The following is a 51312-nucleotide window of genomic DNA, read 5'->3' on the forward strand; positions in this document are numbered from 1 at the left end:
GCCCTCCGCCCTCTGCCTTCTGCCTTCTGCCCTCTGCCTTCTGCCCTCTGCCTTCTGCCCTCTGCCTTCTGCCCTCTGCCTTCTGCCTTCTGCCTTCTGCCTTCTGCCCTCTGCCTTCTGCCCTCTGCCCTCTGCCCTCTCTCCACTACTGTCCCCCAATAAGCCCGCCGGCCGCCATAATAACACCCTCAACTATTGCCCCGGTTAAAAGCGCCGCTGTAGCCGCCCCACCTCCGTTGTGCCTCGAAGTAAAAAACTGGTTGCCATGGTCGCCATTCTGCATTATGGCCTGAGGGCCGGCCTTGGCATTCATCATACCTGAAACATAGAACCTATGTTCAAAATACCGCGGTTCGCTTTTTAAGGAACCCACCAGGTAAGTAATATCACTCCTGAACCGAAGCGGTGAAGTAGCCTCGGTAAAAATGGCCGTTTTCACCGGATAACTATACCCTGCTGCCGTGTACGTGGTCTTGAGAAGCTGCTCTCGCGGAATGCTGGTTGAATAACGCTGCGAAAGCACCAGGGGCGTTTTGTTTAACGTACCACGCGGTGAAATATAATCAACGGTTGCCGAACCAGAACCATCCACAACATTTCCATGGGGATCTAACTCAATAGCGGCATAGCTGTACGTGTGGCCATTTACAACCAGGGCCGAACCCCGCCAGTCGATATAAACAGGTTCCATCAATTTGTTCTCAATAAATATGGTCGGTCCTAAATCAGGGCCCATGAAGTTATACACCATTACCAGGGTGTCGTTTTCAAAAACGAGTTCGTTTCTGTCGTTCTTCTCCAATTGGGGACTACTGATAGTAGAATACTGATAACGGTTACAGGAAATACAAAACGGTATGAGTAACAGAACAAGGTGTAAAGATTTCTGCATAACGTTCTTTTAATGAATTAAGGAATACTCAATTAGCAATTCTTAATATCTTAAGTTATAATACTGATCGCCGTGGTTGCCGTTGTTTACCGACATTTCTATCGGTCCACTGCCAGTGTTCATTATTTCTGAAACAAAGAAGCTGCTTTCAAAAGCCAATGGTTTGGTTCCGGTTTCGCCTACCATGTAAGTAATATAACTCCTGAACCGGAGCGGCGAGGTCGCTTCTGTAAACGTCGCCTTCTTAGCCTTTACGGTTACCCCTTCTGAAACCGTATATTTTAATTTATGAAACGCAGAATCCGGAATGCGGCCGTAAAATCCAGACAAACGCATCGGATTTTTGTTGATAATAGCCCGGGGCGGAATGAAATCTATAGTCGACGGCAGAACGGCTGTGGCTTGTAGTTGTCCGTTATTTGCCCCATACCTGTAGGAGTTGCCTTCAACGTTGCCTTCTATTTTCATTGCTGCAGACATATAAGGCCTGGGCTTGTCATCAACAATTATGGCCGACCGTTGCCAGTCGACATAAACGGGAACGCCCATCTTGTTTTGAATGGAAACATGGATCGGTCCCTCGTGTCCGGAAAAATTGTATGTCAACTTCAGGCTATCGTTTTCCACCACAAACTCGTGCCGGTCGTTTTTTACCACATCAGGACTGCTAAGGGTGGCATACTGAAAAGTGGTAGTGCAGGAAACGCAAAAAACTAAGGAGATAACGGTAAGGGGTAAAGATTTCGGCATAACTTTCTTTTTATGGAAAGTTAGCCGAAATCAAAAATTGTATCTGTTAAGGAATGCTCAATTAGCAAATTTCTAATGAATGCACTTATCTGCCACCTGGTTCACCATGTGCCTTCAACTCGCCCCGCAATTACTTAACATAGAGCTGATTTTGAATTACCGCATTATTATAACGTTGTATAACAGCTTTACTATACCGCAACAGGCGATCCTGATCCGGGGAACAGGACTTTTGGTTTAGCAGGTTGTTTTTCAGAGCAGTATCCCCTATTTTATACAAGCAAACCGGTTCATCTTTAACAGGATCGAACCTGAACAGGCAGGTACTGTCAATAAGCTGAAGCCCCTGACTTTTACATACTGCATATTGGGGAGCGGTACTATCGTATATGGAATGCCCAAACGACAAAAAAGGTTTTGAATAAGCCAGGCGGTCGAGAATGGTAGGCACAAGATCTATTTGCTGAACCATTCTTGTGATAGTACGATGAACAGGATCGTTGGGGTCGTAAATAAAGATGGGGATCCGTATCCCATCATGCATGACAAATTTTTTACCAACACCAACAAGCGAATGATCGGCACAAAACACAAACACGGTGTTCTTATACCAGGCAGCGCTTTTTATCTGGTCAAAGAATAATCGCAGGCTGTAATCTACGTAAGTAACAGCCTGCTGAGATGGTTTTTGTCCCGGTACATTGGTAATTCTTCCAATATCGGCCGGTACTGTAAAAGGCGGGTGCGAAGAAATGTTATACAGTACAGCCAGGAAAGGGGTATTTACTCTTTGCAAAATATTGCCGGCAAATGGCAAAAACCGGTGATCGAATATTCCCCAGTTCCCATCGTAATAACGCTCATCATTAAAATCATTTCTGGTGTGCTGCTGATCTATCCCCATCATTTTGCAGAACTTGCCAAACCCGAAGTGATCGTTATTGGCCCCATAAAAAAAATGGGTTGAATAGCCCTGCTCTTTCAGTACAGTGCCGATACCCCGGATCCTGTTTCCGTTGTATATTGACTGGTAATAAGGTTCATCTAACAGGGGTGGCATGCTCCCTATCAAACTCACCATGCCCTGGTTTGAGGTAAAGCCATTGGCATACGCATTACTGCACCAGGTACTATGCGCAATTACGGAATCAAGGAATGGCGTTTTTGCCCGGTAAATACTTCCATCGTCAAGGTATTCCCTGCAAAAACTCTCCAGCATTATAATCACCACATTTTTGCGCTGAAATGGTTCAGCATGCGTATACTGCCGCTTTATTGTGAATATGGTATCGATCGTTTGTGCAGGGAAGTAGTTCTTTATTTTAAGCTGCGTTTGCCGCTTAAAGACCGAATATAAAAAAGTAAGGGATGAATTGGAGGCCAGCGGCTGATAACCTGCATCAATATATAATAAGGGCGTTGATGGCATTATGGGCCTTGTTGCTGTCCCCCGTGCGATCAATACAAAAAACAGCAGGGTTACCAACCCGGCTCCATATTGCCTGTACCAGGGCAGGCGTACCGTATTGGATGTACTTTTCAACAACCTCCTTGCGGTGATCGTCAACAGAAATATAGCAATTACAAATAATATAAAAAGATACCAGTAATCTTTAAAAAACGCCCCTGTGGCATGTATGGAATCGGCCATTACAAATACCAGGTCAACTGTACTTCGGTGGTTATTGAAACTATAATAACCGAGGTCAATAAAGTTGATAGCAATAAACGGAATATTCAGCAACAGGAATAATACTAATGCAACCCTTGTTCGTATGGTAACCGGCAGCGTGTTGTGTAGAAAAAAATAGTAGCCGTAAAAAAGAAGATTAATATAGAACAAAGCCGTAAAGTCGAGCCGCATGCCCCAATAAAAGACACGGACTATATCAGCCCCATGCAACTGACCCTGAAAATGAATAAGACAGAAGCCTGTCCGCATAAAGGTATATAATACCAGCAGGCTCACATATAACAGACAGGCTACTCTTATTCTTTGCATCATGATTATAAATATCCCGGCTTTTAGCCGGGATTTTATTTATCTGCCACCTGGTTCACAATGTGCCCGCAGGTAAGTGGTATATAAAGTGCTCAAATGTACGCGGGTGCCGGCACCTTCGGAAATGCTGTGTGTGCGGTTGGGGTAACTCATAAGCTGGAATTGCTTATTGTTCTTCACCAGTTCATTTATCAACAATTCAGCATTTTGATAATGCACGTTGTCATCACCGGTACCATGAATATATAACAGGTTCCCTTTTAAGTTTTTGGCATGGGTTACAGGCGAGCCTTGCACGTAATCCGCAGCGTTTTCCTGTGGTAAACCCATATAACGTTCCTGGTAAATATTATCATAAGTAAAAATGCTGCCCACTGCTGCTATGGAGATACCGGTCTTGTAGATCTCGGGGAACTGGAACATCAGGTTAAGGGTAGCGGAACCACCCCCACTCCATCCCCATACTGCCGTGCGGGAAGTATCGATGAATGGCCATTTGCAAACTTCTTTGGCGGCCATTGCCTGATCGCGGATGTTTATTTTACCAATATTGCGATAGATCACCTTGCGCCAGGTACGGCCTTTGGGAACGGGTGTTCCGCGGTTGTCGATGGAAATGTAAACATATCCGTCAGCCGCCATATCACCGCGGTACAACCAGGCGCTGGCAGCCCCAAACTGGTCTTTTACATTTTGTCCCCAGGGTTCGGTATACACATAAAATACTACCGGGTATTTTTTGTTGGGATCGAAGTTTTTGGGTTTCACCATCCAGCCGTCCATTTCAATGCCTTCTTCTGTTTTTACTTTGAAGAATTCAACGCCGCTGTTTTTGTCGGCCTTGGCAACGGCATCATTCACTTCATGTCCGCCATTTAACCCTTTATGATCGGGCAAACTGATCATCTCGATCGTAAATGGCGTATAGATGTTTGAAAAAATGTGTTGTGCATAGGTAGCTGTGGGCGACAGGTCATACTCATGTGTACCTTCCTGGTTGGCGGGCGACACTCTTTCCGCCGGGCCTTTACCATTCAGCCTGGTACGGTACAGGTATTTCTGGGTAGCATTGGTGGGCGAAGCCAGAAAATATACATACCCGTTCTTTTCATCGATGGCTGAAATATTCATTACATCGTAATCGCCATTGGTGATCTTTACTTCCTTTTTTCCATCGCGGGTAACGCGGTATAAATGGCGCCAGCCGTCTTTTTCAGAAGCCCAGATAAACTCCTTGCCACCGCTGAGCCAGTCCCAGCCGCCGTAACTGTAATCTTCATCCCATAAAGGCTGAATATCGATCCAGGCAGAATCTTTTTCGGTATAAATAACCTGCGAGGCGCCGGTTTGTGTATTACACAGCATCAGATCGCTCTGGTTTTGATAACGGTTCAGATGCTGAATGATCAGTTCATTGTTATTGGCAGCCCATTCCATGCGCGGCACATAGCTTTGCAATACAGGGTCGGTGGGAATATCCATCCATTGTGTTTTGGCGGAAGCAATATCCACTACGCCAATTTTAAAAGGTGAAGGTGGTTCGCCGGCAATGGGGTATTCAACCGGTACGGCAAAGGGATAAATAGAATCGGTATTATCAATCATCAGATAATCCTTTGTTTTGCGCGCATCTATTTGCCAGTAAGCAATGTGTTTGCTGTCTGGGCTCCAGCGAAAACCATCGCGGCAAAAGAACTCTTCTTCATATACCCAGTCGAAGGTGCCGTTTATGAATTTACGGTTACCATCCATCGTTAGCTGCTGTATATTGCCGGAGGCGAGGTCTTCCACATACAGGTTATACTCGCTTACATAGGCCACTTTTGAGCCATCGGGCGAAAACTTGGCAAACATCAGCGAGGAAGCCGGCCGGTTCTTACCCAGCTTTGTCAGGGCGCCGGTATTGGTATCAAATACAAAGTAATCACCGCGGGTCCTTAAGCGCCAAACCTTTTTGGTATTGGCAAACAGCAGCACCTTTTTTTCGTCGGCGGTAAAACTGAAACTCTGAACGCTGAGGGGCGCCGTTTTACCCTCGGGGGTTAACTGCTTTTTTGAAAGGATCACTGTTTTGGTTTGTTTCGGCAGGGTATATAAACCCAGCTCACCTTCTTCAAACTGGTAATAGCCATTACCGGTTTTATTCCATTTAATGCCCTCCTGGGCAAACAGTACAATGGGTACGAAGGCGGTAACTATAAAAAATAAAAAGATCCTGAATGAATTCGAAGGGGTGACTGACATGTTTGATACATTTTGGGGCAGGAAATTAAGACATTGAACGCAAACTATTGTTACCGAAAATAAAAACCCCGCCCAATTTAACGAGCGGGGTTTTGGTTTAAGTACTCCTGATCTGTAGGTATCCTATTTCAACAATTTTAGCGTCCCCAGTGACCTTCAATCCATACATATCCATGACGGCGGGGTGCCCAATAACCGGGTATATAGTGACGGCCACGGCGGGGTGCAGCCCAATAGCCCTGTTGGTATTCGTAGTGGCCACGACGGGGCCGCCAGTCACCATCTACCCAAACGTGGCGGGGTGTAGGGGCTACGGGACGTACTGCCACTGGTGCGCTTAAACGAGCTCTTACTACTACTTGTGCAGAGGAGGCAACAGAAAATCCAACTACCAGTACTGCTGCTAAAATGATGCGGTTAACATATTTTTTCATACAATGAATTTTTAGTTGTTCTACAATGTGTTTTCTGTTTATTTAGAGCCGTACCAGGAAAGTAAGTTTAATGCTCCGCACTTAGTTGTCATTTCATTAACACATATGCCCCAAATGGTTATACGTTTTGTTAAAAGGGGTGGCATACCCGCATAAAAAAGCCCCTCCAGGTTTTACCGGGAAGGGCTTATATTAAGAGATATGAGAACTCAATTACTCACCTACTTTCACCTTGCCTTTTGACTTGGCGATCACTTCTTCAGCGATGTTGGTAGGTGCAGGAGAATAGTGACTGAACTCCATGGTGCTGGTAGCACGGCCAGATGACAAGCTACGTAATTGTGTTACGTAACCGAACATTTCGCTCAATGGAACTTTGGCTTTAATAACCTGCGCATTACCGCGGGTATCCATACCTTCCAGCATACCACGACGACGGTTTAAGTCACCGGTAACATCACCCATGTATTGATCAGGAGTGATTACTTCCACTTTCATGATTGGTTCCAGCAATACAGGTTGTGCTTTACGGCCAGCCTCACGGAAACCGGCTCTTGCACACAACTCGAACGACATACCGTCAGAGTCAACCTGGTGGTAGCTACCGTCGAAGATGCGCACTTTCACATTCTCAACAGGGAAGCTTGCCAGTACCCCATTGCTCATTGCTGATTCAAAACCTTTTTGAATAGGTTGAATGAACTCACGGGGGATAGATCCACCGAAGATATCATTCACGAACTGGAAGCCTTTATCAGGATTTTCTTTCAGCCACTCTTCATCAGCGGGCCCGATCTCAAACACGATGTCGGCGAATTTACCACGACCACCGGTTTGTTTTTTCAGGGTTTCGCGATGCTCAACAGATTTTCTGAAAGCTTCTTTATAAGCAACCTGGGGAGCACCCTGGTTTACTTCTACTTTAAATTCGCGTCTCATACGATCGATGATGATCTCCAGATGCAGCTCACCCATACCACGCAGGATGGTTTGACCGGTATCTTCATCGGTATTTACACGTAATGTAGGATCTTCTTCAACCAGCTTGGCGATAGCCATACCCATTTTATCAACGTCGGCCTGTGTTTTAGGCTCGATGGCGATGGCGATAACCGGCTCTGGAATGAACATGTTCTCCAGAACGATAGGATGGTTCTCATCGCACAGGGTATCACCGGTTTTGATTTCCTTGAAACCAACCGCAGCACCAATGTCACCAGCTTCGATGAAATCGATGGGGTTTTGTTTGTTGGCAAACATCTTCATGATACGGCTGATACGCTCGTTTTTACCACTGCGCATGTTCTTCACATACGAACCGGCATCGAGGTGGCCGCTGTAACAACGGAAGAAGGCCAAACGACCTACGAATGGATCGGTCATGATCTTGAAGGCCAGGGCTGCGAAAGGCGCTTTAGGATCAGCCTTACGAACTTCTGGTTCCAAAGTATCAGGATTAGTACCTACGATATCATCGATATCAGCAGGTGAAGGCAGGTAGCGGCAAACAGCATCCAGGGCAGTTTGTACACCTTTATTTTTGAATGAAGAACCGCACATCATTGGAACGATGCTCAGATCGATCGTTGCTTTGCGGATAGCTTCGTGCACTTCATCTTCAGAGATGGTATTAGGATCTTCGAAGAATTTCTCCATCAGCTTGTCGTCGTATTCGGCAACAGCTTCAATCAGGTTCTGTCTCCACTCATTTGCTTCTTCAACCATATCTTCCGGTACAGGGATCTCGTCGAAGGTCATACCTTCTGTTTCCATGTGCCAGATGATACCTTTCATTTTGATAAGGTCAACCACGCCTTTGAAATCATCTTCAGCACCGATAGGCAACTGCAGGGGAACAGCTTTTGCACCCAGCATTTCTTTTACCTGTTTAACCACCATCAGGAAGTCGGCACCTGAACGGTCCATTTTGTTAACGAAACCGATACGGGGAACCTTGTAACGGTTAGCCTGGCGCCAAACGGTTTCAGACTGAGGCTCAACCCCGTCAACGGCAGAGAACAGGGCGATCAAACCATCCAGTACACGCATGGAACGCTCTACCTCAATGGTAAAGTCAACGTGGCCCGGAGTATCGATGATATTAAAATAATATTTTTTTGTATTGGCGTCAGCCTTACCCTTTACGGTAGGGAAGTTCCACTGGCAGCTAACAGCAGCAGAAGTAATGGTGATACCTCTTTCTTTCTCCTGCTCCATCCAGTCGGTGGTAGCCGCCCCATCATGCACCTCTCCAATTTTATGGATCATACCGGTATAGCGCAAGATACGCTCCGTAGTAGTTGTTTTACCGGCATCGATGTGTGCCGCAATTCCAAAATTTCTTTGTAATCGTAAGTCTGCCATGACTTTGTTAAATTTTCTTTTTAATGTTCCAGGGAAAAATGCCCTGAAAATGAGCGGGCAAAGGTAAGAAAAATAATCTCGAATTTGGCGTGGGAGAGGGTAAAATTATGCGTCCGGCGGGGGCTAAAAAGAAAGTCCCGCCTTGATCGGCAGGGACTTTCCCGGTGCAGTAACCAAACTGGTAATGGTAAATTAATACAGATAGTTCAATGCGGTGATATCGTTTGCATTAAAGGGGCGATTCTGGCCCGAACCAATACAGGACAGCATCCAGCTGTTGGGGTCAGCGGCGGTAGGCGTACCCGGAATATTGATGGCTCCCACCCCTGCAGATCCTTCATTTACAGCAGATCCGCCACAGCTATAGGCTCTGTTAAAGTAATCGGTATGTCTGAAACCAATACAATGGCCTATTTCATGCGCCAGAATGGAAGCCACGGTGTTATTGGGCTGCCCGGCTACCGCACTGGCATTGAGTATCACCCGGTTATACGGGTTACCGCCACTGGGGAAACCAGATGAAGCCAGAAAACTGCCCGTTCCGCTTACGATCTGAATATTGCCACCGGAAGAAACCCGGGTAAAAGTAATCCTGAGCCCCAGCGCATTGTACCGGCTAATACAGGTATTCAGAGCAGTAGACCAGGTGCTTAACGCAGAAGCCAGACTTACCGTAATATTTCTTGGCAAACCGGTCACCAGGTTGGTGGTACGGTATTGCTCTTCCCCGGCTACCCGTAAAAGAGAAACATCTGCTTTTTCATTCAGATCGGTCTGACTGATACGGATATCTCCCTCCACAATGTAATCGCCGCCATCGGCAAATACATCTTTGTTGCTGAAACCCAGGTTGTAAATTTTAGTAAGCACTTCGTCTGAAACGATTGAAGTAGCATCGCTTTTAACATTTTTGCGGCAGGCAAATAACGTGAGCATGCAGGCTGCCACGACTGCAGTTAACGTGAAAATAGTCTTTCTCATGTGTCTGTAGATTTAAATAGTTGGTATTGATCGTTGGTTACCGCACGTGATACCCAATGAATTTACCAAAATTATCCAGTGACACATGTCCGCAAAATGGCAACCGGGTTGCAGAAGCACCACTATAGCACCACCTTTTTACCCAATTACCCGTAAGGGTCTCCGTTATTGTGGAAAAGTTTTTTCAGGGATTACTAAAATACACTATGCAAGAGAGTTAGTATAAACGAATTAGCATACTTAGTTTAATGTTCAAAGTTTAAAGTTTTAAGCGCAGAAGCTTCAGCATAGAAAGGCCCATTACCCATTACCCACTGCCTACTGCCTTTCATCTCTGCCCTCTGCCTTCTGCCCTTAATACAAATAATTCAAAGCCGTTTTATCATTCGCATTGAATGGCCGGTTTTCACCTGAGCCTATGCACGACAACATAAACGAATTGGGATCGGGATTGGGATTGGTGCCCGGAATAAATACAGCCCCGATGGTGGAAGCACCCTCATTCACGGGTTGACCGTTACAGCTATACGACCGGTCCATATAATCGGTATGACGGAATCCTATGCAATGCCCTATCTCATGCGCCAGAATAGTGGCTACCGTTGCCTGTGGCTGACTGCCTATAGCAGTGTTATTCACTTTTACCTGGTTGTAAGGATCACCGGAAGAAGGAAACCCGGAAGAGGCAAGAAAATTTCCACCACTTTTTACAATGGTAATATCAGCCCGGCCACTAACCCGCTTAAAAGTAATGCGAAGCTTTTCGGCATTATAACGGGCAAGGGCCTGATCCAACGCAGCTACATATGAACCGGGGAGTTTATTGGAAATGCTTACTGAAATCGTTCGCGGCAACCCCGTTACCAGGTTATAGGTGCGATACTGCTCGGCAGTGCCCACCCGTAAAAACTGCATATCGGGTACTGCATCCAGATCGGCATCACTTAATACGATATCTCCTTCTACTACATAATTCCCATCTTCATTAATAGTTACATTCTTATTGCTAAATCCAAGCGCATAAATTTTACTAAGGGCATCATCGGAGGGAGTGGCAGCCTGTTCTTCAGAGGCAACATTTTTACGGCAGGCAAATAACATTACAGTACAGGCAGCCATGGCAGCCATGTTACGGATGTTCTTACTCATAAGTGTTTGATTAAAGATTAAATGGAAAAGAAGATCAAAACATTAAATAGTTTCAAATAGAAGCTAATTCAATTTAATAAAATCCGTAACACATTTCATTTTTTATTAAAGCAACAGTGTTGCAGAAGTATTACATTTACTTATAATTTATTGGCATTTAATGTACCCGTATTAAGAAATTGTTTTCAACTTAGTATGCCCGATAGAGTTAGGCTGTCATTTGTCTGATTAAATATTGATCATTGGTGCATCATCATTCTAAATTTTGTAGATTGTATCATGAAACGAACCGGCCTACTGCTGCTTATCCTTTCATTCACCGTACTTATAGTACAGGCGCAACCTGCCGTTATTCCTATTAATCGCAAACTGTCGCCCCTGTTACAAAACAACCGCAAACTGTTTAGCGATAAAAAAGAACAGGTCTTCTGGATTGTTACTTCCAACATCGATTCTGCCAGAAACTACTTTCGAACCAAACAGCTGCAGGTTCGCATTCTTCAGGAACATGCCGGTGGTCTGCTGGTGGTGTCGGCCAGTGGCCCCCTCATCGATTCCGCAGTGCTGAACCAGCCCTTTGTTCGCTTTGTAGATGTACCCCGTATACCACATGAAGAACTGGCCGTTGGAACATTCGACAACAGCCTTAATACTATCAACCTGGTACATAGCCAGTACCCTGCTTTAAACGGGGCTGGCATGGTGGCCTCGGTAAAGGAAAATAAACCCGACACCACCGACATCGATTTCAAAGGCCGGTATATTTCCACCCCGCAAACCTCCAGCCTCATTGCCTCGCATGCAACCTATATGGCCACCATCATTGCAGGCGGAGAAAATTCATTTTATACCGGCAGTGGCGTAGTGCCGGCAGCGTCTATCGTATCCTCCAATTTTGCTACCCTGTTACCTGATGGCGATAATGTATACAGGCAGTATGGGATTACGGTACAGAATCATTCTTATGGAACCGGCATCGAAAATTATTATGGGGCCGATGCGGCCGCTTATGATGCCAGCATCATCAATAATCCCGGGTTGCTGCATGTTTTTTCCTCGGGCAATTCAGGCAACCTGGTCAGCAACGGCCCGTATGCAGGCATCAGCAGCATGGCCAATCTTACCGGTAGTTTCAAAATGGCCAAGAACATTCTCACAGTAGGCGCCACCGATTCATTTGGCAATGTAGCCTTTCTCAGTTCCCGCGGCCCCGCCTATGACGGGCGCATAAAGCCTGAACTCATAGCCTTTGGCGAAGACGGCACCTCCGGTGCAGCCGCCCATACTTCGGGCACCGTGCTTTTGCTGCAGCAGTACTACAAAGAAAAACATGGCGGGCCCCTGCCCCCTGCTTCCCTGATAAAAGCCCTTTTAGTAAACAGTGCCGATGACCGGGGCAATAAAGGGCCCGATTACCAGTCGGGTTACGGCAGCCTGAACGCCTGGAAGGCTATGCAGACACTGGCAAATGAACAATACTCTTCCGGTTCGGCAGCCCAGGGCGGCACGCAAACACTCACCATCAACGTACCCGCCAATACCCGGCAGCTAAAGGTTACCCTTTGCTGGTTAGACCCCGCCGCCGCCGCCAATGCCCCGAAAGCACTAATAAACGACCTGGATCTGGAATTGGTTGATAACAGCGGGCAGGTCTGGCTTCCCTGGGTGCTAAGTCCCGCCCCCATAATTGATTCCCTGTTAAAACCCGCCGTGCGAAAAAAAGACGACCTGAATACCGTTGAACAGGTCACCATCGACAATCCCATTGCAGGCACCTATGCCATCCGTGTCAGGGGGTTTGCAGTGGCCGGCGGTGGAAGTCAGCCGTACGCTATTGCCTGGCAAACCGAAGCGCCTGATCAGTTTCAATGGCAGTTCCCTACCGCGGTTGACTATGCAAAAAGCGGCGAAGACAACCTGTTGCGTTGGTCTTCTACTTTCAATACCAATGCTGGTTCACTAGAGTACAGTCTCGATAAAGGTGCCAGCTGGCAAACCATCGGGAACACCCCTGCCCTGTCGCAGGGATATGCCTACTGGCACGCCCCCGACACCTGCAGTATCGCCCTGTTACGAATGACCATCAACGGACAGGTATTCACATCCGACACCTTCACTATATCCCCGTTATTGGCTGTTCATGTTGGGTTTAATTGCGCCGATTCTGCCATGCTGTTCTGGGACCGCATTCGCGGCATCGATACCTACCGGGTATTTCGTTTGGGCCAAAAATACCTGGAGCCGGTGATCACTACATCCGATACCAGCCTCATCGTTCGGCAGCCAGGTAATTTTTTGTGGTACACCGTAGCGCCTCTGGTCATGCCCAGCCGCCCTGCCCTTAAAGCGTATACCATCAACTACCAAACACAGGGTGTTGATTGTTACCTGAAGAATTTTCTGGTTGACCTGGATAATGGGAATACCGGTTTGCTGATGGCCGAAATTGGCACCACCCTGAATGTGAAAAGCGTAACGTTTGAGAAGCTCACCAGTAGCGGATACGAGCCTTTGCAAACATTTCAACCCATCACTATACTTTATTACGAATGGGCCGACAAAAACCTCAAAGACGGCGTAAATACCTACCGGGTTAAGATCGAACTCAACAATGGAATGATCATTTACAGTAGTCCCCAAAGCATTTATTACTTCCTCACTACCCGGTATCTTATTTTCCCCAATCCGGTAAAAACTACCAGTTATTTATCGGTGCTTGCCAGGGAGGAACCTGAAAACACCTACCTGCTGCTGTACAACACGCTCGGACAACAGGTATTACAATACCGGTTACAACAAACGGTGGAAATGGTGCCCTTGCATGGACTTACAAGCGGTGTTTATTTTGCAATGATCAAAAAGAATGGAAAGAAGGAGTTTACTACCAAAGTGATGGTGCAGTAGTGAGTAGTGAGTGGTGAGTGGGTCCCCGACTGTTCAGAAGTCTAAATAATAGAGAAGTCGCTACACGTTTGAGTTTCTTCGCTTTTGTTCGAAGATCAAAACAATAGCGAGCTAACTCACAACTCACTACTGACTACTCACCGGAGGACAAGCAAAAAAACCCACCAGAAAACTGGTGGGTATATATGGTAAGATATACTATACGTAAGTTATACGCGGAAGTGAGCAAAAGCCTTGTTGGCTTCAGCCATACGGTGGGTATCTTCTTTCTTTTTGAAAGCACCGCCCTCACCTTTGCTGGCAGCAACGATTTCGTTAGCCAGTTTTTCAGCCATGCTACGACCGTTTCTTTCACGGCTATAGCGGATCAGCCATTTCATGCTGAGAGAAATTTTTCTATCAACACGAACTTCTGCCGGGATCTGGAATGTAGCACCACCAATTCTACGGCTGCGTACTTCTACAGCAGGCGTAACGTTGCTCAGTGCTTTTTTCCATACTTCATACCCATTTTCGCCGGTTGTTTTAGCAACGCGATCCAATGCAGTATAGAATATATTGAAAGCTGTATTCTTTTTACCTTCCCACATGAGGTTGTTGATAAAACGAGTTACCATCAAATCATTGTACCTGGCATCAGGTGCTAAGGGAATTTTTTTGACTTTTGTCTTCCTCATTTATAAAAATTTGTAGAACTGTCTAAATTATTTTTTAGCCTTTTCCTTTTTAGTTCCGTATTTAGAACGGCTTTGTTTACGGTCTTTTACACCCGCAGTATCCAAGCTACCGCGAACGATGTGGTAACGTACACCTGGCAAATCCTTCACACGACCACCGCGCACCAGCACGATTGAGTGCTCTTGCAGGTTGTGTCCTTCACCTGGGATATAGGCGATCACTTCCACTTTATTTGTCAAACGTACTTTGGCCACTTTACGTAAAGCTGAGTTAGGCTTCTTAGGAGTGGTTGTATAAACACGGGTGCACACACCACGGCGGAAGGGGCAGGCGTCTAATGCTCTAGACTTGCTCTTAGCCTTAATAATTTCTCTTCCTTTTCTTACCAATTGTTGTATAGTAGGCATTCTGAACCTTTTGATTTTGGGACGGCAAAGGTAAGCGGTTAAAATTTATAACCAAAAAAATAAGCTTCAATTTTTAAGGTATTGTGTATAACCGGTTAATTTCCTGTAAAACAAGGCAAAAAAATCAACTTTACACGTATTTTTCTCCTGTTTTGAATAGAATTATCCCTATTGGTTGTTTTTTTCCAGGTTCTGAGGTGACTAGATTTCTTTAAACTCTGGAACCGGTCTTGGGCGTGTAAAAAACATTATTATTAAAAATATTTTTTATAATTTTAATTAATCGGCGGCTGAGTCGTAAAAAGCTCCCCAACGACGAAAATGTTACAGGTCTCCACGTGAGGCCTGTTTTTATTTAATGAGGTCGAAGATCCGTTTGCTTATAATCTGTGTAACTGCCAGCCTGTAAAAGACCGAATTGTAAAAAAGCAAAATCTCCTTCAGTTCATTATTTCTTTCGCACCCGGTTTTTAACCCCTCTATTAAACGTTTTTGGGAAATGGATGAAGTAATATCCAGCACCACCCTTACCGATTGTTCACTACCCTCTTTTATTCTATTACCAATTGTATCTGGATTAGAAGATGTTATACATTTAAGATCAGATTCAAGGAAGATGTGTCCACGAGACAAGAACACGTTGCTTCTACTTTAGAGGGCTTGTCAGCACCCTTTATGCAATAAATAAGCTCCCTGAACATTTCCAGATTAAAGGAACGTTCAGAGAGCTTATCGGATGAAATATCTAAACAGGCAGGAGGTTTCAACTTTTCACAATTGAATGGTAAGCAGAATAAATTCTACTACGAGCTCCTAACCTGAATCAATAATTTTTGCCCTGCGGGCTGCTCCTATATCTTAAACATCCAACCGTGGTTGTCGGCAACGCGGCCTTCCCGGATGTCATCCAGGCGGCTTTTAATTTCCGGGGTAACCTTCCACTGGGTGGTGTCGAAAGACATGACAAAATCCTTATACCGCAACTCGCGGATCAGCGACACCGTAGCAGCCGTACCGGTGCCAAACACCTCACGCAGCTCACTTGCCTTATACGCCTCCATAAGCATGTCTACAGAAACGGGTTGTTCTTCTACCTGCAGGCCCATTTCTTCCAGAATGGTCATCACACTGTCGCGGGTAACCCCTGCCAGGATGGTACCAGTGCTCAGATCGGGCGTATAAGCCTTATTACCGATCACAAAGAACACATTCATGGTCCCTATTTCCTGTACGTATTTGTGCTCATATACGTCTGTCCATAAAACCTGGTCATAGCCTTTTTTCCTTGCCTGGGCGGTAACATACATAGAAGAACCATAGTTGCCGGCAGCTTTGGCCTGCCCTACCCCACCGGGTGCGGCACGGGTATATTTCTCTTCCACATAAATACGCATGGGCGCGCTGTAATACGGACCTGTAGGCGCCAGAATGATCATGAATTTGTAGCTTTCTGAAGGCCGTACACCAATCATTTCATCTGAGGAGAACATGAATGGACGAATATACAGGGAGTGGTCGTGCAACGCAGGGATCCAGTTTTTATCCAGTTCCACCAGCTTACGCATCCCTTCTATAAATATGTCTTCAGGCACTTCCGGCATTTCCATGCGGGCAGCTGAAAAATTGAACCGCTTATAATTATCGTAAGGTCTGAAAATGTGAGCTTCACCCGCCTCGTTCTTATAGGCTTTAATACCTTCAAATATCGCCTGACCGTAATGAATGGCTGCCAGGGATGGGCTCATCACCAACGGCTGGTAAGGCCTGATCTCCACGTTCTTCCACTCACCATTTACAAAATCTGCTTCCAACATGTGATCGGTAAAGGTTTTGCCAAAAGGAATATTTTCGAGCGTAACACCCGGCAGGCGGCTGCGCTCAATTTTTGTAACCGGGATACTATAAGCTTCTACCATAATCAGTATTTTTGAGCCGCAAATAAACAAATAAAGTTTCGGGCTGTCAAATAAATTACTAACAATCGTTCGTTAAGCCTACTAAACCAATAGACAGCTATATCTTTGATAAAGAACGCTTTTTAAAAAATGAGCTTGACTAATATAAATTTACCGGGTTTTGTTATTGCCGATCTGTATCGTAATTCATTGATGCAGCCGGAGGTTGCCGCCTCTGGCGGTTCGCCAAAGGCGATGCAGGAGGATAGTCCCCTGCCCCAGCAGGAAAAAGCCTATACTCCCCCTCCAATAATGGAGGAGGCAGGGGGACAACCGGTAAAACAGGAAGAGCCTGTTGTATATAAAACCCTGGGTAACAATAAACAGCAGATCAGTGTAGTGGTAAATTGCCCCAACGACGTTTATGTACCGGAAGCCGATCTGCAGTTCCTGACCAAAATGCTGGGCGCCTGTAAGCTGAACATGGCCGATGTAGCCATTGTAAACTATGCCACCGCTCCCATAGCCATCGACAAACTGAAAGCGCAGCTCCAACCTAAATCTTTGTTATTATTTGGGGTAGAACCGGGTGATATTCAATTACCTATTAGTTTTCCACCGTTTAAGGAACAACCATATGCCGGCACCACCTACCTGTTCACGCCCTCATTGGGCCAGCTGAACCAGGAAACGGAGGAGGCAAAATTGCTGAAGAGGAAGTTGTGGGATTGCCTAAAGCGGATGTTTTTATAAGTTCCTGGGTTTAAAGTTCAAATGCAGACCCAGCAAGACTTAATAACTCACTGACTTATTAACTTTAAACTTTCAACTTTAAACTACTTTACTAAACCGATTGCCGACTACGATTAACTATGCAATTAATATTCGCAACTAATAACCAGCATAAAGTAGATGAAATTCAGGCGGCTATTGGCCAGCACCTGGAAGTGATCCCTTTAAAACAGGCTGGCATCGATATCGACATTCCTGAACCGCACGATACGCTGGAAGCCAATGCTTCAGAAAAATCGCGCACCATTCACCAGTTAACAGGTTTGAGCTGTTTCAGTGAAGATACCGGTTTGGAAGTGGAAGCACTTAATGGCGAACCAGGTGTAAAAAGCGCCCGCTATGCCGGGGAAGACAAAGCTTTTGACAAGAATATCGAAAAGCTCTTGACCAAACTGGGCAATTCGGAGAACCGACGCGCACGGTTCCGCACCGTGATCTCCCTGATCTGGGAAGGTAAGGAATGGCTTTTTGAAGGTATTTGTGAAGGTGATATTACCCGGGAGCAATCGGGTGCCGGCGGATTTGGTTACGACCCGGTTTTTAAACCAGCCGGCAGTGACCGCACCTTTGCCGAAATGACCATGGCAGAAAAAAATACAATCAGTCACCGCAAAAAGGCAGCTGACAAACTTGTATTATTTTTGCAAAATCAGGTAATTACAACACGATAGGAGTAATTTTAATACTTAGATAAAGTTTTTTGGAGCCAAAAAGCAACTATACGATATCTGAATCCGACTTAATAAGAGGATGCATTGCAGGAGACCGGCGTATGCAGGAAGAACTGTATCTCCGTTTCTCTCCCAAAATGTATGCGGTTTGCTTGCGATATGCCAGCAATGTCGAAGACGCGCAGGATCTGCTGCAGGAAGGTTTTATAAAGGTTTACAGAAACTTACACCATTTCAGGGCAGAAGGCTCCTTTGAAGGCTGGATCAGAAGGGTATTTGTAAATACGTCTATCGAACACTTTCGTAAAAAATCGACCAAATTGTCGATGGTTACTGAAAAAGAAGAAGGGACTATTGAAAATACCGACATCTCGGCTCTTGAAAACCTGGCAGAAAAAGACATCATAAAAATTGTTCAGGAATTATCTCCCGGCTACAGAGCAGTGTTTAACCTGTATGTAGTGGAGGGATATTCGCACAAAGAGATCGGTGATATGATGGGGATCAGTGAGGGAACCAGCAAATCACAATTGGCGCGGGCCAAATCAGTTTTACAAAAGAAGATAGCACAATATTTAAGCGACACGCAAAAATCCTATACGCGATAACCCGGTAACCATGGCAACGAAGATAAAACACATATTGAATAACCTCGAAGTACAGCCTCCACCGGGCGTATGGCCCGGCATTGCAGCCAGGCTGAATGCTGAATTTGATGCGGAGGACACCCCGGTTGCTCAAAAAATGTTTGATCTGGCCGTTACTCCGCCGGTAGGATTGTGGTCGACTATTGCCGCTGAACTGGGTAGTGATCGCGAAACAGACGAGGTACGGGTTGCCAGCAAATTAAATGACCTTTCCGTAGCGCCACCCGCTTCGGTTTGGAAAAAGATAGCCGCCTATTTATCAGCAGAACAAACTGCTGCCAAAAAAGAAGGCCGGGTCATTGACCTGCATTCTTCGCGCAGGGCTATTGTGGCCGCCGCTGCCATGGTATTGTTAACCGTTGGCGCCTGGTATTTCCTGGACAAAGCCAATAATACGGCCGATACACCAGGAGTTGCCAGCAAAGCCGCTGCGACCCCTGCCAACAGCAACCATTCTACGGCCCCGGGCAGAACACGCGCTGCAGATACCGAAATCGGTGAGCGTCTTGCACAAAAGCCTATTGCCGCTTTATCGGCTTCCACCGAAGCCGGTCTTATCAACAACCGCTTTACCCGCCGTGGTGCCCGTCGTACTGCTTTTTACGACTATCAGCCCATTGCTACCAGTTATGCCGATGACGTACAGGCGGTTGATTTCAACAATGCCAACTCCCCTGACGTAGAGGCCCCGCTTATCCGCGATGCCAAGGGTCAGGTTATCCTCGATAAAAAACTGGTTACTTCTCCTGACAACTGTTACATCAATGTAACCAGCCCCAATGGAGAGCAAACCCGCATTTCTTCCAAATTCCTGCACATCATCAGCACCCTGAACCAGGAAGCTGAACCACAGGATTACTTCGATTTCATGATGCAGGAGAACAGCCTGTGGAAAGTACGCTTCAGCGAATGGAAAGAAAAGTTCATGAACCAGGCGTCCTTTGTTCCTACAGCTACCAGCTTCACCGACATTCTCGAGCTGAAGGATCTTTTAATAGAAAATGAATAAGGAAGCATTAGAAAGCGGAATAAGAAAGGCAGATAACCACTTATAGCATGGCAAGAATTAAAGTTGAACTCCCTGAACAGTTTGTTTTCTCTACTACCATTCCCGTTCGCATTACCGATCTGAATTATGGCAAACATGTGGGCAATGATACCATCCTGAGCATGATCCATGAAGCCCGGGTGCAATACCTGAAACAATTAGGGTATGGCGAACTGGACCTGGCCGGCGTAGGTGTGATCATGAGCGACGTAGGCATTGAATTCAAAAGCGAATTGTTTTACGGCGATGAAGTGATTGCTTCCGTAGCAGCAGGTGATATTACCAAAGTCTCCTTCGATCTCTATTACAAACTCGAAAAGCGTTCCGGCAATACCACACAATTAGTAGCCGTAGCCAAAACCGGTATGGTTTGCTATGATTATGCAAAAAAGAAAGTTGCGGCTATCCCCACCGAAGTGGCTGAAAAGCTGAAAAGCTGAAAGGCAGTAGGCAGTAGGAAAATGGCAGAGGACAGAAGGCAAAGATGTAATTGGACTGGAAAGCTTTAAACTTTCAACTTTCAACTTTAAACTTTAAACTTAGAACTTTAAACATACAAACTCAATAACCCACAAACCTAAAAACTCAGGCATTCCAGATCCTCCAACTCTCTTCCGCCTGAATAATAAGCATATCATGCCCATTCTTGATAGCAGCCCCTTGCTCCTCCCCTTTTTGTAAGAATAATGTTTTAGCGGGATTGTACACCAGGTCGAACAAATAATGGCTGGAAGTAAGCGCCTGGTATGGCAATGGCGGGCATTCATCGATGTTGGGATACATACCCAGCGGACTGGTATTGATGATCACCTCGTGTTCCTTTATTACTGCTTCATCAACCTGTTGGTATGACAACTGACGGGTAGTTCCCGGCGTGCGTGACACTTCATAAAACTCAATTCCCAGCTTGTTCAGTACAAAATGCACGGCTTTGGCAGCGCCGCCGGTGCCCAGCACCAGCGCCTTTTTATGATGTGGTTGCAGTAAAGGTCTTAACGATTCTTCAAAACCAACCACATCGGTATTATGACCGGTTAGCTCACCGTTCTCAATTCTGATGCAGTTACAGGCGCCAATGGTTTTTACCACCTCGCTTTGTGCCGTAAGGAAGGGAATAACTTTCTCTTTGTAGGGAATGGTAACATTCAGACCATGCAGATCGGTCTGTGTTTGAATAAGCGCAGCAAACTCATCAATAGAAGCCAGCGGGAAATTATCATACACGCAACCGGTGATCCCTTCCCGCTGGAACTTTTCTGTAAAATATTTCTGAGAAAATGAATGGCTTAACGGATAGCCAATCAAGCCATACTTTTTCATAACGAATTCGTTTTAACTGATGCCTCTGAGATCTTAAGTATAATAGTGAGTGGTCAGTTGTCAGTGGTGAGTGGGCTCCCAATTGCTCGGAAGTCTGAATTATCGCGAGATCTCACTCACAACTCACTACTCACAACTCACGATTAGTGCTGTCCGTTTCCGTTCAGGAACAAATTGAACGTATCGCCACGCAAACCAATACGCATGGTTTCCAAAGGAATTACTTCAGTAGGCGCAATGTTACCCAGGTTTACGTTACAGCCCAACAGCTCAATAAAGTACAGCTGCTGTGCTTTTTGAGGCGCTTCCCACAGGATCTTTTCGCCAGGTATCTGGGTTAAGATCTCCTGTACCAGGCCTTCCCGTACTTCACCAGAGCCCCGGTAAATACCTACGTTACCAGCTTCGCGGGCTTCGGCAATTACGTAGGAAGAACCGGCTTTCAGCTCGGCACTCATCAACTCGATCCATTTATAAGGGGGGATAATATGAGCAGCATCTTTACTTCCCACTTCACTAAGTACGGTACCATGTTTGGCCAGCTTTTCAATATACCCGCATTTTTCCGCATGGGGAATATTGATAGAGCCGTCACTTACTTCCATATAGGAAATACCATACTCTTTACAAACACTGATGTAATCATTGAACTGGTTACGGATCAGGAACGCCTCAAACAAAGTGCCGCCAAAATAAACGGGAATGTCATACGATTTGTAAACTTCAATCTTTTCACGCAGGTTGGGTGTTACGAATGAAGTGCCAAAGCCGAGCTTAACAATATCGATGTGCGGGTGTCCCACGCTCATCATATTTTGCGCTTCCGGAATGCTGAGGCCCTTATCCATTACCATGGTAATACCGCTGTTGCGTGGTTTCTTAATCCTGTCGGGGATCTGTGTGAGGTTAAAATTCATTCCTAGTTTTTTTGTGCAACAATTTTTAAAGCCGCCGCAAAAATAATGGAAAACATCATACAAGCGATATGGTTAAAATCATATGCACAAACCATTTCGCTAATCACATTAGCTAATGATAAGAAGACTGTTAAATTGAAATTAAAACGCCGGCGCTATGCAATAACCAGCCAGGTAGACTAATAATTTGACCTGTCAGTTTATCCTAAGGGTTTGCACTGGCAGGTCTGTTGTTATTAAAACGGGCGTATTAATTCTTTTTCTTATGATGGGCTATTACATCCATAACCAGCGGATGCCGCAATATAGCGGGATTCAGGTGTATCAGCTTTTTCAACAATTTGGGCGAAGCCATCAATGCTGATTCCAGCTGCAACAGGCCCTCCTTGGTTTTACCCAATGCCAGGTAAATGGCGCTGATGTAGTATAAGAATATGGGTTTAGATTCGGTGATCTTTAAAGCTGCCTTCGCCTGTTCAAGGGCTTCTTCATAAAATTCGCCCTGGTATAAACAGCGGATAAGCGCTTCCCAGCTTGAGATATTACGCGGCCGTTGCCGAACCACATTAGAAAAATACTGTATAGCTTCTTTATAATCGCCCAGCTGCATTTTACATTCACCCATGGCCAGGTTGTACTCCGGCTGCAGGCGGTGGATCTGCATGGCGCTTTCCAGCTGTTTTACGGCCATCGACCACTGTTCTTCGTTGATATAGGTACAGGCTATTTTGTAATACAGCTTGCTGTCGCCCTGGTTCAAATGCGAAGCCTTGCGATAATAGAACCTTGCCTGTGCAAAATTCTTCATGCGGTCGTAGCAGTGTCCTATAGCCTCATAAATCACATCTTCGGGCCTCGACAACTCCAACACCTTTTCCAGTACTTCAATGGCGTCTTTGTACTTACGTAACCGAATAAAGGCATCGCCCATATTACGGTAGGCATAATCGAACTTTTCGTCGATGGCAACCGCGTACTTATAGGCATCGATGGCCTTTTCGTAAAGTTTTAACCCCTGAAAGCCTGCTGCCAGGTTAAACCAGGCCAGCTCGCTGTAGGGGTTTTCTTCTATGATCTGCTGATGCAGCGTAATGCTTTCTTCATTGCGGCCGGTAAAATCGGTCCAGAAGCAGATCTTGTACAATGCTTCTTCGTTGGCTGGTTCCTGTTCAAGGATCAGCTTGAGGCAGTCGAAGATCTTGTCGAATTCTTCGTAGTCATCATACACGTCGGCCAGCTCAAACAACAACTCTATGCGTTCCTGGCCTTCGAACAACTGGAGGGCATTTTCAAGCAGTTCCACTGCTTTCTCCTGCTGGTCCAGCGCCAGGTAAACGTCTGTTTTAAGAATATACAGGTTGATATCGTTGCTATCGAGTAATTCGGCGTGATTGAGTATTTCCAGGGCCTCGTTATAGTGCCTGGTGGCTATCAGGAGGTCAGCTTTTTTAATAAGCAATGCCGATGAATACGGATATTGTTCAATACCCATTTCAGCAGCTTCCAGCGCTTGCGGCAGGTCTTCTACGTCATCAAAATAGTCAATGATCTTTTCAAAGGCCTCTTCTTCCAAAAAGGAATTTCCCCGCCCCGCTTTCAGATTCTGGAACTGCTTAACTAACTCTCTGATTTCTTCATTATCCTGACGAAACGGATTTTCTCTCATTTATTTAAATAGTAGGTTAATGTAAAATAGGATTTTCATAAATGGTTACCAATTTTAATTTCTGACACCTGTCAACACGATCAACTGGGGTGAATTTAGCATAAAAACCGCTCTTTTTATCCCCATTTAACCCGCGCATTTGTCAATGGTTCATCAATGATCAAAGACTGTATAGTGTTTGAATTACAATTGTTTACAAATACCAATCAAATAATTGTGAAAATCCCAACCCTTTTGTTATGAAATCCGTAACATTTAGGTATCTCATACGTTAAGAGAAGTATAAACTTTAATCCGGAGGGTTAAAGAAAACCAAATATTTTTTTATATTTTTGTAGTCAATATGCAAGCAAACTTTACGCTAAAACTTAACCACATGCTTAAAAAGACCATCATCAGTTGTGCGATGATCGGGGCATTTGCGCTTGCGCTGGCCAGCAGCGGAGGTGGTGACAAAAAGAAGGCGGAGTCGCTTCGCAAACCCGATTTTACTCCTATCAGAACCACAAATGGCTTTACCCTGAAAGCCGGTCCTTCCTATACTGGAAGCCACACTTTCTACAGTGTTCGCACCAACAACGTAATCACCTGCAACACCGTGGTGACTTATCAGCAAGGCAATAAGGTATTCATTTTACCTTATAAAAGCAGCAGCCGGGTCAACATCAATGTAACCCCTGATAAATCAACTTATCAACACAACAACCTGAACGCTTTCGATCTGAAGTTCCGCTTACGTAAATAAGCCGGAAACTTCCAGCTTAATTACTTGCGTTCAATTTTTTACTATCCTCATACGTTATTTCGCGGTAGCCTGATGTAGGTATATCGAATTTAGAAGCCGGTACCGGGTTCATATTGATCTTTGATACCGTGTATTTGATGGTCAGTTTTCCCTGCACCAATTCATACTCCAGCGGCAGCCCGTTCAGGTTCTTGAACATGTACTCATAGTCCTTGTTCTCTGGAACGATATCGGCGGTGTAGTATACGGTAAAAGTAGATCCGTCAGGAAACGTAGCTACGGCCTTAATACAATTATAACCTGCAATAGATTTGGTATCGCTGGTATTGGCAAAAGTAATCCCGTCGTAGCGTTTATTGGTCTCCGCCCAGTTCTCACTGGTCATCCTGGTCAGCAGTTTCTGTCCGCTCACTTCTTTCAACACCACTGTGGTCCCCGACTTGGAGTCGTGAATAGCAGCCGAAGAAAACAAGGCGCTGGCTATTTCGGCCCGGCTCATGTTTCCCTTTATATAGATTGTTTTAATATGTCCATCAAAGGCATCGGCCAGTTTGGGCTCCTTGCTTCCGCTTGAAATACTGGCATCGTACGTAAGGGTAAGCTCGTTTACCTTACGCTGTGCCTGGGCCGCCAATTGCATCCCCAAAACACTCACTAACAGTATTGCAATATTCTTTTTCATAATCTACGGTTGTAATAATAATCTAGATGGGGATAAGGTAATAATAGTTGCTGCGTAAAATACAAAGACCGGTTAATTTTAAAAAGGTTAAGCCGGTTTTATTGAGAATATTGTTAAAAATGAGGCAGTTGTGGTCAAAAAGGCAATGGGCAGAAGGCAGAGGGCAGAAGGCAGAGATTTGTTGCCGATTTTTCAGACATCGGAATAATCGCGAGCCCACTCACCACTGACCACTCACCACCACTCACACCTCCTTCCAAAAGAAAAGTGAGCCCGAATCAGACTCACTTTCCCTTATATAACGAATTACATTAAGTTACTTCTTTTTCTGCTGCTGCTGAGCCTGCTGTTGAGCAGCCTGCATGGCTTCCAGTCTTTCCTGCCATTTCGACTTCGACTTAGGCTTCTTGCGGTTCTCATCGATCTTCGCCAGTATTTTATCGTGGTTGATGATGTAGTTCTGAATTACAAACTGTAAGATCAGCGTTATCAGGTTCGACACAGTATAGTACCAGGTCAACGCCGCGGGTAAGCGGTTAAACACAAAGAATAAAATGAACGGGAAGATATAAGGCATGTACTTGAGCGCCGGATTGTTCTGGTCGGGCGTCATGTTCATGTTATACAAAGAGATCAGGAAGCTCGTCAATACCGCCGTGATGGTAAACAAACTCAGGTGGGTCATTCCCAGAATGCTGGTTTTCCACGACACAATAGCGTCATAAGAAGCCAGGTTATCAGCCCACAAAAAGCCAACCCCACGCAAATCGATATTCGAGTTAAAGAAGCTATACAACGCAAAGAAGATAGGGATCTGCAACAGGGCCGGTAAACAACCACCCAGCGGATTCACCCCGGCTTCGCGGAATAATTTCATTTGTTCTACACCTACCTGCTGCTGATCGTTGTTGTACTTTTCTTTCAGCTTTTCAATTTCAGGTCTTAACGCCTTCATTTTAGCACCACTCAGGTAACTGGTATATACCAGCGGAGAAGTGAACAGGCGGATGAATAAGGTCAGCAACAAAATAGCAATCCCCAAACTACCGATAAAGCTTCTAAAGAAACCAAACACCGGCATCACAATGTACTTGTTGATGGGGCGTACAAAAGCGTACATATCACGACCCAGGTTCACGATCTTATCCATTTCCGGCACCTGGTCTTTATGCTTGCGCAGGATCGCATAATCATTTGGACCATAATACAATCTCAAAGGAATAGACACATTAGGCCCCAGGGGTACTTTCGATTGCAGTGTGGTGGTCACTTCGGCTACTTTGGCTGTGGTGTCGTTTGCATTCTTGATGAATTTTACGTCACCGGAAGTGAACTTATCCTTGGCTGCAATCAGTGCGGTATTGAAGAATTGTTGAGAAGAGCTTACCCATTGTACCGGTTTTTCCAGTGTTCTGGCCGATTTGGTTTGCATGTAATCAAAACCATCTTCATCATAAAAACATACGGTGGTCTGATTGCGCTCGTACACCACATCGGTTTCGTGCTGACTGGGTTCATTCTGCCAGATCAGGTTGAAATTACCCTGGGTGAGCATTTTATCGGCGCCGCTCAACTGTACATCCCAATCGATCAGGTAATCATTAGGATGAACCGTGAACTGGTGGGTAACGGTCCCTTTACCGGGAACGGGTGCCTGGTAAATGATGGTTTGGCTGTTATCGGCATTTTTTACCACTTTAGGGTCCATGAAATACAGGTCAGAAACCTGTGCTGCCCCATTATTAGTGGTAATGGCATAAGAGATCTTATCGAACGGTGTATTGTTCAATACAACCGGTGTTTTACTATTGAGCGATTTGTAGTTTTTAAGCTCCACCTGTTTGGGCTGACCGCCTTTATTGGTAAAACTGATCTTAACTACTTCATTTTCAATTACGGTCAACGCTTCTGCGCCGCGTGTTGCCAGCTCACCTGGTTGTACAGGCTGGTTGAGCGTGGTATCGGGTATTCTGGAAATAGAATCCTGGACATGCTTTTGTACCTGGGCAACTGAGTCTGTAAAGTGTTGTTTTTTAGCCTCCAGCTCATGACTGTTCCTGGTAGAGATAAACAGGTAAGTAAACAGTAAAAGCGCTAACAACACAAAGCCAATCACCGTATTGCGATCAAAATTCATTATACTACTAGTTTAGAAGAGGTGCAAAGATAATCGGAAGTTGTAAGTTTTAAGTTATTAGTTAAGGGTTCTGCATTTTTATTACAGAATGTTAATAGATATGCCGGTAACAGCATATCTATTAACAATTTATAACATACACTTACTAATAAAGCCTTATATCATCTCGCTTTGGAGCAAGGGATTTTTTACAGTACTTTTTTGTTCTGCATACACTTTGGCTGCATTTACAAAATGTACAAACAAGGGGTGTGGGTTTTCTACCGTACTTTTTAATTCGGGGTGGTACTGAACGCCAATAAAGAATGGATGGGTTGGCAATTCAACGATCTCAACCAGCTGGTTCTCATTATTCTTTCCGCTGGCAACCATACCGGCTTCCTGAAACTGGTTCAGGTAGCGGTTATTGAACTCCCAGCGGTGGCGGTGCCGTTCGCTGATGGTTTGGTTATTATATATAGTACGGGCCAGACTGCCTTCTATAGTATCGCATGAATAAGCGCCCAAACGCATGGTTCCACCCTTTGAAGTAATAGCTTTTTGCTCTTCCATCAGGTCAATAACCGGATCAGGGGTATTCACGTTCATTTCAGTTGAATGGGCATCTTTCAACCCCAGTACATTCCGTGCAAACTCAATTACTGCCATTTGCATACCGAGACAAATACCAAAGAATGGCAGTCTGTTTTCACGGGCATATTTTACCGCCAGGATCTTTCCTTCCACCCCACGATGACCAAAACCAGGCGCTACCAGCAACCCATCGAGGTTAGCCAGTTTTTCACCTACGTTTTCCGGGGTAATGAATTCACTGTGCACATTCACGATCTGCACTTTGCATTCATTGCTGGCGCCGGCATGTACAAATGCTTCCAGAATTGATTTATAAGCATCCTGCAGTTCTATGTATTTACCAATAAGGCCAATGGTTACCTGGCTCTTGGGGTATTTCAGTTTATCAAGCACCTCTTTCCATTTTGCCAGGTCTGGCTCGTGGAAACCATTGATGTTGAGTTTCTTTAAACAGATAACATCCAGCTTTTCGCGCATCATGGCCAATGGCACTTCATAAATGGTAGGTGCATCGGCGGCCTCAATCACGGCTTCTGGTTTTACATTACAGAACAGGGCGATCTTGCGGCGCAGATCGGGCGTGAGGGTCTTTTCGGTACGGCAAACGATGATATCAGGATGTACACCTTCCTGGCTCATCATTTTAACACTATGCTGTGTTGGTTTTGTTTTTAATTCTTTGGCTGCCTTCAAATATGGGATCAGCGTAAGGTGAATCACCACCGTATCTTCTTCGGGCAGTTCCCATTGCAACTGACGCAATGCTTCAATAAAAGGAAGACTTTCAATATCCCCTACAGTTCCACCCAGCTCGGTAATAATAACATCATATTCTTTGGTATTGCCCAGCAACAGGATGCGACGTTTGATCTCATCGGTAATGTGGGGAATAACCTGAACGGTTTTACCAAGATAGGCACCCTCGCGTTCTTTATTAATTACGGTTTGATAAATACGGCCGGTAGTTACGTTGTTCGACTGTGAAGTGAAAATGTTCAGGAAGCGCTCGTAGTGACCAAGGTCAAGATCGGTTTCGGCGCCATCTTCCGTAACATAACATTCGCCATGCTCATATGGGTTGAGCGTGCCCGGATCGACGTTGATATACGGATCGAACTTCTGAATTGTTACCCTCAATCCCCTCGCCTGCAACAGTTTTGCCAGCGAGGCTGCAATAATCCCTTTTCCTAATGATGAAGTTACCCCACCGGTAACAAAAATATGCTTGGCCATAATAAATGGTAATTTTTACGTCTTCAATCTTTTTTGCTGATAATCCTATTCCACTATAATTTTTGACCAGCGGAAACTTATATGCTCTTAACGAAAAAATAATTCCGGGAGGTCGTGCAAAGTTACGGCAAATAAATGCGCCAGAAAAACACGATTTTGGGGTGTGGAAAACCGGGCCACAAGCTGTGAATTCTATTAAAAACCGGTTAAAATCAATAAGTTGGGAGAAATATGTTTATGAGGAGAATTATTAAAAAAAATAAAACCCCGCATTAGCGGGGTTTCAATAATGTATTACAGCTCAATTCTTATCGTACAAAAGTTAAAACATGATTCTTTCTAGGAGCCGTAGTAAAATTAAAATTTGAAAGTAAATCACAATCCTTGGTAAGACCGAGCGCTTTCAGCTGGTAAGAGGTTCCCACCGCCGTTTTTTTAACGCTTAATACTTTACGACCATCTGCCTGATGGTTCTTAGCAGAATGTAAAAAAACGATCGCTGCTATTTCAACAAAGAGTATAAGAAAACTCAATTTCTCCTTTTTCATAAATTGGTTATGGTTGTAGCCAAGGGTTCGGGCTGTACTAATTTTTCGGGAACAAAAGAACGAAAAATTTAGGTCATGTGCAAGCAAACATATACTTTTTTAATATATCCGTAATATACACCTGCTTAAATTACGCATATGACAGCTCGTAATTATCCTATATAACACCCATAACACACTCACTTATCCGCTTTTCTGCTGCCTGTTAATTAACGTCTAAACATAAATAATATATGACGTCCGTATAACTACGTGTTAACTGTCCTTTTCGATCTTATCGTAACTGGCAACAATACCTTTTATGAGGGAGGAACTGAAACCCTGGTGTTCCATTTCGTTAAGCCCGGCAATGGTACAACCTTTGGGTGTAGTTACTTTATCTATTTCCTGTTCGGGGTGTGATCCTTTTTTCAATAATAATTCAGCAGCGCCTTTCACCGTTTGTGCCGCTATTAAGCTGGCAGTGGCTGCATCAAAACCAATTTCAATACCGCCCTGAATGTTTGCACGAATATACCGCATGGCATATGCCGTTCCACAAGCGCCTAACACCGTAGCGGCATCCATTAGTTTCTCATCGATCCAAACGGCCTTGCCCAGTTGGTTAAACAGGTCTTCAATAAAACTGATCTGATCGCGGTTCACGTCCTGTGAAGCAGACAAACAGGTCATGCTTTCCTGTATGGCGATAGCAGTATTGGGCATGGCCCTGATCACGGGTATTTTTAAGTCAACCGCTTTCAGCATGTGTTTGATGGTGATACCGGTGATCACCGAAACCAGCACCTGCTTTTCGGGGTTGAGCAATGCTTTCAGCTTACCCAGAATATCATCTACCTGGAATGGTTTTACCGCCAGGATGATCATATCGGCAAAACGAACGGCCTCTTCATTGTTATCACTCACCATTATGCCGCGTTTTTCCAGCGCAGCCAGCGTTTTAATATTCCGCTTGGTGATCAATATATGTTCGGGCAGTGTAAATCCGCTATTGATCAGGCCTTCTGCAATGGCAGTACCTAAGTTACCGCCACCAATGATTGCTATCTTTTTGTTCATAGAACTAATAGTAATTTCCTTTCACTAAATAATTACGCACATAATCGTCTACACCCTGTTCCAATGTATAAAACTCATCGTTATACCCCGCATCTCTCAGTTTTTGCATATTTGCTTCGGTGAAATACTGGTATTTGTCACGAATGTCTTCGGGCATATCGATAAACTCGATCACCGGTTCTTTATCCAACCCTCTGAAGGTAGCCTTCGCCAGGTCTTCAAAGCTGCGGGCTTTACCGGTACCCAGGTTATATAAACCATTGGCAACAGCACCAGTATTCTTTTCAAACTGTTCCATTAACCAGTAGCAGATCTTCAGCAGATCTTTCACGTATACAAAATCGCGCAACTGCTGGCCATCTTTATAGCCTTCTTTGTGCGATTTGAACAGTTTCACTTTGCCCGACTGGTTTATTTGTTTGAAAGAATGCCAGATCACGCTGGCCATACGGCCTTTGTGAAATTCATTGGGACCATATACATTAAAGAACTTCAACCCGGCCCAGAAAGGCGGCTGGGTAGTTTGTTCCAGGGCCCATTTATCGAACTCATTTTTTGAAACGCCGTATGGGTTCAATGGTTTCAATGCGTATACGATCGCATGGTCATCGTTGTATCCTTCTTCTCCGTTACCATAAGTAGCAGCGGAAGAAGCATACACTACCGGTACGTTATTCTCAGTACAATAATTCCAGATCTTTTGTGAATACTCCACGTTCAAATGCTGGTGTACGGAATAATCGAATTCGGTAGTATCGGTACGCGCGCCGATATGGAATATAAAATCAATGGCAGGTTTGTGTTCAGCCAGCCACTCAAAAAAATCTTCGCGTTCTATTTTCTCGTCATATTGTTTGCCTTCAAGATTTTGCATCTTTTCAGGCTCGGTAAAATCATCAACCAGGATAAGCCGGTTATAACCTTTTTCATTCAGGAAACCGGTTAAACAACTTCCTATAAATCCGGCCGCGCCGGTCACTACTATTTTACTGTCTTTGTTCATTTCGTCAAACGTGTATAGTGATTCGTCAATGGTTAATCGTGAAACGTCAAACGTGAAACGTGAAATTCTTAAATTTCAGATTTCCTGACTTTGGCTTTCTTTTCTGCCTTCTGCCCTCTGCCTTTCTTACAATGCGCTCAATGCGTGCTCTGATTCATGGCCGGCCAGTAAGTTCTCAATAGCCGTATCATATTTATTTTTCCAGGCATCGATAGTGCCCCAGTTGTTACCATCCACTTTTATGGCGCCGCTGGTTACCTGGCCCAGTTGTTCATAAGGATGGTTGCCTGCTACTTTCTTAAAGGCTTCCACCTGATCGGCTTTTACACTCACTACTACGCGGCTTTGTGCCTCACCAAACCAATAAGCGTCTTTACGAATGTCGGCCTTTGCAGCAGTTACCTCAACACCCAGGTTGCGGTTAAAGCAGCTTTCCAGCAACGTTACCACCAGACCACCTTCACTGATATCGTGTGCCGATACAATAACACCGGCTTTGATCAGTTCTGCGATCTTGTTTTGCAGGGCAGCTTCTTCTTCCAGGTCAAAATGCGGGGCCGGACTGAATTCTACCTTTTTTATTTTATGTAAATATTCAGAAGAATTGATGTCGTTACGGCTGGTACCGATCAGGAACAACTGATCGCCGGCAGCTTTAAAGTCCATCGTCATTTTATCATTCACATTATCCAGCAAACCCACCATACCAATGGTTGGTGTAGGGTATACCGCGCCATCAGGGTTCTGGTTGTAGAAACTTACGTTACCACCGGTTACCGGGGTATCGAATTTCAAACAGGCTTCGCTCATACCTTTCAACGCATATACGAACTGGTAGTATACCTGTGGATCATAGGGGTTACCAAAGTTCAAACAGTTGGTAATACCCAAAGGTTGACCGCCGCTGCAAACGATGTTACGCGCTGCTTCAGAAACAGCGATCATGCCACCAACGAACGGATCGGCATATACATACCGGCTGTTACAATCAGTAGTAAGCGCCAGTCCTTTGTTGGTTGGCTTGGCTATCACCACGGCAGCATCGGAAGGGTTATTGGTAGTAGAAGTACCGGCACCTACCATGCTATCGTATTGAACATACACCCAACGTTTGTTGGCAATGTTAGGCACGGTAATGATCTGTTCAGCTACAGCTTTTAGATCGGCAGGCACTTCAATGGTGTCGGCTTTGAAAGCTTTGATATTTTCGAAGTAAGCCGGCTCTTTGTACTCGCGGGTATATTGAGGTGCACCGCCACCCAGTACCAGTTCATTGGCGGGTAATTGTGCTTCTAGCACGCCATGCATATAGAAATGCAGGATGCCATCATTGGTAACCTCGCCTATTTCAGAACAGGGCAGGTCCCATTTATCAAAAACACGTTGTACTTCTGCTTCGCGGCCTTTTTCCACCACCATCAGCATACGCTCCTGGCTTTCGCTCAGCAACAGTTCCCAGGCCTTCATATTTTTTTGACGGGTAGGTACTTTATCGAGGTCGATGCGCATCCCTACTTCGCCTTTGGCGCTCATTTCGGCAGTAGAACAAATAATACCGGCCGCACCCATATCCTGCATACCCACAACGGCGCCGGTTTGTATTACTTCCAAACAGGCTTCCAGCAGTTTCTTTTCCTGGAAGGGGTCGCCCACCTGTACGGCAGGTAATTCTTCCACGCTTTCAGCGGTGATATCAGCAGAGGCAAAAGAAGCGCCGCCGATGCCATCTTTACCAGTGGCCGAACCTACAAAGAACACGGGGTTGCCGAGGCCTTTGGCAGTAGCAGAAATGGTTTCACCATTTCTTACAATACCAACGCTCATGGCGTTTACCAGCGGATTGGTATGGTAACACTGTTCAAAATATATTTCGCCACCCACAGTTGGTACGCCAAAACAGTTGCCATAATGGCCAATGCCATGAACTATACCAGCCAGCAGGTGCTGGGTTTTGGCTTCTTTCAGGTTACCAAAACGCAGGGAGTTGAGCGAGGCAATAGGCCGGGCACCCATGGTAAAAATATCGCGGTGAATACCTCCTACCCCGGTTGCTGCACCCTGAAATGGTTCAATAGCCGAGGGGTGGTTATGTGATTCTATTTTAAATACAACGCCGAAGCCATCACCAATATCCATTAAACCCGCATTTTCCTCACCGGCTTTCACCAACATCTTTTTGCCTTCGCGGGGCAATGTTTTTAACCACTTAATTGAATTTTTGTAACTGCAGTGCTCACTCCACATACCGCTGAAGGCGCACAATTCGGTAAAATTGGGCGTACGGCCGAGTTTTTGTTTTATCAATTCGAATTCTTCTTCGGTAAGTCGTAGCTGTTTGGCAGTTTTTACTGTTACTTCCATATTAATTAATATAGTTAAAATGCTGATTGATCGTATTTTAGCGCCGGTAAAATACCCAGGCGGCGGGCCTAAACACCCTTGCTGCCAGCCTTTTACCAGTAGCCTGTTGTCAAACAGCTTTTTAGGAAAGCGCAAAAGTACAAACAGTCTGTCATCTTATTGATAAATTTATCCCGATTTACCAGCCCATGACTATTGCATTTGTTCATAATAACAAAGCTTTTTTGCCCGGATTGGAGGCTTACAGCCGTTTCTTTTCGCGCTACAACATAACCTGTGAAGTAGTAGATAAAAATGAGCTGGGCCTTATTCACCGGCATGTAGAGTGGTGGATAATGGGCGTGGACCTTTCCAAACCCAAGGAAGGTATCTATAAAATACATGAATACAGCTCCTCTTCTGTACCCCCCTGGCGCAGGTGGAAGAACTGGTGGAAAAGTTTTTTTAGCGCCCAACCCGACTTCCGGCTGTTTTTAAATGAATATGTTAAAAAAGTAATCAACCTCCACGATCACATCCCCTTTGGGTACCGCGACATAGGTGTTCCGGAAGAATGGCTGCAGGCCGACCCTTTTTTGCATGAGCGCGAGTACGACTTTGTATATACGGGTGATATTTCACCGGTTCGCCAGCCCCAACAGCTGTTGAACTGCTTCAGTACCGGCTCCCTGAAAGATAAAACCCTGTTGCTGATAAGCAAGGATTATGAGGAGCTGCAGGCAACTTACCGGGATTATAAGAACATTGTGTTTATGGGTCCCCTGCCCTACAGTTCTATGGACACCTATATTTTAAAGGCCCGGTTTGGCATTAACTATGTTCCTGATAAAGAACCTTTTAACCAGCAAACCGCAGCGCGGTTCCTGGAGTATGCCGCCCTGGGTTTGCCCATTGTTACCACCCGGTATGCCTGGGTGGAAAGGTTTCAGCAACAATATGGCGGTCATTTCTTTTACCTGGAACCAAACCTGTCGAACTTCACCTGGGAACAGGTAAATAACCACTCCTATTCAAAACCCGATGTGGAAAACTTTACCTGGGAGCGGCAGATCCGCCGGTCGGGCGTACTGGAGTTTTTGACCTCAAAATTTCCGGAATTAGAATTTTAGACCCTTGTATCTTGTGCCTTGTATGACCATCGGTTTTATTCACGAACAAAAGGCATTCTTACCCGAACTCAACGCGTATGTTGATTTTTTCGCTGCGCGTGGCATACAAACCACTATCATCCACCCTTCCGGGCTACACAACACTCCCTGTGATGTTGAATGGCATTTTATGGGCCGGCATGTTCGGCGCAATAAAAACAGGGTTACTATTCATGAATATGCTTCCGCATCGGCACCGCCATTTAGCCGGTTAAAAGACCGCATCAAAAAACTAATCAATGCAAAGCCCGACTACCGCATTTTCAATAATGAGTATGTGTTGAACCGATTTCAACCCCATGATAACATCCCTTATGGTATCCGCAATTACGCAATACAATCAGGCGTGATCCCTGTTATACCTATAGCACAAAAGAAATATGATTTTGTATATGTAGGTACGGTAGATAAAAGCAGAAAACCGGAATTACTGTTGAATTGCTTTGCATCCGGTTCCATGAAAGATCATTCCTTACTGGTACTTTCACGCCACTATGATGCGCTGGCCACCGATTATGCAGCGGCAATCAATATCACTTTTAAAGGCCCTGTTCCTTACGGCGACATATATACACATATGCAGCAGGCAAGATTTGGCATTAATTATATGCCCGATGTTACGCCCTACAACCAGCAGACCTCAGCCAAATTGCTTGATTATGCCGCCTGCAATATGCCTGTAATTACCAGTGATTATGCCTGGGTACGCAGCTTTCAAAAAGAATATGGCGGCCACTACTTTTACCTGCAGCCAGCCCTGGAGAATTTTACCTGGGAAAAGATAAACAGTTTTACCTACACACCACCCAACCTCAGCAGCTGGACCTGGGAAAAACAAATACTACAATCGGGGGTGTTGGCGTTCCTGGAGTCTAAGTTTCCTATTCTGCCCAACCGGCATTCAGTGTAGTCATATACTCATCGATCACATGTTTGATATCGAATTTTTTGATCACGAGGGCGCGGCCATTGCGGCCAAGGCGGGTCCGTTCTTCCCATGACAGGTTGATCATCCGTTCCATTTTATCAGCCAGATCAAAAGGATCGTGTGGATGACACAGAAAGCCGGTGGTATTGTTCATCACTACTTCCTTACAACCGCGGTTATTGCTGGTGATCACCGGTAATTCCATACTGGCAGCTTCCATCAGGCAACGCGGAACGCCTTCATTATAAAAAGAGGGGAATACAAAACAATCGGCCCGTTGTAAAAACGGACGCACATCTTTGGCGAACCCGCCATATTGGATCAGTCCTTCTTTCTGCCAGCGGTCGAGGTCTTCCTGTGAAATGGAATCCGGGTGATGCTGTTCAAAAAAACCGATCAGCTCAAACCGTACGGCATAGTTCTTTTTCCTTAATATCCGGGCCGCATCGGCATACAGGCTAATGCCCTTGCTTTTAAGCAGGCGCGTGCTCATTAAAAAAGTAAAAGGTCCAGTGTCTTTTTTAGCGATGCGCTGTGGAAAAGAGAAATGCGTGGTATCCACCCCTTCACCCGGCAATACCTTCATTTTCTCGATATTTACGATGTGTTCGTTGATGAAGATTTTCGCATCCTCATTATTCAGGAACCATACTTCCCCGGTTTTACGTAAGGCTCTTTTATAAAGCAGTTTTACCACGTGGTACAACCAGTTGCGTTTCGCAAAAGGATAGCCCAAACCGGTAATAACTGCCACCGAAGGAATACCAATGGCCGCAGCAGCCAGGGAACCATAAATATTAGGTTTGGCTACATAATGAAAGATAAAATCGGGGCGATGCTGGCGGTACAGTTCTTTTAACTGACGGTAAAAGGCCAGATCGGCAACGGGGCTTTCGGTTTTATTATTAAAATTGAGGGGAATGAAGCGGCAGCCACTCTTCTGCAGGTAACCGGAGTATTCATCATCCGGAGCTAATACCATTACCTGAAACCCAAGGTCGATGAGGTGGCGGATCACATCCAACCTGAAGTTGTAGACTGACCACGCGCTGTTAGAAACAAAGGCAATCAACTTATGGGTACCGACCATTCAATAAAATTGGTCTCAAATGTATAGATTTGTCGCATATAAATCAATATGCAATAAGGGCAATAGGCAGCAGCAAAAAGCGTTGCATTGTTGCCGGTTGTCAATTTGAGTATAACATGCACATATTACTTCTTCTTTTATATAGCATCCTTTTCATTTACCTCCTATACCGCCTTACCCGCAGAAGCGTACCCTTGACTATTACAGAAACGGCCCTCGCCTTTTTATTTAAAGTGGCCCTGGGTTGTTTATACGGTTATATCTATCTGCATTATTATAATGGCGACGATACCTGGGATTTTCACCAGCATTCGCTGCGCGAACTGCAAAAGCTAAAACACGAGCCGCTCCGGTACTTTACCGACCTGTTACCCACCCGTTCCTTTGCCGACGCCGGCGGTGCCTTTTGGAAAGGGCTTTACATATATATACATTCACTTGAATTTGACAGCATTACCAAACTTCTGAGCATTGCCAATATCTTCAGTGGCAGTAATTATTATATCAATGTGGTGTTCTTCAATTTCATCCTGTTCTGGGGACATTACTGGCTGTTTAGTTTACTGGTTAAAGAATTCCCCCAAAAAAGAAAACCGCTGTTGTTGCTGATCTTTTTCTTTCCGCCCCTGGTTTTCTGGTTAAGTGGGATCCGCGGCGATGGGCTCGTATTGTTTTTCCTGGCCCTGTTGCTGGTACACTTTCGCCGGTGGTTGTATGAACAAAAAAAATGGTCGGTGTTGTATTGTATCATCGGTATGGCAGGTATTGTCGTATACAGAAACCAGGTGCTGTTTATATTGATCCCAGCCTTACTGGCTTGGTTTGTAACCATAAAATATAACCGGAAACCGGTGGCAACTTTTTGCTGCACCTATGTCATTGGTGGTTTATTGTTCTTTGCAAGCGCCTGGGTATCTCCTGCCAAAAACCTGCCCGGGGTGATCGTTTCAGCCCAGCAATCCTTCTTTCAGTTACATGGTACCAGTTTTGCCCTCGATAGCCTGCAGCCAACCGTCAACAGCTTTGTGCGGGTACTACCGCAGGCCCTGAGCCATACTTTTGTTCGCCCCACCGTTCTGGAAGCAAAAGGCGCTTTACAGATCATGACGGCAGTGGAGATCATGGCTTTCTGCCTGCTGGTTTTACTAGCTATAATAAAAAGAGATATACATAGTAAACAGACCCTTCAAAAACCGCTCATCCTGTTTTGCCTGGCTTTTGGCGTTACATTATATATATTTATAGGGTATGTAGTCCCATTCCCGGGCGCCATTGTACGGTACAAAGCCATTCCGGAGCTTTTATTGCTTTGTGTAATGGTGACCTCTACAAATTGGAGCCTTCCGGGGAAGATTAGTAAAAAACTATATATTTAAAAAAATCGCATTTTTACCCCTTTTTTTAGACCAAAAGGTACTTTTGGCCAAGGTTTTTCTGTGTTTTATCAAAAAAACCATGATACAAATTCAATTTTTTTTTTAGACAGGCTATTTGTCCTTAATTTGCACAAAAGCAAAAATTTTAGTGATGGAATCATTACGTTTTAAAGCAATCAACGACCTGACAAGCCAGAACGGACTGGATGTGGAAGGTCCTACCAAAATTACCGGCATATTCGGTGAGAATGTATTTACTTTAAAAACTGCACGTGAGTTTTTAAGTGATGAGGCTTACAAAAGTTTGAATGCCTCTATCAAAGGAGCAAAGAAAATTGACCGCGCAATGGCCAACCAGATCGCGGCCGGACTTCGCCAATGGGCAGAAACAAAAGGTGTTACTCACTATACACACTGGTTTCAACCTTTAACTGGTACAACTGCAGAAAAACACGATTCTTTCTTCACACTGAAAGGTGATGGCACTGCACTCGAGATCTTCGACGGTGATGCACTGATCCAACAAGAGCCAGATGCTTCTTCTTTCCCAAGCGGTGGTATCCGTGCAACTTTTGAAGCCCGCGGTTATACTGCATGGGATCCTTCTTCTCCTGCTTTCATTATGGAGATCGGCCAGGGTAAAACATTGTGTATCCCTACCATCTTCGTTTCTTATACCGGTGAAACCCTCGACTATAAAGCGCCTTTATTAAAGTCGCTCGAAGCTTTGAACAAAGCTGCAGTTGAAGTGTGCCACTATTTCGACAAAAATGTAACCAAAGTAAACGCTACCCTGGGTTGGGAACAGGAGTACTTCGTAATTGACGAAGCGTTCTTCAATGCCCGTCCTGACCTGGTGCTGGGTGGACGTACCGTATTCGGTCACTCGCCTGCCAAAGGCCAACAGCTGGAAGACCACTACTTTGGTGCTATCCCTGACCGGATCTACGCTTTCATGCGCGATTTCGAACAGGAATCATACAAACTGGGTATACCTTTAAGAACCCGTCACAATGAGGTGGCACCTGCACAGTTCGAGTGCGCCCCTATCTTCGAAGAAGTAAGCGTGGCCGTTGACCATAACACCCTGTTGATGGATATTATGGACCGCGTTGCCCGTCGTCATAAATTACGTGCGTTGTTGCATGAGAAACCATTCGCCGGTATTAACGGTAGTGGTAAACACAACAACTGGTCTATGGCTACCGATACCGGCATCAACCTGCTGGCCCCTGGTAAAACACCAAAGACCAACCTGATGTTCCTCACATTCTTTGTGAACACCATCAAGGCGGTATATGATTATTCTGACTTAATGCGTGCTTCTATCGCTTCAGCCGGAAACGATTTCCGTCTGGGTGCCAACGAAGCTCCTCCAGCGATCATCTCTGTATTCATTGGCCAGTACCTGTACAAAGTACTGAACGATGTTAAAGAAAGAGTAGGTGGCAAATTCGATGAGCAGGATGAAGCCATCCTGAAGTTAGACCTGCACAGAAGCATTCCAGAGCTGTTACTCGATAACACTGACCGTAACCGTACTTCACCGTTCGCGTTCACTGGTAACAAATTCGAGTTCCGCGCTGTAGGTTCTACTGCAAACTGCGCTAACCCCATGACCACCCTGAACTCGATCATGGCTGAAACGCTGAAGAAATTCAAAAAGGATGTAGATACCTTAATCGAAAAAGGCGAGAAGAAAGAGATCGCTATCATGCATGTTATTCGCGAGTACATCGTAGCCAGCGAAAAAGTATTGTTCGAAGGCGACGGTTATAGCGAAGAATGGCACCAGGAAGCTGAAAAACGCGGCTTACCAAACGTACGCACTACGCCAAAAGCACTGGATGCTATGGTTACCGAAAAAGCCAAGCACCTGTTCGAAAGCAACAGCGTATTGACGCACGTAGAGCTGGAAGCCCGTCACGAGATTGAACTGGAAAAATACATCAAGAAAGTACAAATTGAAGCCCGTGTAATGGGTGAGCTGGCTACCAGCCACATTTTACCGGCTGCTATCAAATATCAGAACGAACTGATCGCAAACATCAAAGGTTTGAAAGAAGTTGGTTTGAAAGAAGACAGCTATGCTAACCAGAAACAGATCCTGACCAAAGTTTCTGAGCATGTAAACAAAATGGCTGAACTGGTTGAAAAGATGATCGAAGCTCGTAAAAAAGCCAACGTTATCGCTAATACCCGCGAGAAAGCTATCGCTTACTGCGATACCATCAAAGAAGCGTATTTTGATCAGATCCGTTACCACGCCGACAAACTGGAATTGATGGTTGGCGATGAGTACTGGCTGTTACCAAAATACCGTGAAATGCTGTTCTTGCGCTAGCCTCCCCCATCCTCCTAACAAGTCGGGAGGAGTAAAACAGAAATTCCATCAAGAAGGTATACTGACATGACAGGCAAGGACCCCGTCCGCCAACTGGCGGATGGGGTTCTTCCATTTTAGCCTTACCTTAATGGGATGAAACAAAGCGCCGGTATATTGCCTTACAAACTGGTAAAAGGAAAGCCATTCTTCTTTATTGGCCATCCCGGCGGCCCCTATTACCGGAATAAGGACGTTGGCTTCTGGAGTATTGTAAAAGGCGAAATGGATGAAGGAGAAGAAGCCCTGCGCGCTGCTATCCGCGAGTTTAAAGAAGAGACTACCATCGACGTCACAGGCCCGCTCATGGCCCTGACGCCCGTAAAACAAAAAAGCGGGAAATTAGTACACGTATGGGCCGTTAAACAGGACTTTGCAACTGACAATATAAAAAGCAATACTTTCACACTGGAATGGCCACCCAGGTCGGGCAAAATGGCGGAATTTCCTGAAATGGATCAATTTGAGTGGTTAGATGAAGCAACCACCCTACTTAAATTAATTCCAGGACAGATTCCGTTTGTACATGAATTGTTAGTCCACCTGCAGGCCGCCACTAAAAAATAATAATATGGAATTAAAACCCACCTACGGAATTGGAGATTTTAAATTTGGAATGAAGGCAGCAGATGTAATTGCCAAACTCGGTAAACCCGATAAAATGTACGAAGATGAAGAGGATGAGAACGAGTTGATTTACCAGTACAACAAAAGCAAATTAAAGTTTACCTTCTACCAGGATCATGATGGCAAGCTGGGTTATATCACCTGCTCTAACCCAACGCTCACCTACCAGGGCAAATCTGTTATACAAGCTCCAGTTGAGGTAGTGATCAATGAGGTGTTTGGAAATATTCAGGACTGGCAGGAAGAAGATTACAACTCCTTCACTACCTACATCAGCGAAAAACAATGGCTGGTTATAAATGCCGAATACGATGAAGTAACAGATATTGAGCTGGGTGTGCCGGTGAAGAATGATGAAGAGTATGATTGGAGGTAAAAGCTAACTACCACACTTAAAGTATATTTTACATGAACGCTCCGGGAACGGGGCGTTCATGCGTTATAGATACATATATAAACAACAATCCCGCCGATGGCGGGACTACTGTAAAAGTTTTCACTGCGGAATGGTTCTTAACGTTACCGACCTCTTTGGTTAAAACAAAGAAAAACCTTATAATTAATTTCTATAATAAACGTTAGACACCTATTCACTAACCAATAACCCCTACAATGAAACGCTTTGCAATCCTTATGACGGTTTTGTTGCCAGTAGTCACCATCGCCCAAACCCAATCGCCAAAAATTTCAGGCATTGGACGATTTAAAATAGGTTTCACCACTACTACCATAATTGATGAATTGTCGAAGGAATTCTCCTCTTCAATAACAGAAACAAATGATATTATGGCGACAATGACTAATTATTACGATGAAAACCCTACTAAAATCCTTTATATCTCCAAAGAGAAAAATGAAAATGCAGAGTTTCCGCACACTTATTATTTAAAACATCCCAAAGTGAAGGTATATTTCTTAAATAACTTTCTTATCCCTGAGGTTGTTGTCTTGCACAATATCTACCTGAAATTTTATAATGATACTTTATACTCATTAAACTGCGAAGGTTCTGAGTTGTTGGATACTGCACTTACCTTGAAATATGGGAATCCCAAATTTACTGCAAAAACTAAAAATATAGCTTGCTCTAATGCATACAGGACATTTACCTACGAGGAGGCGACATATACAAAAGAATGGGTAAACCCATCAAAAAAGATCACTGCTGACCTTGTCTATTCCCGTTATTACAACAGTAAATGCGAGAAGCAAATTTTAAACTACTTTCTCTTATTCAATAATGTGATCACAAAAAAAATAGACTCAGACATTGCGCAAAGTGAGCAATTACAAAACAAACAGAATTTAAGCGAAAAGAAAAAATCATTGTCCAATTTCTAATAAATGCACTTTCAAGCATCAATGAGGTTCCCGGCATTATTTAAAACTTTAACCCCTCATTAATGAAACGTCCTTTCCAGTTATTATTCTTATTGATCTCTGTTAATTCATTTGCTCAAACAAAGCCCGTTACCAGGCCTTATTTTAAAATTGAACCTGCCCTGGTATTTGTAAAAGACTTGGATCCTGCGCCTTATATCTCGGCCGGTTTTGGTGGCCATATTGGCCGCTTTGTAGCTTTGGGTATAACTGGCGGATATCTAAAGTTTGAGGGTGCTAGTGAGGCTGTAATTCCTTTAGGGCTGGATTTGGCCTTTACTGATTACAAAACAAAAAAGGTACAGCCGGTGGTGAAAATTCATGCATGCTACCCCATCTACGGAGAATCATCAAATGCAGCCACCAGGGTTGGGAGCACATCAGTAAATGCATCATCTGAAACCAAAGGCCAGTTTATGTTCAATATAGGTGGTGGCCTGGCTATGCCGATTACAGCAAAAAAGAAGTTCTTTTTAGCGGCGAGCTATGGCCAACTGATGATGAAAAGTTCAGTAAAAACTATGACCATAGTCGCTGGCAGGGGAACAAATGCTTCCTCATCTAAAAGTTCACAGACTGAAATGCTAACAGTTTCCCTGACATTTATGCTTTAATTGATTATCAATGTTTTACCCCGGTAACAAAACCGGTAACAGCACCTTAAAAAACTGACCAAAACGGCCATATTCAAAAAATTAAATGCCTGACAAGCAAGGTGTTAAAAAATGAAAACCCGCAACTGCTGACTACGGATCAAAAGGTTTCTGATTTGAATCCACGGGGTCACAAAAAAGGCTTTCCAAATCAAACCCGCTATCAGAGCGGGTTTTTTAGTGCCGTAATTTCATTTATTGTAAATTTTCTAAAAGGAATTGGGTTATTTTCAATGATATTGTGGTTTTAATCCAATCTGGTTGCCGGATCAGACATTTCAAACCAATTCATCCCATATTTAACCGTCAGATTTATTAATATATGAAACAATCATTCGCTGATCTTTCCTGAAATTTCGAATCCATGTTTTGATTAAATGGCTACACCTACCTTGGAGTCTGTTCTCAACAATTGCTCAAATAATTTTATTACATCGTATGGGTTAAAAACAGGCAATAGCTTGTTTTACATATATTTGTATTGTCTGGCTATATTAGACAAATAGGAATTATGGACTTTTAGCATTAAATTTGAATTAGATGCCAACATTGTTGCTTTTAAATGGCATACGTTTTTTCTTTTATAGCAATGAAAACGATGAGCCCATTCATGTACATGTTACAAAAGGGAATGCCAATGGAAAAATCTGGCTTGAGCCATCAATAGAAGTAGAATATCTATATGATTTTAGCAATTCTGAACAAAAAGATATTTTAGAGATTGTTCAAGCAAATTCTGAAAATTTTAAAAAGAAATGGAATGAGTACTTCGGCAAATAAACAATTCGATGCTATCGACAACATTATATTTAAAGAAGGGTTACGTATAAAGGCAGTGGATATTCATCCTGAATTAGATTTAATTACTATTTATCTAAATACAAAGGCTGTTTTAAGCCAAAATATATCATCATACGCGCTATTAAGAGGAGTAGAAAAGCCTCAGTTATTGCAATACGAATTAATTGGAGGTGGTATAGGTATTCATTGGCCTTTATTAGATGAAGATTTAAGTTTAAAAGGCTTTTTACAAGATGAATTGCGTAGAGTAGTAAAAAGTGATAAAGCTCCTATTGCTGCATAGTTGCGATTTGCGTGAGCAATATTAAAAGTGATTCTAAGAGAAGATATGAATTTTGGAGGTGCCTAATAAGGTTAGTCCCACCTCAATAACTGATCTGCGGAATGATAGTAACTCGATCCTCAATAACACTAGGAAGGTTATTCTTTTTTTAGAGAAAATCTTTTCCCGGAAACTTTTTGCCAGGGCATTCAACAAATACCTCGATTTTATTATTGACATTGGTCAATTTTTGAAAGAGAAATTTACAGGATTCAAATATTCATTACCTTTAACTTGAAGTAAATCATACTAAGGATTATTCCGCAGTGAAAACTTTTACAGTAGTCCCGCCATCGGCGGGATTGTTGTTTTATATAGACTTACATGCTTGACCATTCTTTCGCTACTAGCAAATATCATGTAACATACACGCACTTTAATTTGATCCTGAAACAATTTCCTGTTGAAAAAATATTCTTTATCATTTTGTAGTAATATTCGCATCAATAATTGTTTTAATTATATGAAGCAAGATTGTTCATGAGAACCCTTACCATGTTCAATCATGTTATTGGTACTATTCAATACAAGCTCGAAAGCGTGTATCAAATATTACTAGGTATGATTTACTTTATTTATTTAAACCCTAACGATTGCTTATGCAAAAAACCACCCTTGGTTTAGATATCGGAACCAACAGTATTGGTTGGGCACTGGTTGATTTCGAGTATGGAAATAATGATAGCAAAATCCTCGGCATGGGATGCCGCATTATTCCCATGGACGGCGAAATGCTTGGAAATTATGAAGCCGGTGTTTCCGTTTCACAAACGGCTAGTCGCAGACAAGCCCGAGGCAGCAGACGTTTGAAGGACCGGTATAAGCTTCGAAGAAAGAGACTTATTACTACCTTAAAGATCCTAGGGTGGCTTCCAGACAATTTCGAGGCAGGGCATATTTTACCGGTTTTACCCGAACAACTAGCTGAAATGCACTCACTATTCGGCACCAGCCAAATCACCCAGGACTGGTTGGTGTATTATCTGCGTAAAAAAGCCTTAATAGAGAAGGTAGAGTTATCCGAACTGGCCAGGATTCTTCTACACATGAACCAACGCCGGGGATTTAAAAGCAACCGGAAAGCCAACAACGAAAGTAGTATTACTACCGATAATGATGTGGACGAACAGTTACCAACCCGGGAAAATAAAATAGAGGTGGTTTCTGTAATTGCCGTTAAAGATACCGGTGATACAACTCGTGGGAAAAAGGTGTTTGAAATTACGTTGGGAAATGGCATTAAGGGAACTATTGCCAGAGAAACCTTACCCGACTGGGAAGGAAAGGAAATGGAACTGGAGATCAGAACTATTCGAAGTAAAAAAGATCCCGCGCCACGATATGAGTTTGCCATGCCGAACAAAAGCGACTGGCAAAAACTGAAAGAAGCGCTGCAAAAGGACATTGCTACTTCGGGATTACACATAGGCGAATATCTGTTCAATGAAATATTAAAGAACCGTAATTACAGGATCAGGGAAAGGGTCATCGACCGATCTCTTTTTATTGCAGAACTGACTGCAATCTGGGAAACACAAAAACAATTCCATGCTGAACTTTCAAGTCCTGAAAAAAATAATGAAATCGCCGATACGCTTTACCTGCACAATCAGGAAAAGAAAAAAGAGATCAAAGTCAATGACCTATTGCATGTTTTGCTTCATGATATCATTTACTATCAACGCCCGCTGAAATCAAAAACAAGCACCATTGGAGACTGCCGTTTTGAAAAGAAGTCAATTTGGTTGAAAGATGCAAAGGGCAACGCCGTACAACCAGCTTTAAAAGTTATCCCCGCCAGCGCTCCCTTATTCCAGGAATTCAGAATTTGGAAAACCCTTCACGCTTTAAAAGTAATTATAAAAGAAAAGAAAGTTAATGGGGAATTCAAAACCGATGTAGATGAGACTTTGTTACATATTACCCCTGCCATAAAGGAATCATTATTCGATTTCTTTGATAACCGGGAGGAAATAGAGATAAAAGACATCTTAAAGTTTCTGAAACTTTCCCCCGAAACGCATTACCTCAATTATCCAGAAAACACACGGTTCAAAGGCAATGTAACAAAATGCCAGTTTCGAAAAGTATTCAACCGGCTGAAATTTGAAGCGGGTAACACCCTGTTCCAGGATCCGGAAAAAATGAATAGCCTATGGCACCTTGTCTATTCTATAGACGACAGTACAGACATTGAAACTGCTTTAAAAGGTAAAAAATGGCAATTCCCTGCAAACCTTGCTAAGGCTATTTCAAATTTGCCTGCCTATGCATCGCAATACGGTGCATACAGTACCAAAGCACTTAACAAACTGTTGCCGCTCATGCGGTGTGGAAGCCGCTGGTCGGCATCGGCCATTCATTCAGACACCTTGATAAGAATTGAAAAAATAATAACCGGCGAATATGATGAAAATATAGATGAAAGAACCAGGGACCTGGTAACACATCTTACCGCGACTGATCAATTTCAGGGGCTACCAGAACACCTGGCCACCTATGTTGTATATGGTAAACACAGCGAGAAAACAGGTGAACCGGTGGATAGCCCCGACATGGTTAAAGGCTGGGAAGAAAAAGGACCGGCCAACCCCATCGTTAAACAAATTGTAAACGAAACGATACAGGTGGTAAAAGAGATTTGGCGACAGTATGGCCGGCCGGATGAAATACGCATTGAGATGGCAAGAGATCTAAAGAAGACAAACGACGAAAGAAAAGAGCTCTCAGCTATAAATTACAAAAACCAGGAAGATAAACGACGAATTAAAGCGATCCTAAGAGAACTTAAGATCGGTGATCCGGAATCGCTGTCAGACGTAGACAGAATGCGCATACTGGAAGAGAATGGCAACTATTCAGCTCAGGCCAATATTCTAAAGTTCTTTAAAAAAGCAACTGAGCCTACACTCGCTGAAGCTGAAAAATATCAGTTATGGGTAGAACAGAACTGTATTTCGCCTTATACTGGAAAGCCGATTCAACTTTCACGATTATTTATTACAAGGGATTATGATATAGATCACATAATCCCCCGGGCAAGGTATTATGATGACTCCATGGGCAACAAAGTAATAGTTGAAACCTGGGCCAATAGAGAAAAAGATGACCGTACAGCAATGGAATATATCCGTCGAGGAAGTTCAATAAGTGACTTGCTTAACCCTGAGGCTTATTCAGCGCATGTCAATCGCATATTCCGTCACAAAAAACGCCGTCACCTTTTAAGCGATGAAATACCTAAAGGGTTCATTGAACGGCAATTAAACGACACCCGTTATATCACTAAAAAAGTGGCTGAGTTATTATCACAGGTGGTTGAAAGTAAAAAAGTAAAAACTACCACCGGAAAGATCACCGATGAACTAAAGCATAAGTGGGGCATGGGCGATATGATGAAACGACTGTTGATCGAACGTTTTGAAAGACTAGAAAAGCTCACCGGAGAAAAGAAAGTGGAATATTTAACCGACGAAGATGGCAGACGTCGATTGCACCTGCAAGGCTTTGAAAAAAGAATAGATCACCGCCACCATGCCATAGATGCATTGATAGTTGCCTGTACTCTTGATGAACACATAACCTATATTAACACACTGGAGGCCCAAACAAAAGATGAAACTGAAAAATACAAGTACAAGAAGCTGTTAAAAAGTAATAAGACAAGAGATTTCAAAGAACCCTGGCATTACTTTATTCCCGCAGCAGAAAAAGCACTGCAGCAGATTATCGTTTCTTTCAAAAACCGCCACCGCATATTGAATAAAGGCGTGAATAAACACCTTAAATACGTAGAAAAAGATGGACAATGGGTTAAAGACTTAGTAACACAAACAAAAGGAGATTTATGGTCTGTACGGCAACCGCTTCATAAAGAAACAGTATCGGGCAAATTGCAATTCCGGAGATATAAAACGGGTAATATCAGCGATGCCATCAAACAACCAGAAAAGATTGCAGACAAAAAAGTTAAAGCGCATTTACGTTACCTGATACAGCAATTGGGACCGGATGAAAAGAAGATCAAAAAACACCTAAAGGACAACCCAGCCTTTGACAGCAATGGCAATGCAATTGAGAAGGTAACAATGTGGTATATGAAAGAATATTATGGCAATAGGGTTTTCCTGGATGATTCATTTACTGCTGAGAAAATAAAAGAGAAGATTGCGGAATACAATACAGAAAGTGGGAAAGGGTTAAAAGGTGTTTTATTAACCCATCTTTCTAAATGGAATAATGATCCTAAAGCCGCATTCACAGGAGAAGGCATGGAAGATCTTGCTAAAACAGCAGGCAGACCAATCACAAAAGTCACCACTTATGAAGATTCAAAAGGCAAGTTTGAGATCAGAAAAGGGCAGTTTGTTGAAGCAGCCAAAGGCACCAACCTGTTCTTTGTGATATATGAGAATATGCAAACAGGTGATAGAGAATATGAAACACTACGACTGGATGAAGTGATCGTAGCGAAAGCCAATGGCTGGCCGGTGGTAAAAGCTAAAGAAGGGTACAGGCACTTTACACTTTCCCCTAACGACCTGGTATATGTACCGGAAGAAGGAGAAAATATAAAAATGATCGATTGGCAAATGGAGAAAGAAAAAACATCAAGACGGGTTTATAAAGTAGTAAGTTTCACTGGGTCGCAATGCTTCTTTGTTCCGCATAATTTTTCCAAAACAATAATAGAAAAGGTAGAATTGGGATCACTGAACAAACAAGAAAAATCGCTGGATGAATTAATGATAAAAAAATGCTGCATCAAATTAAGAGTAGATAAGCTGGGAAATGTTTCGATCATCTGATATAAGATAAGAATAAAAAAAGGGTCATTTAAAATGACCCTTTACATTCTTAACCTGCAAGCTTAATTAACCTAAAGTTAAACAGCGGCATCGCAGGGATACATCACGAAGTTACATAATCACAGTCATAAATCAAACTAATATCGACAATTATATAAATGCCTAACAGCCAATTTCATACAGCCATATCTGAACCAAGGTTCTCAAGATATTATTCCGCGTGTGGAAACAATACACAGAAGGCTTCCCGACTCTACAGAGCCAATCTTTTATTATCGCAAAAAATGTACGCAGTGACTGGACTCTTTGAGGTAATTCTAAGAAATTCAATAGACAGGCATTTAATAACTAAAAAAGGGAATAACTGGTTGGCAGATGCTGTTCAGCCAGGAGGATATCTTGATATAGCTCCTGGTTGTGAAGATGCTTATCATAATATACAAGAGGGCATTCATAGACTATCCTTAAATTTTACCCACGACAGATTAATTTCCAAACTAACATTTGGATTCTGGACCTATCATTTTGCTGCAAAAGAATTTGCAGCGGCAGGCAGTACATTGCTGGAGATATTCCCCAATCGACCATTTGGTACAAGACAAAAAACTATCTTTCAAAACCTGATAAAGGTTAATGATTTAAGAAACAGAATTGCTCATCATGAACCAATATGCTTTGATAAAACCAGTGGTACAATCTCCACCAACTATGCAGAAAAACGATACAACATAATTGTAGAACTATTATACTGGCTTGGCTGTAACCCCCAAAAGATCCTTTATGGAATTGATGGGGTCCCAAAAGCCATCGCTAATATATTAGAAATACGACCATCAAACTTGTCTAAAATCAATAATTAGTGTCAATAATAATATGTTGAAATAATCTCTATATTCAACTCGTTTACAATTCAACCAATTTTCAATATCCATGATAAAGCGAACGCTTTATTTCGGGAATCCGGCTTATTTAAAAACTGTCAATGAGCAACTTGTTATAGAAATGCATGATGGTGGCGAAACCAAAACCGCCCCAATTGAAGATATTGGTTTATTGATTTTGGACCACCAGCAAATAACCATCACGCAAGCCCTCATTGCCAAATTACTCGCGAATAACACAGCATTGATCACCTGCGATCATACCCACCATCCTACCGGTATGCTGCTGAATCTTGATGGCAATAGTCTGCAGAGCATGAAATACCAGGCACAGGTAGAAGCTTCGTTACCGTTGAAAAAGCAACTCTGGCAACAAACAGTATCAATCAAAATACAGAATCAGGCTTCTTTGCTTGCCATACAAAGGGAAGAAAACAAATACCTGTTAAACCTGGTTTCGGCTGTCAAAAGTGGGGATCCGGATAATTGTGTAAAATCCGGCGATGTTGACCACCAATCCGGTGATGCTGACCACCCCTTAGAAGTAAGCCGATTGGGGCAGTTTCTGTAATAATTTAAAGAGCTGGTTTACAAAAATAGGATTCTATTTCTTTCTTAAGGATTCTCCTTTTAATTCTAACCGATGGGCGGCATGTACCATTCTATCCAGTATGGCGTCAGCCACGGTGCTATCACCTATTACTTCATACCATTTAGCTACTGGTAATTGTGAACTGATGATGGTAGCCTTTCGGCCATGCCTGTCTTCAATAATCTCCAATAAGATCATTCTGGCGGTGTTGTCTAGTGGTT

The 51312-nt window shown here is 43.9% G+C and carries 43 protein-coding genes; 20 read left to right on the forward strand and 23 right to left on the reverse strand.

The features are described from left to right. Window positions 1-145 precede the first annotated feature (145 nt). The 8 genes from BMX95_RS33640 to BMX95_RS33675 all read right to left on the reverse strand — a co-directional run bounded on the left by BMX95_RS33640 (window position 146) and on the right by BMX95_RS33675 (window position 10816). On the reverse strand, window positions 146-892 hold the full coding sequence (locus BMX95_RS33640) for a hypothetical protein (protein ID WP_081198352.1): 747 nt from the start codon (window positions 890-892) through the stop codon (window positions 146-148). 42 nt (window positions 893-934) lie between these two features. After that, entirely contained in the window at window positions 935-1642 is a 708-nt protein-coding gene (locus BMX95_RS33645) for a hypothetical protein (RefSeq protein WP_081198351.1), read from the reverse strand. A gap of 130 nt (window positions 1643-1772) precedes the next feature. Beyond that, on the reverse strand, window positions 1773-3647 hold the full coding sequence (locus BMX95_RS33650; protein ID WP_081198350.1) for an LTA synthase family protein: 1875 nt from the start codon (window positions 3645-3647) through the stop codon (window positions 1773-1775). A gap of 36 nt (window positions 3648-3683) precedes the next feature. Beyond that, window positions 3684-5888: a S9 family peptidase gene (locus BMX95_RS33655; RefSeq protein WP_081198349.1), complete on the reverse strand. Its 2205-nt coding sequence runs from the start codon at window positions 5886-5888 to the stop codon at window positions 3684-3686. 137 nt (window positions 5889-6025) lie between these two features. After that, window positions 6026-6322, reverse strand: a complete 297-nt coding sequence (locus BMX95_RS33660) for a YXWGXW repeat-containing protein (protein WP_081198348.1) — start codon at window positions 6320-6322, stop codon at window positions 6026-6028. A gap of 213 nt (window positions 6323-6535) precedes the next feature. Further along, window positions 6536-8686 carry an elongation factor G gene (gene fusA / locus BMX95_RS33665; protein WP_081198347.1) on the reverse strand — a complete coding sequence of 717 codons (2151 nt, stop codon included), beginning with the start codon at window positions 8684-8686 and terminating at the stop codon, window positions 6536-6538. A gap of 192 nt (window positions 8687-8878) precedes the next feature. After that, complete coding sequence (locus tag BMX95_RS33670) at window positions 8879-9667, reverse strand: M57 family metalloprotease (protein ID WP_081198346.1); 789 nt, start codon at window positions 9665-9667, stop codon at window positions 8879-8881. A 354-nt stretch (window positions 9668-10021) separates the two neighbouring features. Then, window positions 10022-10816, reverse strand: coding sequence for a M57 family metalloprotease (locus BMX95_RS33675; protein WP_081198345.1), 795 nt, complete (start codon window positions 10814-10816; stop codon window positions 10022-10024). A gap of 279 nt (window positions 10817-11095) precedes the next feature. Here BMX95_RS33675 and BMX95_RS33680 point away from each other — a divergent pair, with 279 nt between their 5' ends. Beyond that, window positions 11096-13720 (forward strand): S8 family serine peptidase, encoded by a 2625-nt coding sequence (locus tag BMX95_RS33680; RefSeq protein WP_081198344.1) that lies wholly within the window; start codon window positions 11096-11098, stop codon window positions 13718-13720. A gap of 209 nt (window positions 13721-13929) precedes the next feature. Here BMX95_RS33680 and rpsG read toward each other — a convergent pair whose 3' ends face one another. From rpsG to BMX95_RS33695, 3 genes are all read right to left on the reverse strand, one after another. Next, window positions 13930-14397 carry a 30S ribosomal protein S7 gene (gene rpsG, locus BMX95_RS33685; RefSeq protein ID WP_081198343.1) on the reverse strand — a complete coding sequence of 156 codons (468 nt, stop codon included), beginning with the start codon at window positions 14395-14397 and terminating at the stop codon, window positions 13930-13932. A 27-nt stretch (window positions 14398-14424) separates the two neighbouring features. Beyond that, complete coding sequence (gene rpsL, locus BMX95_RS33690) at window positions 14425-14805, reverse strand: 30S ribosomal protein S12 (RefSeq protein ID WP_081198342.1); 381 nt, start codon at window positions 14803-14805, stop codon at window positions 14425-14427. 851 nt (window positions 14806-15656) lie between these two features. Beyond that, window positions 15657-16721, reverse strand: a complete 1065-nt coding sequence (locus BMX95_RS33695; RefSeq protein WP_081198341.1) for a branched-chain amino acid aminotransferase — start codon at window positions 16719-16721, stop codon at window positions 15657-15659. Window positions 16722-16856: 135 nt separating this feature from the next. On the opposite strand from BMX95_RS33695, the gene BMX95_RS33700 reads away from it, so the two are divergent. The 5 genes from BMX95_RS33700 to BMX95_RS33720 all read left to right on the forward strand — a co-directional run bounded on the left by BMX95_RS33700 (window position 16857) and on the right by BMX95_RS33720 (window position 20298). Then, window positions 16857-17453 (forward strand): hypothetical protein, encoded by a 597-nt coding sequence (locus tag BMX95_RS33700; protein WP_133053871.1) that lies wholly within the window; start codon window positions 16857-16859, stop codon window positions 17451-17453. Between the two features lie 119 nt (window positions 17454-17572). Next, entirely contained in the window at window positions 17573-18163 is a 591-nt protein-coding gene (gene rdgB, locus BMX95_RS33705) for an RdgB/HAM1 family non-canonical purine NTP pyrophosphatase (protein ID WP_081198339.1), read from the forward strand. A gap of 101 nt (window positions 18164-18264) precedes the next feature. Next, window positions 18265-18771 carry an RNA polymerase sigma factor gene (locus BMX95_RS33710; RefSeq protein WP_242673029.1) on the forward strand — a complete coding sequence of 169 codons (507 nt, stop codon included), beginning with the start codon at window positions 18265-18267 and terminating at the stop codon, window positions 18769-18771. Window positions 18772-18781: 10 nt separating this feature from the next. After that, entirely contained in the window at window positions 18782-19819 is a 1038-nt protein-coding gene (locus BMX95_RS33715; RefSeq protein WP_081198337.1) for a hypothetical protein, read from the forward strand. Between the two features lie 47 nt (window positions 19820-19866). Beyond that, window positions 19867-20298, forward strand: a complete 432-nt coding sequence (locus BMX95_RS33720; RefSeq protein ID WP_081198336.1) for an acyl-CoA thioesterase — start codon at window positions 19867-19869, stop codon at window positions 20296-20298. Window positions 20299-20443: 145 nt separating this feature from the next. On the opposite strand, the gene BMX95_RS33725 is transcribed toward BMX95_RS33720, so the two are convergent. The 3 genes from BMX95_RS33725 to BMX95_RS33735 all read right to left on the reverse strand — a co-directional run bounded on the left by BMX95_RS33725 (window position 20444) and on the right by BMX95_RS33735 (window position 23761). Next, entirely contained in the window at window positions 20444-21178 is a 735-nt protein-coding gene (locus BMX95_RS33725; protein ID WP_081198335.1) for a shikimate dehydrogenase family protein, read from the reverse strand. Window positions 21179-21321: 143 nt separating this feature from the next. Then, a complete protein-coding gene (locus tag BMX95_RS33730; RefSeq protein WP_081198334.1) occupies window positions 21322-22095 on the reverse strand; it encodes a phosphosulfolactate synthase in 774 nt (257 codons plus the stop codon). 250 nt (window positions 22096-22345) lie between these two features. Next, entirely contained in the window at window positions 22346-23761 is a 1416-nt protein-coding gene (locus BMX95_RS33735) for a tetratricopeptide repeat protein (RefSeq protein WP_081198333.1), read from the reverse strand. A gap of 376 nt (window positions 23762-24137) precedes the next feature. Here BMX95_RS33735 and BMX95_RS33740 point away from each other — a divergent pair, with 376 nt between their 5' ends. Next, the gene (locus tag BMX95_RS33740) at window positions 24138-24506 is read left to right on the forward strand and encodes a hypothetical protein (protein WP_081198332.1); all 369 of its coding nucleotides are present in this window, start codon (window positions 24138-24140) and stop codon (window positions 24504-24506) included. Between the two features lie 16 nt (window positions 24507-24522). On the opposite strand, the gene BMX95_RS33745 is transcribed toward BMX95_RS33740, so the two are convergent. From BMX95_RS33745 to purL, 7 genes are all read right to left on the reverse strand, one after another. Next, the gene (locus tag BMX95_RS33745; protein ID WP_081198331.1) at window positions 24523-25188 is read right to left on the reverse strand and encodes a hypothetical protein; all 666 of its coding nucleotides are present in this window, start codon (window positions 25186-25188) and stop codon (window positions 24523-24525) included. A 316-nt stretch (window positions 25189-25504) separates the two neighbouring features. Beyond that, window positions 25505-27325 (reverse strand): membrane protein insertase YidC, encoded by a 1821-nt coding sequence (gene yidC / locus BMX95_RS33750; protein WP_081198330.1) that lies wholly within the window; start codon window positions 27323-27325, stop codon window positions 25505-25507. 156 nt (window positions 27326-27481) lie between these two features. After that, on the reverse strand, window positions 27482-29131 hold the full coding sequence (locus BMX95_RS33755; RefSeq protein WP_081198329.1) for a CTP synthase: 1650 nt from the start codon (window positions 29129-29131) through the stop codon (window positions 27482-27484). A 308-nt stretch (window positions 29132-29439) separates the two neighbouring features. Beyond that, the gene (locus BMX95_RS33760; protein WP_081198328.1) at window positions 29440-29679 is read right to left on the reverse strand and encodes a hypothetical protein; all 240 of its coding nucleotides are present in this window, start codon (window positions 29677-29679) and stop codon (window positions 29440-29442) included. Window positions 29680-29934: 255 nt separating this feature from the next. Continuing rightward, window positions 29935-30738 (reverse strand): pyrroline-5-carboxylate reductase, encoded by an 804-nt coding sequence (proC, locus tag BMX95_RS33765; protein WP_081198327.1) that lies wholly within the window; start codon window positions 30736-30738, stop codon window positions 29935-29937. Between the two features lie 4 nt (window positions 30739-30742). Continuing rightward, window positions 30743-31741 carry an ADP-glyceromanno-heptose 6-epimerase gene (gene rfaD / locus BMX95_RS33770; RefSeq protein WP_081198326.1) on the reverse strand — a complete coding sequence of 333 codons (999 nt, stop codon included), beginning with the start codon at window positions 31739-31741 and terminating at the stop codon, window positions 30743-30745. Window positions 31742-31867: 126 nt separating this feature from the next. Beyond that, window positions 31868-34102, reverse strand: coding sequence for a phosphoribosylformylglycinamidine synthase subunit PurL (purL, locus tag BMX95_RS33775; protein ID WP_081198462.1), 2235 nt, complete (start codon window positions 34100-34102; stop codon window positions 31868-31870). Window positions 34103-34290: 188 nt separating this feature from the next. Here purL and BMX95_RS33780 point away from each other — a divergent pair, with 188 nt between their 5' ends. Both BMX95_RS33780 and BMX95_RS33785 read left to right on the forward strand, forming a co-directional pair. Then, window positions 34291-35211, forward strand: a complete 921-nt coding sequence (locus BMX95_RS33780) for a glycosyltransferase family protein (RefSeq protein WP_081198325.1) — start codon at window positions 34291-34293, stop codon at window positions 35209-35211. 22 nt (window positions 35212-35233) lie between these two features. Further along, window positions 35234-36160: a glycosyltransferase family protein gene (locus BMX95_RS33785; protein ID WP_081198324.1), complete on the forward strand. Its 927-nt coding sequence runs from the start codon at window positions 35234-35236 to the stop codon at window positions 36158-36160. On the opposite strand, the gene BMX95_RS33790 is transcribed toward BMX95_RS33785, so the two are convergent. Beyond that, window positions 36132-37268 carry a glycosyltransferase family 4 protein gene (locus BMX95_RS33790; protein ID WP_081198323.1) on the reverse strand — a complete coding sequence of 379 codons (1137 nt, stop codon included), beginning with the start codon at window positions 37266-37268 and terminating at the stop codon, window positions 36132-36134. The two genes, BMX95_RS33785 and BMX95_RS33790, sit on opposite strands and share 29 nt — an antisense overlap. Window positions 37269-37384: 116 nt before the next feature. On the opposite strand from BMX95_RS33790, the gene BMX95_RS33795 reads away from it, so the two are divergent. From BMX95_RS33795 to cas1, 11 genes are all read left to right on the forward strand, one after another. Beyond that, on the forward strand, window positions 37385-38644 hold the full coding sequence (locus BMX95_RS33795; RefSeq protein WP_133053870.1) for a hypothetical protein: 1260 nt from the start codon (window positions 37385-37387) through the stop codon (window positions 38642-38644). 151 nt (window positions 38645-38795) lie between these two features. After that, the gene (locus BMX95_RS33800) at window positions 38796-40988 is read left to right on the forward strand and encodes a glutamine synthetase III family protein (protein WP_081198321.1); all 2193 of its coding nucleotides are present in this window, start codon (window positions 38796-38798) and stop codon (window positions 40986-40988) included. A gap of 135 nt (window positions 40989-41123) precedes the next feature. Continuing rightward, complete coding sequence (locus BMX95_RS33805; RefSeq protein ID WP_081198320.1) at window positions 41124-41594, forward strand: NUDIX hydrolase; 471 nt, start codon at window positions 41124-41126, stop codon at window positions 41592-41594. Window positions 41595-41598: 4 nt separating this feature from the next. After that, a complete protein-coding gene (locus BMX95_RS33810; RefSeq protein ID WP_081198319.1) occupies window positions 41599-42030 on the forward strand; it encodes a hypothetical protein in 432 nt (143 codons plus the stop codon). Window positions 42031-42266: 236 nt separating this feature from the next. Further along, window positions 42267-42995 (forward strand): hypothetical protein, encoded by a 729-nt coding sequence (locus BMX95_RS33815; RefSeq protein ID WP_090519736.1) that lies wholly within the window; start codon window positions 42267-42269, stop codon window positions 42993-42995. A gap of 62 nt (window positions 42996-43057) precedes the next feature. Beyond that, window positions 43058-43648 (forward strand): hypothetical protein, encoded by a 591-nt coding sequence (locus tag BMX95_RS33820; protein ID WP_081198317.1) that lies wholly within the window; start codon window positions 43058-43060, stop codon window positions 43646-43648. 579 nt (window positions 43649-44227) lie between these two features. After that, on the forward strand, window positions 44228-44467 hold the full coding sequence (locus BMX95_RS33830) for a DUF4160 domain-containing protein (RefSeq protein WP_081198315.1): 240 nt from the start codon (window positions 44228-44230) through the stop codon (window positions 44465-44467). Then, window positions 44448-44771 carry a DUF2442 domain-containing protein gene (locus BMX95_RS33835; protein ID WP_081198314.1) on the forward strand — a complete coding sequence of 108 codons (324 nt, stop codon included), beginning with the start codon at window positions 44448-44450 and terminating at the stop codon, window positions 44769-44771. The genes BMX95_RS33830 and BMX95_RS33835 overlap by 20 nt, the downstream gene beginning before the upstream one ends. A gap of 638 nt (window positions 44772-45409) precedes the next feature. Next, window positions 45410-49618 carry a type II CRISPR RNA-guided endonuclease Cas9 gene (gene cas9 / locus BMX95_RS33845; RefSeq protein ID WP_081198312.1) on the forward strand — a complete coding sequence of 1403 codons (4209 nt, stop codon included), beginning with the start codon at window positions 45410-45412 and terminating at the stop codon, window positions 49616-49618. 293 nt (window positions 49619-49911) lie between these two features. Next, a complete protein-coding gene (locus BMX95_RS33850; RefSeq protein ID WP_133053869.1) occupies window positions 49912-50478 on the forward strand; it encodes a CAAX protease in 567 nt (188 codons plus the stop codon). A 70-nt stretch (window positions 50479-50548) separates the two neighbouring features. Continuing rightward, window positions 50549-51070: a type II CRISPR-associated endonuclease Cas1 gene (gene cas1 / locus BMX95_RS33855; protein ID WP_090519738.1), complete on the forward strand. Its 522-nt coding sequence runs from the start codon at window positions 50549-50551 to the stop codon at window positions 51068-51070. A gap of 33 nt (window positions 51071-51103) precedes the next feature. Here cas1 and BMX95_RS33860 read toward each other — a convergent pair. Further along, the coding region (locus BMX95_RS33860) for an ATP-binding protein (protein ID WP_177193746.1) at window positions 51104-51312 on the reverse strand (209 nt) is incomplete at its 5' end.

Origin of the sequence: Niastella yeongjuensis (assembly GCF_900110245.1) — a bacterium.
Lineage (GTDB): Bacteria > Bacteroidota > Bacteroidia > Chitinophagales > Chitinophagaceae > Niastella > Niastella yeongjuensis.

Bases quoted from the DNA above. Each gene is read 5' to 3' on its own strand.
- BMX95_RS33640 (WP_081198352.1), bottom strand. From the start codon at position 892: ATGCAGAAATCTTTACACCTTGTTCTGTTACTCATACCGTTTTGTATT.
- BMX95_RS33645 (WP_081198351.1), bottom strand. From the start codon at position 1,642: ATGCCGAAATCTTTACCCCTTACCGTTATCTCCTTAGTTTTTTGCGTT.
- BMX95_RS33650 (WP_081198350.1), bottom strand. From the start codon at position 3,647: ATGATGCAAAGAATAAGAGTAGCCTGTCTGTTATATGTGAGCCTGCTG.
- BMX95_RS33655 (WP_081198349.1), bottom strand. From the start codon at position 5,888: ATGTCAGTCACCCCTTCGAATTCATTCAGGATCTTTTTATTTTTTATA.
- BMX95_RS33660 (WP_081198348.1), bottom strand. From the start codon at position 6,322: ATGAAAAAATATGTTAACCGCATCATTTTAGCAGCAGTACTGGTAGTT.
- fusA (WP_081198347.1), bottom strand. From the start codon at position 8,686: ATGGCAGACTTACGATTACAAAGAAATTTTGGAATTGCGGCACACATC.
- BMX95_RS33670 (WP_081198346.1), bottom strand. From the start codon at position 9,667: ATGAGAAAGACTATTTTCACGTTAACTGCAGTCGTGGCAGCCTGCATG.
- BMX95_RS33675 (WP_081198345.1), bottom strand. From the start codon at position 10,816: ATGAGTAAGAACATCCGTAACATGGCTGCCATGGCTGCCTGTACTGTA.
- BMX95_RS33680 (WP_081198344.1), top strand. From the start codon at position 11,096: ATGAAACGAACCGGCCTACTGCTGCTTATCCTTTCATTCACCGTACTT.
- rpsG (WP_081198343.1), bottom strand. From the start codon at position 14,397: ATGAGGAAGACAAAAGTCAAAAAAATTCCCTTAGCACCTGATGCCAGG.
- rpsL (WP_081198342.1), bottom strand. From the start codon at position 14,805: ATGCCTACTATACAACAATTGGTAAGAAAAGGAAGAGAAATTATTAAG.
- BMX95_RS33695 (WP_081198341.1), bottom strand. From the start codon at position 16,721: ATGGTAGAAGCTTATAGTATCCCGGTTACAAAAATTGAGCGCAGCCGC.
- rdgB (WP_081198339.1), top strand. From the start codon at position 17,573: ATGCAATTAATATTCGCAACTAATAACCAGCATAAAGTAGATGAAATT.
- BMX95_RS33710 (WP_242673029.1), top strand. From the start codon at position 18,265: ATGCAGGAAGAACTGTATCTCCGTTTCTCTCCCAAAATGTATGCGGTT.
- BMX95_RS33715 (WP_081198337.1), top strand. From the start codon at position 18,782: ATGGCAACGAAGATAAAACACATATTGAATAACCTCGAAGTACAGCCT.
- BMX95_RS33720 (WP_081198336.1), top strand. From the start codon at position 19,867: ATGGCAAGAATTAAAGTTGAACTCCCTGAACAGTTTGTTTTCTCTACT.
- BMX95_RS33725 (WP_081198335.1), bottom strand. From the start codon at position 21,178: ATGAAAAAGTATGGCTTGATTGGCTATCCGTTAAGCCATTCATTTTCT.
- BMX95_RS33730 (WP_081198334.1), bottom strand. From the start codon at position 22,095: ATGAATTTTAACCTCACACAGATCCCCGACAGGATTAAGAAACCACGC.
- BMX95_RS33735 (WP_081198333.1), bottom strand. From the start codon at position 23,761: ATGAGAGAAAATCCGTTTCGTCAGGATAATGAAGAAATCAGAGAGTTA.
- BMX95_RS33740 (WP_081198332.1), top strand. From the start codon at position 24,138: ATGCTTAAAAAGACCATCATCAGTTGTGCGATGATCGGGGCATTTGCG.
- BMX95_RS33745 (WP_081198331.1), bottom strand. From the start codon at position 25,188: ATGAAAAAGAATATTGCAATACTGTTAGTGAGTGTTTTGGGGATGCAA.
- yidC (WP_081198330.1), bottom strand. From the start codon at position 27,325: ATGAATTTTGATCGCAATACGGTGATTGGCTTTGTGTTGTTAGCGCTT.
- BMX95_RS33755 (WP_081198329.1), bottom strand. From the start codon at position 29,131: ATGGCCAAGCATATTTTTGTTACCGGTGGGGTAACTTCATCATTAGGA.
- BMX95_RS33760 (WP_081198328.1), bottom strand. From the start codon at position 29,679: ATGAAAAAGGAGAAATTGAGTTTTCTTATACTCTTTGTTGAAATAGCA.
- proC (WP_081198327.1), bottom strand. From the start codon at position 30,738: ATGAACAAAAAGATAGCAATCATTGGTGGCGGTAACTTAGGTACTGCC.
- rfaD (WP_081198326.1), bottom strand. From the start codon at position 31,741: ATGAACAAAGACAGTAAAATAGTAGTGACCGGCGCGGCCGGATTTATA.
- purL (WP_081198462.1), bottom strand. From the start codon at position 34,102: ATGGAAGTAACAGTAAAAACTGCCAAACAGCTACGACTTACCGAAGAA.
- BMX95_RS33780 (WP_081198325.1), top strand. From the start codon at position 34,291: ATGACTATTGCATTTGTTCATAATAACAAAGCTTTTTTGCCCGGATTG.
- BMX95_RS33785 (WP_081198324.1), top strand. From the start codon at position 35,234: ATGACCATCGGTTTTATTCACGAACAAAAGGCATTCTTACCCGAACTC.
- BMX95_RS33790 (WP_081198323.1), bottom strand. From the start codon at position 37,268: ATGGTCGGTACCCATAAGTTGATTGCCTTTGTTTCTAACAGCGCGTGG.
- BMX95_RS33795 (WP_133053870.1), top strand. From the start codon at position 37,385: ATGCACATATTACTTCTTCTTTTATATAGCATCCTTTTCATTTACCTC.
- BMX95_RS33800 (WP_081198321.1), top strand. From the start codon at position 38,796: ATGGAATCATTACGTTTTAAAGCAATCAACGACCTGACAAGCCAGAAC.
- BMX95_RS33805 (WP_081198320.1), top strand. From the start codon at position 41,124: ATGAAACAAAGCGCCGGTATATTGCCTTACAAACTGGTAAAAGGAAAG.
- BMX95_RS33810 (WP_081198319.1), top strand. From the start codon at position 41,599: ATGGAATTAAAACCCACCTACGGAATTGGAGATTTTAAATTTGGAATG.
- BMX95_RS33815 (WP_090519736.1), top strand. From the start codon at position 42,267: ATGAAACGCTTTGCAATCCTTATGACGGTTTTGTTGCCAGTAGTCACC.
- BMX95_RS33820 (WP_081198317.1), top strand. From the start codon at position 43,058: ATGAAACGTCCTTTCCAGTTATTATTCTTATTGATCTCTGTTAATTCA.
- BMX95_RS33830 (WP_081198315.1), top strand. From the start codon at position 44,228: ATGCCAACATTGTTGCTTTTAAATGGCATACGTTTTTTCTTTTATAGC.
- BMX95_RS33835 (WP_081198314.1), top strand. From the start codon at position 44,448: ATGAGTACTTCGGCAAATAAACAATTCGATGCTATCGACAACATTATA.
- cas9 (WP_081198312.1), top strand. From the start codon at position 45,410: ATGCAAAAAACCACCCTTGGTTTAGATATCGGAACCAACAGTATTGGT.
- cas1 (WP_090519738.1), top strand. From the start codon at position 50,549: ATGATAAAGCGAACGCTTTATTTCGGGAATCCGGCTTATTTAAAAACT.